51 protein-coding genes (2 of these 51 only partly in view) are annotated in these 57,120 nt (G+C 65.2%); 35 read left to right on the top strand and 16 right to left on the bottom strand.

Annotated elements, in window-relative coordinates:
* From WI560_RS26105 to tcuB, 12 genes are all read left to right on the top strand, one after another.
* Positions 1–1,253: the 3' portion of an OFA family MFS transporter gene (locus WI560_RS26105; protein ID WP_028134667.1), read on the top strand. The gene continues 400 nt to the left of window position 1, outside the view; the window shows 1,253 of its 1,653 coding nt (coding positions 401–1,653); the start codon falls outside the window, past its left edge; it ends in the stop codon at positions 1,251–1,253.
* A 319-nt stretch (positions 1,254–1,572) separates the two neighbouring features.
* On the top strand, positions 1,573–3,276 hold the full coding sequence (locus tag WI560_RS26100; protein WP_375305493.1) for an NADH-ubiquinone oxidoreductase-F iron-sulfur binding region domain-containing protein: 1,704 nt from the start codon (positions 1,573–1,575) through the stop codon (positions 3,274–3,276).
* Positions 3,273–6,041: a formate dehydrogenase subunit alpha gene (fdhF, locus tag WI560_RS26095; protein WP_375305492.1), complete on the top strand. Its 2,769-nt coding sequence runs from the start codon at positions 3,273–3,275 to the stop codon at positions 6,039–6,041. Before WI560_RS26100 ends, fdhF begins: the two co-directional genes overlap by 4 nt.
* 324 nt (positions 6,042–6,365) lie before the next feature.
* Entirely contained in the window at positions 6,366–6,839 is a 474-nt protein-coding gene (gene ybaK / locus WI560_RS26090) for a Cys-tRNA(Pro) deacylase (RefSeq protein ID WP_375305491.1), read from the top strand.
* 18 nt (positions 6,840–6,857) lie between these two features.
* Positions 6,858–7,943: a HupE/UreJ family protein gene (locus WI560_RS26085; protein WP_375305490.1), complete on the top strand. Its 1,086-nt coding sequence runs from the start codon at positions 6,858–6,860 to the stop codon at positions 7,941–7,943.
* Between the two features lie 163 nt (positions 7,944–8,106).
* A complete protein-coding gene (locus WI560_RS26080; RefSeq protein WP_375305489.1) occupies positions 8,107–8,547 on the top strand; it encodes a hypothetical protein in 441 nt (146 codons plus the stop codon).
* Entirely contained in the window at positions 8,544–9,401 is an 858-nt protein-coding gene (locus WI560_RS26075) for an alpha/beta fold hydrolase (RefSeq protein ID WP_375305488.1), read from the top strand. Before WI560_RS26080 ends, WI560_RS26075 begins: the two co-directional genes overlap by 4 nt.
* A gap of 15 nt (positions 9,402–9,416) precedes the next feature.
* The gene (locus WI560_RS26070; protein WP_375305487.1) at positions 9,417–10,613 is read left to right on the top strand and encodes an ABC transporter substrate-binding protein; all 1,197 of its coding nucleotides are present in this window, start codon (positions 9,417–9,419) and stop codon (positions 10,611–10,613) included.
* 59 nt (positions 10,614–10,672) lie between these two features.
* Positions 10,673–11,554: an NAD(P)-dependent oxidoreductase gene (locus WI560_RS26065; protein ID WP_375305486.1), complete on the top strand. Its 882-nt coding sequence runs from the start codon at positions 10,673–10,675 to the stop codon at positions 11,552–11,554.
* Positions 11,555–11,562: 8 nt separating this feature from the next.
* A complete protein-coding gene (locus WI560_RS26060; RefSeq protein WP_375305485.1) occupies positions 11,563–12,312 on the top strand; it encodes an IclR family transcriptional regulator in 750 nt (249 codons plus the stop codon).
* Positions 12,313–12,400: 88 nt separating this feature from the next.
* Positions 12,401–13,792 carry an FAD-dependent tricarballylate dehydrogenase TcuA gene (tcuA, locus tag WI560_RS26055; protein WP_375305484.1) on the top strand — a complete coding sequence of 464 codons (1,392 nt, stop codon included), beginning with the start codon at positions 12,401–12,403 and terminating at the stop codon, positions 13,790–13,792.
* On the top strand, positions 13,779–14,879 hold the full coding sequence (tcuB, locus tag WI560_RS26050) for a tricarballylate utilization 4Fe-4S protein TcuB (RefSeq protein WP_375305483.1): 1,101 nt from the start codon (positions 13,779–13,781) through the stop codon (positions 14,877–14,879). Before tcuA ends, tcuB begins: the two co-directional genes overlap by 14 nt.
* A 43-nt stretch (positions 14,880–14,922) precedes the next feature.
* Here the strand turns inward: tcuB and WI560_RS26045 are convergent, their stop codons facing one another.
* Positions 14,923–18,327, bottom strand: coding sequence for an acyl-[ACP]--phospholipid O-acyltransferase (locus WI560_RS26045; protein ID WP_375305482.1), 3,405 nt, complete (start codon positions 18,325–18,327; stop codon positions 14,923–14,925).
* Between the two features lie 672 nt (positions 18,328–18,999).
* Here WI560_RS26045 and WI560_RS26040 point away from each other — a divergent pair.
* Positions 19,000–19,635, top strand: a complete 636-nt coding sequence (locus WI560_RS26040; protein WP_375308913.1) for a TetR/AcrR family transcriptional regulator — start codon at positions 19,000–19,002, stop codon at positions 19,633–19,635.
* A gap of 10 nt (positions 19,636–19,645) precedes the next feature.
* Here WI560_RS26040 and WI560_RS26035 read toward each other — a convergent pair whose 3' ends face one another.
* Positions 19,646–21,700, bottom strand: coding sequence for an autotransporter domain-containing protein (locus WI560_RS26035; protein ID WP_375305481.1), 2,055 nt, complete (start codon positions 21,698–21,700; stop codon positions 19,646–19,648).
* A 54-nt stretch (positions 21,701–21,754) separates the two neighbouring features.
* Here WI560_RS26035 and WI560_RS26030 point away from each other — a divergent pair, with 54 nt between their 5' ends.
* Positions 21,755–22,132 carry a hypothetical protein gene (locus WI560_RS26030; RefSeq protein WP_375305480.1) on the top strand — a complete coding sequence of 126 codons (378 nt, stop codon included), beginning with the start codon at positions 21,755–21,757 and terminating at the stop codon, positions 22,130–22,132.
* Between the two features lie 491 nt (positions 22,133–22,623).
* On the opposite strand, the gene WI560_RS26025 is transcribed toward WI560_RS26030, so the two are convergent.
* From WI560_RS26025 to WI560_RS26015, 3 genes are all read right to left on the bottom strand, one after another.
* Positions 22,624–23,937 (bottom strand): GGDEF domain-containing protein, encoded by a 1,314-nt coding sequence (locus WI560_RS26025; protein WP_375305479.1) that lies wholly within the window; start codon positions 23,935–23,937, stop codon positions 22,624–22,626.
* 229 nt (positions 23,938–24,166) lie between these two features.
* Complete coding sequence (pncB, locus tag WI560_RS26020; RefSeq protein ID WP_375305478.1) at positions 24,167–25,471, bottom strand: nicotinate phosphoribosyltransferase; 1,305 nt, start codon at positions 25,469–25,471, stop codon at positions 24,167–24,169.
* An 89-nt stretch (positions 25,472–25,560) separates the two neighbouring features.
* The gene (locus tag WI560_RS26015) at positions 25,561–26,481 is read right to left on the bottom strand and encodes a LysR family transcriptional regulator (RefSeq protein WP_375305477.1); all 921 of its coding nucleotides are present in this window, start codon (positions 26,479–26,481) and stop codon (positions 25,561–25,563) included.
* Positions 26,482–26,580: 99 nt separating this feature from the next.
* Here WI560_RS26015 and pcaH point away from each other — a divergent pair, with 99 nt between their 5' ends.
* Together pcaH and pcaG are read left to right on the top strand one after the other, a co-directional pair.
* Positions 26,581–27,369 carry a protocatechuate 3,4-dioxygenase subunit beta gene (pcaH, locus tag WI560_RS26010; RefSeq protein ID WP_135165203.1) on the top strand — a complete coding sequence of 263 codons (789 nt, stop codon included), beginning with the start codon at positions 26,581–26,583 and terminating at the stop codon, positions 27,367–27,369.
* A 3-nt stretch (positions 27,370–27,372) separates the two neighbouring features.
* Entirely contained in the window at positions 27,373–27,999 is a 627-nt protein-coding gene (gene pcaG, locus WI560_RS26005; RefSeq protein WP_257178036.1) for a protocatechuate 3,4-dioxygenase subunit alpha, read from the top strand.
* 4 nt (positions 28,000–28,003) lie between these two features.
* On the opposite strand, the gene WI560_RS26000 is transcribed toward pcaG, so the two are convergent.
* Positions 28,004–28,903: a helix-turn-helix domain-containing protein gene (locus tag WI560_RS26000; protein ID WP_375305476.1), complete on the bottom strand. Its 900-nt coding sequence runs from the start codon at positions 28,901–28,903 to the stop codon at positions 28,004–28,006.
* A gap of 50 nt (positions 28,904–28,953) precedes the next feature.
* Here WI560_RS26000 and pobA point away from each other — a divergent pair, with 50 nt between their 5' ends.
* Positions 28,954–30,126: a 4-hydroxybenzoate 3-monooxygenase gene (gene pobA, locus WI560_RS25995; RefSeq protein ID WP_375305475.1), complete on the top strand. Its 1,173-nt coding sequence runs from the start codon at positions 28,954–28,956 to the stop codon at positions 30,124–30,126.
* A gap of 181 nt (positions 30,127–30,307) precedes the next feature.
* Here pobA and WI560_RS25990 read toward each other — a convergent pair whose 3' ends face one another.
* From WI560_RS25990 to WI560_RS25980, 3 genes are all read right to left on the bottom strand, one after another.
* Positions 30,308–32,458, bottom strand: a complete 2,151-nt coding sequence (locus tag WI560_RS25990) for a CHASE2 domain-containing protein (protein WP_375305474.1) — start codon at positions 32,456–32,458, stop codon at positions 30,308–30,310.
* A 19-nt stretch (positions 32,459–32,477) separates the two neighbouring features.
* On the bottom strand, positions 32,478–33,146 hold the full coding sequence (locus WI560_RS25985; protein ID WP_375305473.1) for a hypothetical protein: 669 nt from the start codon (positions 33,144–33,146) through the stop codon (positions 32,478–32,480).
* A gap of 180 nt (positions 33,147–33,326) precedes the next feature.
* Positions 33,327–34,451: an HD domain-containing phosphohydrolase gene (locus WI560_RS25980; protein WP_375305472.1), complete on the bottom strand. Its 1,125-nt coding sequence runs from the start codon at positions 34,449–34,451 to the stop codon at positions 33,327–33,329.
* A gap of 247 nt (positions 34,452–34,698) precedes the next feature.
* Between WI560_RS25980 and WI560_RS25975 the strand changes: the two genes are divergently transcribed.
* The 13 genes from WI560_RS25975 (at position 34,699) to WI560_RS25915 (ending at position 47,884) form a co-directional block, all read left to right on the top strand.
* Positions 34,699–35,022: a lipid asymmetry maintenance protein MlaB gene (locus tag WI560_RS25975; protein WP_028134691.1), complete on the top strand. Its 324-nt coding sequence runs from the start codon at positions 34,699–34,701 to the stop codon at positions 35,020–35,022.
* Positions 35,022–35,387 (top strand): response regulator, encoded by a 366-nt coding sequence (locus WI560_RS25970; RefSeq protein WP_018317043.1) that lies wholly within the window; start codon positions 35,022–35,024, stop codon positions 35,385–35,387. The genes WI560_RS25975 and WI560_RS25970 overlap by 1 nt, the downstream gene beginning before the upstream one ends.
* Complete coding sequence (locus WI560_RS25965) at positions 35,384–37,486, top strand: chemotaxis protein CheA (RefSeq protein WP_375305471.1); 2,103 nt, start codon at positions 35,384–35,386, stop codon at positions 37,484–37,486. Before WI560_RS25970 ends, WI560_RS25965 begins: the two co-directional genes overlap by 4 nt.
* Positions 37,486–37,947: a chemotaxis protein CheW gene (locus tag WI560_RS25960; protein WP_028134693.1), complete on the top strand. Its 462-nt coding sequence runs from the start codon at positions 37,486–37,488 to the stop codon at positions 37,945–37,947. The genes WI560_RS25965 and WI560_RS25960 overlap by 1 nt, the downstream gene beginning before the upstream one ends.
* Positions 37,948–37,984: 37 nt before the next feature.
* A complete protein-coding gene (locus tag WI560_RS25955) occupies positions 37,985–39,682 on the top strand; it encodes a methyl-accepting chemotaxis protein (RefSeq protein ID WP_375305470.1) in 1,698 nt (565 codons plus the stop codon).
* A gap of 64 nt (positions 39,683–39,746) precedes the next feature.
* On the top strand, positions 39,747–40,235 hold the full coding sequence (locus WI560_RS25950) for a chemotaxis protein CheW (RefSeq protein ID WP_375305469.1): 489 nt from the start codon (positions 39,747–39,749) through the stop codon (positions 40,233–40,235).
* A gap of 66 nt (positions 40,236–40,301) precedes the next feature.
* Entirely contained in the window at positions 40,302–42,476 is a 2,175-nt protein-coding gene (locus WI560_RS25945) for a methyl-accepting chemotaxis protein (RefSeq protein WP_375305468.1), read from the top strand.
* Between the two features lie 130 nt (positions 42,477–42,606).
* On the top strand, positions 42,607–43,461 hold the full coding sequence (locus tag WI560_RS25940) for a CheR family methyltransferase (RefSeq protein WP_375305467.1): 855 nt from the start codon (positions 42,607–42,609) through the stop codon (positions 43,459–43,461).
* Positions 43,462–43,479: 18 nt separating this feature from the next.
* Entirely contained in the window at positions 43,480–44,571 is a 1,092-nt protein-coding gene (locus WI560_RS25935) for a chemotaxis response regulator protein-glutamate methylesterase (RefSeq protein ID WP_375305466.1), read from the top strand.
* A 5-nt stretch (positions 44,572–44,576) separates the two neighbouring features.
* A complete protein-coding gene (locus WI560_RS25930) occupies positions 44,577–46,301 on the top strand; it encodes a chemotaxis protein (RefSeq protein WP_375308912.1) in 1,725 nt (574 codons plus the stop codon).
* Positions 46,302–46,451: 150 nt separating this feature from the next.
* Positions 46,452–46,898: a hypothetical protein gene (locus tag WI560_RS25925; RefSeq protein WP_375305465.1), complete on the top strand. Its 447-nt coding sequence runs from the start codon at positions 46,452–46,454 to the stop codon at positions 46,896–46,898.
* A gap of 106 nt (positions 46,899–47,004) precedes the next feature.
* Positions 47,005–47,286 (top strand): hypothetical protein, encoded by a 282-nt coding sequence (locus WI560_RS25920; protein ID WP_106951322.1) that lies wholly within the window; start codon positions 47,005–47,007, stop codon positions 47,284–47,286.
* 151 nt (positions 47,287–47,437) lie between these two features.
* Positions 47,438–47,884, top strand: coding sequence for a CHRD domain-containing protein (locus WI560_RS25915; protein ID WP_375305464.1), 447 nt, complete (start codon positions 47,438–47,440; stop codon positions 47,882–47,884).
* A 46-nt stretch (positions 47,885–47,930) separates the two neighbouring features.
* Here WI560_RS25915 and WI560_RS25910 read toward each other — a convergent pair whose 3' ends face one another.
* The 3 genes from WI560_RS25910 to WI560_RS25900 all read right to left on the bottom strand — a co-directional run bounded on the left by WI560_RS25910 (position 47,931) and on the right by WI560_RS25900 (position 50,729).
* A complete protein-coding gene (locus WI560_RS25910; protein WP_257195723.1) occupies positions 47,931–48,296 on the bottom strand; it encodes a VanZ family protein in 366 nt (121 codons plus the stop codon).
* Between the two features lie 86 nt (positions 48,297–48,382).
* Positions 48,383–49,969 (bottom strand): EAL domain-containing protein, encoded by a 1,587-nt coding sequence (locus tag WI560_RS25905; protein WP_375305463.1) that lies wholly within the window; start codon positions 49,967–49,969, stop codon positions 48,383–48,385.
* 586 nt (positions 49,970–50,555) lie between these two features.
* Positions 50,556–50,729: a hypothetical protein gene (locus WI560_RS25900; RefSeq protein WP_164718874.1), complete on the bottom strand. Its 174-nt coding sequence runs from the start codon at positions 50,727–50,729 to the stop codon at positions 50,556–50,558.
* Between the two features lie 882 nt (positions 50,730–51,611).
* Here WI560_RS25900 and WI560_RS25895 point away from each other — a divergent pair.
* The 3 genes from WI560_RS25895 to WI560_RS25885 all read left to right on the top strand — a co-directional run bounded on the left by WI560_RS25895 (position 51,612) and on the right by WI560_RS25885 (position 52,722).
* On the top strand, positions 51,612–51,902 hold the full coding sequence (locus tag WI560_RS25895) for a hypothetical protein (protein WP_375305462.1): 291 nt from the start codon (positions 51,612–51,614) through the stop codon (positions 51,900–51,902).
* A gap of 42 nt (positions 51,903–51,944) precedes the next feature.
* Complete coding sequence (locus tag WI560_RS25890) at positions 51,945–52,361, top strand: hypothetical protein (protein ID WP_126259844.1); 417 nt, start codon at positions 51,945–51,947, stop codon at positions 52,359–52,361.
* A gap of 124 nt (positions 52,362–52,485) precedes the next feature.
* Entirely contained in the window at positions 52,486–52,722 is a 237-nt protein-coding gene (locus WI560_RS25885; protein WP_375305461.1) for a hypothetical protein, read from the top strand.
* 7 nt (positions 52,723–52,729) lie between these two features.
* Here the strand turns inward: WI560_RS25885 and WI560_RS25880 are convergent, their stop codons facing one another.
* Complete coding sequence (locus WI560_RS25880) at positions 52,730–53,947, bottom strand: hypothetical protein (RefSeq protein ID WP_375305460.1); 1,218 nt, start codon at positions 53,945–53,947, stop codon at positions 52,730–52,732.
* Between the two features lie 185 nt (positions 53,948–54,132).
* On the opposite strand from WI560_RS25880, the gene WI560_RS25875 reads away from it, so the two are divergent.
* Positions 54,133–54,378: a hypothetical protein gene (locus tag WI560_RS25875; RefSeq protein ID WP_375305459.1), complete on the top strand. Its 246-nt coding sequence runs from the start codon at positions 54,133–54,135 to the stop codon at positions 54,376–54,378.
* Positions 54,379–54,719: 341 nt separating this feature from the next.
* Here WI560_RS25875 and WI560_RS25870 read toward each other — a convergent pair whose 3' ends face one another.
* Positions 54,720–54,959 carry a hypothetical protein gene (locus WI560_RS25870; RefSeq protein ID WP_375305458.1) on the bottom strand — a complete coding sequence of 80 codons (240 nt, stop codon included), beginning with the start codon at positions 54,957–54,959 and terminating at the stop codon, positions 54,720–54,722.
* 490 nt (positions 54,960–55,449) lie between these two features.
* Here WI560_RS25870 and WI560_RS25865 point away from each other — a divergent pair, with 490 nt between their 5' ends.
* Entirely contained in the window at positions 55,450–55,899 is a 450-nt protein-coding gene (locus WI560_RS25865; RefSeq protein WP_375305457.1) for a hypothetical protein, read from the top strand.
* A 1-nt stretch (position 55,900) separates the two neighbouring features.
* Here WI560_RS25865 and WI560_RS25860 read toward each other — a convergent pair whose 3' ends face one another.
* Together WI560_RS25860 and WI560_RS25855 are read right to left on the bottom strand one after the other, a co-directional pair.
* Positions 55,901–56,560 (bottom strand): hypothetical protein, encoded by a 660-nt coding sequence (locus WI560_RS25860; RefSeq protein WP_375305456.1) that lies wholly within the window; start codon positions 56,558–56,560, stop codon positions 55,901–55,903.
* A 62-nt stretch (positions 56,561–56,622) separates the two neighbouring features.
* Positions 56,623–57,120: the 3' portion of a metallophosphoesterase family protein gene (locus WI560_RS25855; protein ID WP_375305455.1), read on the bottom strand. 240 nt of this gene lie beyond the right edge of the window; the window shows 498 of its 738 coding nt (coding positions 241–738); its start codon lies off the right edge, out of view — the gene reads right to left on this strand; it ends in the stop codon at positions 56,623–56,625.

Raw genomic sequence — 57,120 nt, 5'->3', positions numbered from 1 at the left:
TTGGCGCTTTCGGAATCTATGTCCATCAGCTCTGGATCATGTGGCTGGGAGCCGGCGTCATCGGCGGCATCGGGCTCGGCCTCGGCTACATCTCGCCGGTGTCGACGCTGATCAAATGGTTCCCCGATCGCCGCGGCATGGCGACGGGCATGGCCATCATGGGCTTCGGCGGTGGTGCGATGATCGGTGCGCCGCTCGCCAATCTCCTGATCAATTACTTCAAGAGCGCGAGCGACGTCGGCGTCTGGCAGACCTTCGTCGTGATGGGGGTGATCTATTTCGTCTTCATGACCATCGGCGCCTTCTCGTATCGGGTGACGCCGCCCGGCTGGCAGCCCGACGGCTGGACGCCGCCGAGCGAGAAGAAGTCGATGATCACCGAGCACCATGTGCACCTCAACAACGCGCACAAGACGCCGCAATTCTGGCTGATCTGGTGGGTGCTCTGCCTGAACGTCTCGGCCGGCATCGGCGTGATCGGCATGGCCTCGCCCATGCTCCAGGAGATCTTCGCCGGCAAGCTGATCGGGCATCCGGAGCTGAGCTTCAGCCAACTTTCGGGTGAACAGAAGGCTGCGATCGCAGCGATCGCCGCAGGCTTTGCCGGTCTGCTGTCGCTGTTCAATATCGGCGGCCGCTTCTTCTGGGCCTCGATGTCCGACCTCATGGGCCGCAAGAACACCTACTACACGTTCTTCATCCTCGGCATCGTGCTCTACGCGCTGGCGCCGACCTTCGCGGCGATGGGCTCGAAATTGCTGTTCGTGCTTGGCTTCGGCATCATCCTGTCGATGTATGGCGGCGGCTTCGCCACGGTGCCGGCCTATCTGGCTGACATGTTCGGAACCCAGTTCGTCGGCGCCATCCATGGCCGGCTGCTGACGGCCTGGTCGACGGCCGGAATCATCGGTCCCGTGGTGGTCAACTACATCCGCGAGTTCCAGCTCGCTGCCGGCGTGCCGCGCGATCAGCTCTACAACACGACCATGTACATCCTGTGCGCCATGCTAATCGCCGGTCTGATCTGCAATTACATGATCAAGCCGGTCGATCCGAAGTGGAACATGAGCCAGGAGGAGGTCGCCAGATTGCAGGCGGCGAGCGCCAAGAGCGCGGCGTCGATCCAGCACGGCTCGTTCGGCATCGGCAAGGGCGGTCTGGACGCCCGTGCCGCAATGTTCTGGGCCTTCGTCGGCGTGCCGCTGGCCTGGGGCGTCTGGAAGACGCTGGAAAGCGCGGTGAAGATCTTCTGATCGCACATCATCGCGTGCGGGAGCGCGGCCTGCGCGCTCCCGCCGCTCATTTCGTCCGAGGGGCACCTGGACCTCGGAGCCGGGAGCTCGATACGACTTCGCTATCGCAGCATAGGACGCCTTTATTGATCTCCGGACCAATTCAGGCTTCGTTCTATCGATTGGCGCGTTGGATGAACGCAAGGCCTTGTCCGGGCAGCGATCCAGGCTGGCTTTGGACTGCTGTTAACTGCTTCGGCAAGCATGATAATTTTCTTGGCATCTGGCATGCCAAGGGCTAGAACTGGACCTGTTCTAAAGACGAGATCGAGACGAATCGATGAGCCACGACGTGCATGAGGTCCGCCCGTTCGAGCATCCCGGTGAGGGACGCCGGCGCGCCAAGGCCACGCCCAAGGGGCGCCAGATCGATCCGACCGCCGCGCACGAGATCGAGCAGCTGCTTGGCGACCGGCCGCGGCGGCGCGATCTGTTGATCGAATATCTGCACCTGATCCAGGACAAATATCACCAGATCTCGGCTGCGCATCTGGCGGCGCTCGCCGACGAGATGAAGCTCGCCTTCGCCGAAGTGTTCGAGACCGCGACCTTCTATGCGCATTTCGACGTGGTGAAGGAGGGCGAGCCTGACATCGCGCCGCTGACGATCCGCGTCTGCGACTCCCTGACCTGTGCGATGCTCGGTGGCGAGAAGCTGCTTCAGGACCTGCAAAGCGCGTCAGGTCCCGGCATTCGCGTCGTGCGCGCGCCCTGCGTCGGACGCTGCGATACCGCCCCTGCTGCGGAGGTCGGTCACCACTTCGTCGATCATGCGACGGTAACGAACGTGATGGCCGCCGCGAAAGGCGGCGACACCCACGCCCATCTGCCCAACTATGTCGGCTACGACGCCTATGTCGCCGGCGGCGGCTACAAGCTGCTGGGCCGCCTGCGCTCGGGCGAGCTGTCGACCGACGACCTGTTGAAGTCGCTCGACGACGCCTCGCTGCGCGGGCTCGGCGGCGCCGGCTTCCCCACGGGGCGCAAATGGCGCGCCGTGCTCGGCGAACCCGGTCCGCGGCTGATGGCGATCAACGGCGACGAGGGCGAGCCCGGCACGTTCAAGGACCGCTATTACCTCGAGAGCGACCCGCACCGATTCATCGAAGGCATGCTGATCGGCGCGCATGTGGTGCAGGCCTCCGACGTCTACATCTATCTGCGCGACGAATATCCGGCCTCGCGCGAGATCCTGGAGCGCGAGATCGCAAAGCTGCCGCCGGGCGGACCGACGCTGCACATGCGCCGCGGCGCCGGCGCCTATATCTGCGGCGAGGAATCTTCGCTGCTCGAAAGCATCGAGGGCAAGCGCGGCCTGCCCCGGCACAAGCCGCCTTACCCGTTCCAGGTCGGCCTGTTCGGCCTGCCCACGCTGATCAACAACATCGAGACGCTGTGGTGGGTGCGCGACATCGTCGAGAAGGGCGCCGAGTGGTGGAAGGGCCATGGCCGCCACGAGCGGCACGGCCTGCGCAGCTTCTCGGTCTCGGGGCGGGTCAAGAATCCCGGCATGAAGCTGGCGCCAGCCGGCATCACCGTGCGCGAGCTGATCGACGAATATTGCGGCGGCATGGCCGACGGCCATCAGTTCTACGCCTATCTGCCGGGCGGTGCGTCCGGCGGCATCCTGCCGGCGTCGATGGACGACATCCCGCTCGATTTCGGCACGCTGGAGAAATACGGCTGCTTCATCGGCTCTGCCGCGATCGTGATCCTGTCGCAAAAGGACAGCGTGCGCGCGGCGGCGCTGAACCTGATGAAGTTCTTCGAGGACGAGAGCTGCGGCCAGTGCACGCCATGCCGTGTCGGAACCCAGAAGGCAGCGCAGCTGATGCAGAAGCCGGTCTGGAACCGGGCGTTGCTGGACGAATTGAGCCAGGCGATGCGCGACGCCTCGATCTGCGGGCTCGGACAGGCGGCATCGAATCCGCTGTCCTCGGTGATCAAATATTTCCCTGACGAGTTCAAGGAAGCGGCCGAATGACCAAGATTACGTTCGAGCTCGACGGCAAGCAGGTCGAGGCCAGGCCCGGCGAGACCATCTGGCAGGTGGCCAAGCGTCAGGGCCGCGAGATCCCGCATCTGTGCTATTCGCCGGCGCCCGACTATCGTCCCGACGGCAATTGCCGCGCCTGCATGGTCGAGATCGAGGGCGAGCGCGTGCTGGCGGCGTCCTGCAAGCGCACGCCGTCGGTCGGCATGAAGGTGAAGACCGAGAGCGCGCGGGCGGTGTCGGCGCAGAAGATGGTGATGGAGCTGCTCGTCGCCGACCAGCCGGCGCGTGAGACCAGCCACGATCCGGATTCAAAATTCTGGCACTGGGCCGAGACCACAGGCGTGACCGAGAGCCGCTTCCCGGCTGCCGAGCGCTGGGCGACCGACGCCAGCCATCCGGCGATGCGCGTCAATCTCGATGCCTGCATCCAGTGCGGCCTGTGCGTGCGCGCCTGCCGCGAGGTCCAGGTCAACGACGTTATCGGCATGGCTTATCGTAGTCACGGCTCGAAAATCGTGTTCGACTTCGACGATCCCATGGGCGAGTCCACCTGCGTCGCCTGCGGCGAATGCGTGCAGGCCTGCCCGACTGGCGCCTTGATGCCGGCCGTGATGCTGGATGAGAAGCAGACCCGCGTCACCTATGCCGACAAGAAGGTGGATTCGCTCTGTCCGTTCTGCGGCGTCGGCTGCCAAGTCACCTACGAGGTCAAGGACGAGAAGGTGATCTATGCGGAAGGCCGCGACGGCCCCGCCAATCACAATCGTCTCTGCGTCAAGGGCCGTTTCGGCTTCGACTATATCCACCATCCGCATCGCCTGACCAAGCCGCTGGTGCGGCTGCCGAATGCGAAGAAGGATGCCAACGACCAGGTCGATCCGGCCAACCCCTTCACTCATTTCCGCGAGGCGAGCTGGGACGAGGCGCTCGACATCGCCGCCAAGGGCCTCGTCAAGATCCGCGACGAGAAGGGTGTGAAGGCGCTGGCCGGCTTCGGCTCGGCCAAGGGCTCGAACGAAGAGGCCTATCTGTTCCAGAAGCTGGTGCGCACCGGCTTCGGCTCGAACAACGTCGACCATTGCACCCGACTGTGCCACGCCTCGTCGGTGGCGGCCCTGTTCGAGGGCCTGAGCTCCGGCGCGGTGTCGGCACCTTTCTCGGCGGCGATGGATGCCGAGGTCATCATCGTGATCGGCGCCAACCCGACCGTGAACCATCCGGTCGCCGCGACCTTCATCAAGAACGCGGTCAAGCAGAACGGCGCCAAGCTGTTCGTGATGGATCCGCGCCGGCAGTCGCTGTCGCGCCACGCCACCAAGCATCTGCAGTTCAAGCCGGGCTCCGACGTCGCCATGCTGAACGCGATGATCCACACGATCATTACCGAAGGCCTGACCGACGACCAGTACATCGCCGGCTATACCGAAGGGTTCGAGGACCTCAAGGAGAAGATCAAGGAGTTCACGCCGGAGAAGATGGAGCCGATCTGCGGCATCCCGGCGCAGACGCTGCGCGAGGTCGCGCGAACCTATGCGCGGGCAAAGTCGTCGATCATCTTCTGGGGCATGGGCATCAGCCAGCATGTCCACGGCACCGACAACGCGCGCTGCCTGATCGCGCTCGCGCTGATCACCGGCCAGGTCGGCCGGCCCGGCACCGGCCTGCATCCGCTGCGCGGCCAGAACAACGTGCAGGGCGCCTCCGACGCCGGCCTGATCCCGATGTTCCTGCCGGATTATCAGCCGGTGGGGCGCGACGATCTGCGCGCCAGCTTCGAGAAGCTCTGGCAGCAGGATCTCGATCCCGTGCGCGGCCTGACCGTGGTCGAGATCATGAACGCGATCCACGCCGGCGAGATCAAGGGCATGTATATCGAGGGCGAGAACCCCGCGATGTCGGATCCTGATCTGCAGCACGCGCGCCACGCGCTCGCCATGCTCGATCATCTCGTGGTGCAGGATCTCTTCGTCACGGAGACCGCGTTCCACGCCGACGTGATCCTGCCGGCCTCGGCCTTCGCGGAGAAGGATGGCTCCTTCACCAACACCGATCGCCGCGTGCAGCTCGCGCGCCAGGTGATCAAGCCGCCCGGCGATGCGCGGCAGGATCTCTGGATCATTCAGGAGATCGGCAAGCGCATGGGCCTGCCGTGGAATTATTCCGGTCCCGGCGATGTTTTCACCGAGATGGCGGAGTTGATGCCGTCGCTGAAGAACATCACCTGGGAGCGGCTGGTGCGCGAAGGCGCGGTGACCTATCCGGTCGATGGGCCAGACCAGCCCGGCAACGAGATCATCTTCACCACGGGCTTCCCGACCGCGAGCGGCCGCGGCAAGATCGTGCCGGCCAAGGTCATCCCGCCGGACGAGATTCCCGACGACGAATATCCGATGGTGCTGTCGACCGGCCGCGTGCTGGAGCACTGGCACACCGGCTCGATGACCCGCCGCGCGCAGGTGCTCGACCAGATCGAGCCGGAGGCGGTCGCCTTCATGTCGCCGAAGGACATGCGCAGGAAGCAGCTCGCACCCGGCGATTTCATTCGCCTGGAGACCCGCCGCGGCGCAGTCGAGGTCAAGGTGCGCTCCGACCGCGACGTGCCCGAGAACATGGTGTTCATGCCGTTCTGCTACGCGGAAGCGGCGGCGAACCTGCTCACCAATCCCGCGCTCGACCCGTTCGGCAAGATCCCGGAATTCAAGTTCTGCGCGGCCAGGGCCGAGCGGGTGGAACTGCGGGACGCGGCGGAGTAGAGGAACTCTGGCGACATAGCGTCTCCAAACTCCGCTGTCGTCCCCGCGAACGCGGCCTGCCACAGAAGCCGCTGTCATGCCCCGGCTTGACCGGGGCATTCAGTACGCCGCGGCCCGTGTGGTGAGAGCGAGCTCTGCAATGCAGGCCTCTGGAATACTGGATCGCCCGGTCGGAGCCGGGCGATGACACCGAGGGTGTGGTTCGCATACGTGCCCACGCCGTCATTGCGAGCGAAGCGAAGCAACCCAGACTGTCATCGTGGTAGGATTTCTGGATTGCTTCGTCGCTTGCGCTCCTCGCAATGACGGCGCAGAGATACGCGCATGTCCAAAGTCACCCCAGCCACGCGCGCGCTTACGGCGGCCGGTATTGCCTTCACCGTCCACGCCTACGACTACGATCCTGACGCCGAGAGCATCGGGCTGCAGGCGGCCGCCGCGCTCGGTGAGGATCCCGCGCGCGTGCTCAAGACGCTGATGGCGCTGGTGGATGGCAAGCCGGTCTGCGTGGTCGTACCGTCGGACCGGGAAGTCTCGATGAAAAAGCTTGCCGCTGCGGCAAGCGGGAAGTCGGCGCAGATGATGAAACCGCCCGAGGCGGAGCGCGTCACCGGTTACAAGGTCGGCGGCATCAGCCCGTTCGGACAGCGCAAGGCGGTGCGTACGGTGGTCGAGCAGAGTGCGCTCGCGCAGGAGATGGTCTATCTCAATGGCGGCCAGCGCGGCTTGCAGGTGCGATTGAAACCAGCCGATGTGCGGGATGTCCTCAAGGCGGTCGTTGCGGATGTACTGGCGTGAGCAGGATGGAGCGGGGTCATGAGGCGGCTGCTTCTGCCGTGGCTCGCGGTGCTTCTTGGCATCGGTCTTCCGGCTGAGGCGCATCAGGTCAATCTCGTTACGGCGCGCGTGGCGCTGGACGCCGATCGCACGGTAAGCGTCGAACTCGGATTGAAGGGCAGCGATGTCGATCGACTGATCGGCACGAGAATCTATGATGTCAGGCAGGACGCGGTCGATCCCGCCGCCGTCGAAGCAGCCAGGTCCGCCATCCTCGCCTATATAAGCACGCACCTGGCTGTCACGGGCGGCACCAAGCCCTGTGTGGCCCGAGATGCGGCGATCCTGGCCGACGGCGACGGCATTCTCTATCGCAACGGATTTGCCTGCGCTGACGCCGCCGGCGACATCGTCTATCGCTCGACGGTGCTGACCGAGAAGGATCCGGCCGCGCGTCAAATCGTACTGATTGCGCAGGGCCGGTCGGAGGCACAGGCCTTGCTCGACGCCGGCAATACGACAATCACGCTTTCAACAGCGCCGCCGTCGCTATCGTCGACCCTGCAGCGTTATCTGTTCACCGGCATCGAACACATCTTCCTCGGCTACGATCACGTCGCATTTCTGGTCGCCGTGGTGCTGTGGGCGAGACGGCTCGTTCCCGTCGTCAAGATCGTGACTGCCTTCACGATCGCCCATTCGATCACCTTGTCGCTGGCCGCGCTGGATGTCCTCGTCATCCCGAGCCGCATCGTGGAGCCCGCAATCGCGGCCTCGATCGTCTTCGTCGCCGTGGAGAACTTCTTCTCGCGCGACGTCGATAGGCGCTGGCGCGTGGCCTTCCTGTTCGGCTTGATCCACGGCTTCGGCTTCGCCGGCGTGCTTCGCGAGATCGGGCTGCCACCGAACGCAGTCCTGCCCGCACTGGCAGCTTTCAACATCGGCGTCGAGATCGGACAGGTCGCGATTGTCGCGATCGCATTGCCGATCCTCCGTCTGGCCGACCGACCCAGTGTTGAGGATCGGTTCGAACCAGTGAGGGCGCCGGCGTTGGTTTACGCGCTGTCCGCGGTCATCTGCCTGCTTGGCAGCTATTGGCTGCTCGCGCGCGTTTTCGAGGCCTGATCCCGAGCCGCCAACTCCTGGCACAAGTGCCCTCCTGTTGAAGCCCCTCGCGACGGCATCGGCTCCTTGAGCATCATACCCACTTGAGTTCGGGCGGAGGCCCTGTATAGATCTGGACAGAATAGAATAGCGTTCTGCACAACAGAACAAGGGAGGTGAGGCGATGCAACCCAATCTGTTTCCCGACACCGATCCACCGGTGCGGTTCGCGCCCGATGCCGTCACCGCCGCCTTCGCGATGATCCCGGACTTGCTGGCGCGCGATGCTGCTCTGATCGTCCGTGGACGCTGGCTCGACGTCGACTGCCTGCTCGGCCCGAGCACCCAGCCCTTTCACGTTGCCATCCGCGCCGGGCAGATCGTGGACATGACGCCGGCACCTGTCCTGATGCGCTCCTGGCGGTTCGCCTACCGTGCGACGCCGGCTGCGCTTGCCGCTCATTGGCAGCAGATGCCACCAGCCGGCTGGCATGATCTGCTCGCGCTGACCAAGCGCGGACAGGCGACCCTTGAAGGGGATCTGCATCCTTTCATGACGCATCTTCAGTACTTCAAGGATCTCTTGGCGCTGCCCCGAAGGAACGGTTTTGGAGGGGCGTCATGAACGGCTTCATCGAGCCGATCGTCGGGCGCTACGTGCACGTCGAAATCAACGGAGAGACCAACCGGATCTATTTCGAGGAGAACGGCAGCGGCATTCCCTTGGTCTGCCTCCACACCGCCGGTTCTGACGCGCGGCAATGGCGGCATCTGCTGACCGATCCCGAGCTCACCAGACATTTCCGCATCGTCGCCTTCGACATGCCCTGGCACGGCAAGTCCAATCCGCCCGACAGCCAGTATGGCACCGAATACCGACTGACCACCGCAAGCTACACCGCCACCATCCGCGCGTTCTGCAACGCGCTGAAGCTCGAGCGCCCGGTGGTGATGGGCTGTTCGATCGGCGGCCGCATCGTGCTCAATCTCGCCATCGAGCACGCGCGCGAGTTTCGCGCGCTGATCGGGCTCGAGGCCGCGGACTTCCAGCAGCCCTGGTACGACACGAACTGGCTGAACCGGCCCGATGTTCATGGCGGGGAGGTCTGCGCCGCGCTGGTGTCCGGGCTGATCGCGCCCAACGGCCCGGAAGCCTCGCGCAGCGAAACGCTGTGGGGCTACAAGCAGGGGGGCCCCGGCATCTTCAAGGGCGATCTTTACTTCTATCGCGTTGACGGCGATCTGCGCGGGCGCACCTCTGACATCGACGTCAACCAGTGCCCGCTTTATCTCCTCACCGGCGAATACGACTTCTCTTGCACGCCGGAAGACACGCTGCGCACCGCCGCCGGCATTCCCGGTGCCAAGGCAACCGTGATGGAGCGGCTCGGCCATTTTCCGATGAGTGAGAACCCGGAACAGTTCCGGCGCTATATCGCGCCTGTGCTGCAAGACATCCTCGACAAGCAGAATTGTTAAAAGGGAGCGTATGTTATGAAGTTGCGTTGGATGATGGCGGCCGTCCTGGCCGCGCAGACGAGTGCTGCGTTTGCAGCCGACAATGTGATCAGGATCGGCGTGCTCAATGACCAGTCGGGCGTGTTCGCCGACAATGGCGGGCGGGGTTCGGTCGCCGCCGCAAGGCTCGCCGCAGAGGATTTCGGCAACGAGCTGCTCGGCAAGAAGATCGAGATCGTTTCGGCCGATCATCAGAACAAGCCGGATATCGCATCGGCCACCGCGCGCAAATGGTTCGACAATGAAGGTGTCGACATGATCGCGGACGGCGCGGCCTCCTCGGCCGGCTTTGCGATCCTCGAAGTCGCCAAACAGAAGAACAAGATTTTCGTCATTTCCGGTCCAGGTTCATCCGACTTCACCGGGAAGGCCTGTTCGCCCGTCAGCTTCCATTTCAACTACGACACCTATGCGCTGTCGAAGCTCACCAGCGACGCGATCACGCGGGCCGGCGGCAAGACCTGGTATTTCGTGACGGCCGACTACGCCTTCGGTCACGCGCTTCAGCGCGACGCGACCAAGTTCATCGAGGCGGCAGGCGGCAAAGTGATCGGCTCGGCCGCGCACCCGCTCGGAACCGCCGACTTCGCGTCCTTTCTGCTGCAGGCGCAGGGCTCCAAGGCCGACGTGGTGGGTCTTGCGACGTCGGGCGCGGACGTGCAGACCGCGATCAAGCAGGCGGGTGAATTCGGCATCGTCGAGGGTGGCCAGAAGCTCGCTGGCCTGCTCGTTTTCATCACGGACGTGAACTCGCTCGGCCTGAAGGTCACCCAGGGTTTGCAGGTGACGACCTCGTTCTATTGGGATCTCAACGAGCAAACCCGGGCATGGTCGAAGCGCTATGCCGCCCTGATGGATGGCAAGGTCGCGAGCATGGTGCAGGCCGGGGTCTATAGCGGCGTTCACCACTACCTTGCCGCCGTGAAGGCGGCCGGCACCACGGACGCGACGGCCGTTGCCGCCAAGATGCACGAGTTGAAAGTCAATGATATGTACAACAAGGATGTCGCGATCCGCCCCGACGGGCGCGTGCTGCACACCATGCATCTGGTCCAGGTGAAGAAGCCGGAAGAATCCAAGTACAAGTTCGACTATTACCGGGTCGTCAGCTCCAAGCCGGGCGAAGAGGTGTTCCGGCCGATGAGCGAAGGCGGCTGTCCGCTGGTGAAGTAAGCGCGGAGGCCGGGCGGGCCGCCATCCGCCCGGCCGCAGGATTTCGAGGAGAGTATGGAATGTCTGGTTCGATTGGATTCGTCGGTCTCGGCGTCATGGGCGAGCCGATCTGCCGCAACCTGTTGCGCAAGAGCGGCCGGCCGGTGCTGGCGTTTGACCTCGCCGCAGAGCCGTTGGCGCGGATCGTGGCCGACGGAGCGATGGCGGCAAAGTCGGTCGCGGACGTCGCCGCCGGCGCCGGGACGATCTTCCTGTGCCTGCCCAGCGCCAAGCATGTGATGTCGGTTTTCGAAGGCATCTTGCCGACCATCAGAAGCGGCCAGACCGTGATCGATCTCGGCACCTCCGATGTCGGCCAGACGCGATCATTCGCCAAGCAGCTGGCTGACAAAGGCGCGCTCTGGATCGACGCGCCGATCGCGCGCACACGTCAGGCCGCGCAGGACGGCACGCTCAGCGTCATGGTCGGCGCGACGCCCGAGCACTTTGGCCGGGTCGAGCCGCTGATCCGCCATTTCGCCACGGACGTCACCCTCTGTGGCGGCACCGGAGCCGGGCAGGTCACGAAGATCCTTAACAACATGGTGCTGTTTGAGACGGTCAATGCGCTGGCGGAAGCCGTCGCGATCGCCAAGCACAGCGGCGTCGAGCCGAAGCTGCTGCTTGAAACGCTGTCCAAGGGGTCTGCGGACAGTTTTGCCCTGCGCAATCATGGCATGAAGGCGATCGTCGCCGAGGAATTTCCGCTGCGGGCCTTCTCGACCGAATATGCGATGAAGGATCTCTCCTACGCGCTGGAGCTGGGCGCACAGGCCGGGCTGAGCCTGCGCGGCGCCGCGCTGATGCGCACGATCTTCCAGGAGACGATCGACAAGGGCATGGGCGATGCGTACTTTCCCGTCATCGCCAAGCTCATCGATCCCTCTGGATTCCCGGACTAGGAGACTGCATGCCCGGTGTCGCCGCCGTCGACCGCGCCCTGACCATCCTTGCAGCCTTCGAGGAAGCGCCGGAGCCGATGACGCTGGCCGAGCTCGCCCGGCGGACCGGCATGTACAAGAGCACGCTGTTGCGGCTGATGGCCTCGTTACAGGAGTTCGGCTATCTCCTGCAGCTCGCCGACGGCCGCTACCATCTCGGGCCGACGCCCTTCCGGCTCGGCGCGATCTATCAGCGCGGCAACAACCTGTATGATCGCGTGATGCCGATCCTGCGCCAGCTCGTGGCGGACGGCACCGAAAGCCCTTCCTATCACGTGCGGCATGATGCCAAGCGCCGGCTCTGCGTCTTCCGCGTCGACTCCCAGCATTCGACGCTCGACCGGGTCGAGGCCGGCATGCTGCTGCCGCTGGACCGCGGCGCGGCCGGACGGGTCATCCTGGCTTTCGACGGTGAAAAAGGCGAGGGCTATGACACGATCCGCGAGAGCTGCATCGCCTTGTCTTTTGGCGAGCGCGATCCCGATTGCGCCGGGCTTGCGTGCCCGGTGTTCGGCCCCGGTGGCAAATGCGCCGGCGCCCTGTCGCTCTCGGGGCCGAAGCCGCGCTTCACAAGGGACAATATCAAGGCGATGACGTCGTTGTTGCTGAAAGCCGCCGCCCGCCTGACGCGCGCGCTGGGTGGCCCGACCGAGCTGCTCGACAGTGCTTTATCGGCTTCGTCTGAAGACGCGCGTCCCGCGCGCCGGGCGAGGCGCTAGTTGTCGACAGAATGCGCAACGCTGGAAGGTCGAGCATGCCACTGACGGACGGAATTTCTCCAATCTCGCGTGCCGTCGGGCGGACCGCATGAGCAGCAGATACGACGTGCTGGTGATCGGCGGCGGCAATGCGGCGCTGTGCGCGGCGATCGCGGCGCGGCGCGGCGGCGCGTCGGTGCTGGTGCTGGAGGGGGCGCCAAAATTCTATCGCGGCGGCAACACCCGCCATACCCGCAATATGCGCTGCGCCCATGACGCCGCCACCGAAATCCTGACCGGCCCCTACACCGAGGAGGAGTTCTGGGAGGACCTACTGCGCGTCACCGGCGGGCAGACCGATGAGGCGCTGGCGCGTCACATGATCCGCGAGTCCAAGGACATCCTGGACTGGATCGTGGAGCAGGGCGTGCGCTGGCAGCCCTCGCTCGGCGGCACGCTGAGCCTCGGCCGCACCAATTCGTTCTTTCTCGGCGGCGGCCGGGCGATGCTGAACGCGCTGTATCTGACCGCCGAGCGGCTCGGCGTCGACGTCGAATACGATGCCGAGGTCACCGACCTCGTGATCGAGGACGGCATGTTTCTCGCCGCACGGCTGAAACGGCCGGTCAAGGGCGAGACCGAGATCCGCGCCACCTCCCTGGTCGCCGCGGCCGGCGGGTTCGAGGCCAACATCGAATGGCTGAAGCAATATTGGGGCGAGGCCGCCGACAATTTCCTGATCCGCGGCACGCCCTATAATCGCGGCGCGATCCTGAAGATGCTGCTCGACAAGGGCGTGCAGGAGGTCGGCGATCCCACCCAGTGCCATGCGGTCGCGATCGATGCCCGCGCGCCGAAATTCGACGGCGGCATCATCACGCGGCACGATTCCGTCGTGTTCGGCATCGTCGTCAACAAGCACGCGCAGCGCTTCTACGACGAGGGCGAGGACATCTGGCCAAAGCGCTACGCGATCTGGGGCCGGCTGGTGGCGGCGCAGCCCGACCAGATCGCCTACATCATCTTCGATTCCACCGTCGTCACCAGCTTCATGCCGACGCTGTTCCCGCCGATTGCCGGCCAGACGGTGGCCGAGCTCGCCGCCAAGCTCGAGCTCGATCCGGCCGCGCTGGAGAAGACCGTGACCGAGTTCAACGCCGCGGTGCGGCCCGGCACTTTCGACCACACCATTCTGGACGATTGCGTGACCGAGGGCATTACGCCACCCAAGACGCATTGGGCGCGCAAGATCGAGACGCCGCCTTTTCTCGCCTATCCGGTGCGGCCCGGCATCACTTTCACCTATCTCGGCACGCGCGTGAACAAGGAGGCGCGGATGCTGATGAAGGGCGGCAAACCGTCGGCCAACATGTTCGCGGCCGGCGAGATCATGGCCGGCAACGTGCTCGGCAAGGGTTATGCCGCCGGCATGGGCATGACCATCGGCAGCGTGTTTGGACGGATCGCGGGACGGGAAGCGGCGAAACATGCACGGAACTAGAATTCTGGACGAAGCCGACCGCCTGATGACGGTCTGCAATTCCTGCCGCTATTGCGAGGGCCTGTGCGCGGTGTTTCCGGCGATGGAGATGCGCCGCGCTTTCTCCGACGGCGACCTCAATTATCTCGCCAATCTCTGCCATGCCTGCGGCGCCTGCTACGTCGACTGCCAGTTCTCGCCGCCGCACGAATTCAACGTCAATGTCCCCAAGACGCTGGCGGTCGCGCGCGCGGAATCCTATGCGGCCTATGCCTGGCCTCAGGCGCTGTCCGGTGCCTTCGCGCGCAACGGTCTCGTCATCAGCGTCATCGCTGCGCTCAGCATGGCGGCGTTCATCCTTGGCTTTGCCGCCCTCAACGATCGCAGCGTGCTGTTCGGCGTGCACACCGGTCCCGGCGCCTTCTACAAGCTGATGCCGCACAACGCGATGGTCGCCCTGTTCAGCGCCGCATTCCTCTATGCCGTTCTTGCGCTGGTCATGAGCGTGCGGGCCTTCTGGCGCGACATCGGTCCCGCGATCGGCGGGCGCGCCGATGGCGGCTCGATCTTCCAGGCGATCCGCGACGCCGGCGAGCTGCGCTATCTCCATGGCGGCGGCGTCGGCTGCTACAACGAGGACGACAAGCCGACCGACCGGCGCAGGCTGTATCACCACCTGACGTTCTACGGCTTCATCCTGTGCTTCGCCGCGACGTCGGTGGCGACGCTGTATCATTATCTGCTCGGCCGCGAGGCGCCGTATCCGTGGTGGGACCTGCCGGTGGTGCTCGGCACGCTCGGCGGCATCGGGCTGATCATCGGCCCGATCGGCCTGTTCATGGCCAGGATGCAACGCGATCCCGCGCTGCTGGACGAGAGCCGCTACGGCATGGACGTCGGCTTCATCGCCATGCTGTTCCTGACCGGCCTCACGGGCATGCTGCTGCTGGTCCTGCGCGAGACCGCCGCGATGGGGCCGCTGCTCGCGCTGCATCTCGGCGCGGTGTTCGCGCTGTTCATCACCATGCCCTACGGCAAGTTCGTGCACGGCATCTATCGCTTCGCCGCCTTGGTGCGCTACGCCCAGGAGCGGCGGACGGCGGCGTGACAAGTGCCACGCCGCCCGGTTCGAACCGCCTTCTGCATCTCTCCTACGCCACCTCGCGCTCCGGCGCCGAGGCCTGCTCGCGCGCCATCGTCGTCGCGGTGACGTAGTCGGTCTTGCCGGTGCCGAGCAGCGGCACCTTGTCGACCACCATGATTGCCGCGGGCACGGTCAGCTCCGACGCGCCGATCGTCTTGGCCTGGGCCTGCATCGCGCTGCGCTCGGCGGTCTTCTCCGTCGTCAGCAGCACGATGCGCTCGCCCTTGCGTGGATCGGGGATCGACACCGCGACCGATGCGGCCTGCGGCCACAGCGCCGCCGCGATGGCTTCGACCGCCGACAGCGAGACCATTTCGCCCGCGATTTTGGCAAAGCGCTTGGCGCGGCCCTTGATGGTGATGAAGCCGGCGGCGTCGATCGCCACGATGTCGCCGGTGTCGTGCCAGCCCTCGGGCAGCTTTTCGAGCACGCCGGGATTTTCGGCCCTGAGATAGCCGAGCATCACGTTCGGGCCGCGCACCGAGAGGCGGCCGCCTTCCTCGATGCCGGGGACCGGATCGAGCCGGCTTTCCATTAGCGGCGAGAGACGGCCGACGGTGCCGGGACGGTTGGCCATCGGCGTGTTCATCGCCAGCACCGGAGCCGTCTCGGTGACGCCGTAGCCTTCGAGGATGCGGATGCCGTAGCGCTCCATGAACACCTGGCGCGTGCGGTCCTTGACCGCTTCGGCGCCGGCGATCACGAGGCGCAGGGTGCGGAAGTCGTAAGCGTGCGCCGAGCGGGCGTAGCCGGTGAGGAACGTGTCGGTGCCGAACAGGATGGTGGCGCCGGTCTGGTAGATCAGCTCGGGCACGATGCGGTAGTGCAGCGGCGAGGGGTACATGTAGATCGGGATGCCCGCCAGCATCGGCATCATCATTCCGCCCGTGAGCCCGAACGAGTGGAACACCGGCAGCACGTTGAACACCTTGTCGTTGGCGTTGGCATCGACCCGCGCCAGCGCCTGCGCCGCGTTGGCGAGGATGTTGCGGTGGGACAGCACGACGCCCTTGGGCGTGCCTTCCGAGCCCGAGGTGAACAGCACCACGGCGGGATCGTTGGCCTGGCGGACGACGCGCGGCGTGGTGCCGGCGAGCAGGCCCTTGATCTTGTCGGCCGCGCCGATCGAGGCGCGGACGTCCTCGAGATAGACCACGCGCGCCTCCGCGGAGATCGCGGTCATCAGCTTGTCGAGCTTGCCCTTCTCGATGAAGGCTTTCGACGTCAGCACGGTCCTGACCTGCGCGGCCTTCATGGCGGCGAGCACGTTGACCGGGCCGGCCGAGAAGTTGAGCATCGCCGGCACCCGGCCGCTGTTCTGCAGCGCCATGAAGACGACGGCGACGCCGGCCGAGTTCGGCAGCAGCACGCCGACATTCTCGCCGACGCCGGTGCCGTTCTCCAGCTTGCGGCTCAGGACCTGCGCGCCGAGGATCAGCTTGCGATAGGTCAGTTTGGTGCCGAGCGCATCCTCGATGATGACCTTGCCGGTGTCGCGATCGCGATAGGCGTGTCCGAGCGCCTCGAACAGCGAGTGATCGAGCATGGCGTTCTTGACCAGGGCGTCGATCATCACGTCCTGGAGCGCGGCGCCGGCGGCATTGCGGCGCGCCTTGCCCTTGAGCGTTTCATCGACCGGGAGCTTGACCGGCGGCAGGATGGTGACCGTCACGCGCGGAAACCACGACCGCTTGATCTGGCTGCTGTTGAGATAGCTGAGATATGAACGCTGCGCGCCTTCGATGCGAACCGGCACGACCACGGCGTCGGCCTTGTCGGCGATCATCGCGGTGCCGTCATACACCTTCATCAGCGATCCGGAGACGGTGATGCGTCCCTCGGGGAAGATCACCACGGGCTCGCCCGCGGCGACGAGCTTGATCAGGTCGCGCGCGGCCAGCGGCTTGGTCGGGTCCATGGTGTAGTGCTTGACGACGCGCAGGAACGGCTTGGCCCACCACGCCTTGGCGATGCCGGTATCGACCGCGAAGCTGGCGTCGATCGGCAGCACGGCGTGCAGCAGCGGGCCGTCGATCAGGCTGACATGGTTGGGCGCGATCAGCATGCGCGTGCCCGGAGGCGGCAGGTTTTCCAGCCCGCGCACCTCGGTGCGGAACAGCGCGCGGAACAAGAGGCCGCCGGCATCGCGCACGCCTTCCTTGCCCCACTTGGTCAGAACGAACCAGACCGCACCGAAGCTGGCGAGCCCGAGGCCGAAGAAGATCCAGCCGATATGGAGACCCGCCGCCTGCAACAGCGCGACGAACAGCGAGCCGACCACCATGAAGGCGGCCTGCAGCACGTTGCCGGCGGCGATGATGCGGGCGCGTTCGGAAGGCTGCGACCAGGCCTGGACCGCGGCGAAGGACGGAACGACGAACAGGCCGCCGCCGAATGCGAAGGCGACGAAGTCGGCTAGCATGCGCAGGCCGGCGAACGAGGTTGCAAAGCCGAGCGCGGTGATGTCCTGCCCCTTGGCGGCGACGCCGATGGCCCAGGCGAGATCGAGGCCGGCGAAGCCCATGATGATGGCGCCGATCGGCACCAGCGCCAGGTTCGGGCGGACGTGGCTGAGGCTTGCGGCAAACAACGAGCCAATGGCGATGCCGATCGCGAAGATGGCAAGACACAGCGTCACCACGCCTTCGGTGCCACCGACGACATCCTTGACCAGCGCGGGCAGCAGCGACAGCACGATGGCGCCGACCAGCCAGAACCAGGACACGATCACGGTGCCGTCCCACAAGCGATGGTCGGCGTGCAAGGTCCTGAGCAGGCTGACCGTCGAGGTCCAGGGATTGGCATCGACGGGGAGGTCGGGCGCGGAGGGCGTCGTCTGCGGAATGCGGGCGGCGAACGCCCAGGACAGCAGCGCCAGCGCGACCACGGCGGAGGCGACCCAGCCCATATGCGCGGAGCCGGCCACGAACTGGCCGCCGGCGACAGTGCCGAGCAGGATGGCCATGAAGGTCGCGCCTTCGACCAGCGCGTTGCCGGTCGCGAGCTCGCCGAGCTCGAGCTGGTCCGGCAGCATGGCGTATTTCACGGGACCGAACAGCGCGGCGATGGTGCCGAACAGCGCCAGCGCTGCGAACAGCAGCGGCACCGAATGCAGGAAGAAGCCGGCGGCGGCAAAACAGGCTGCGAAGATCTCGACGAATTTGAGCCGCCTTGCGACGACGGATTTGACGTATTTGTCGGCGAGCTGGCCGCCGAGCCCGGACAGGATGAAATAGGGGAAGATGAAGACGGCGCCCGCCACCGTCACGAGCGCATCGCCGTGGCCGGTTGCGGCGCTGTAAAGCAGAATGATGACGAGTGCGTTCTTGAGCACATTGTCATTGAGCGCCGAGAAGAATTGCGCCCAGAACAGCGGCGCAAAGCGGCGTGACGACATCAATTCCCTGATCATGACTAGTCCTGTCTTGGAAAGGCAGCCTGAGGTTGTTACCGGTGGGCGTCACGACCGGAAGCGTATGGGGCCGACGAGTGCAGGGGACGAAGTTGCCTGCCTGCGCTGTCCCGTCCGTCCTTCCGATCCTGTTGGTCTCCAAATGGTCTCGTTAGGTTCGCAACTATCTGGACGCGGCCGCGCCACCACCGGCGGACGAGCCGCGCTGACCCGGATAGGGTCCAGGCGATGAGAAAACCTGAACCGCTTCACGGAGGTAAGCGAGATCGACCGCGAATGTCCGGTCATGGTGAGTCCTTCGTTGCAACCAGGTCCGGGATTCCGGGCAAACTTGAGGGCACGACTGCATTCGCCTTAGGTGAGATGGGAGAGGTGGCGAAAGGGCGAGAAGCGGCCGAGAACGCTAAACCTGCGTCGTTCGGAGCGTGCACGGTCGCGGCTGGCGCGCCACATCCGGAAGGCGGCCCGACGTTCGGCGAGCACGCCGGCGACGTCGCAGGCGTTGGCGATGCGATTGATCGGCGCCATGGCGAACCGCAGCAGGGTTCGGCCAAAGCCGGTGACGAGGGCGGCAGCGTCGTCGACGAAGGTGGCGGCGATATCAACAGCGAAGGTTTGCATTTTGCAGGTCTCCAGGTTAAATTGAACAATGTTCACATGAGTAGCTTGAAAATGAACAATGTTCAAGAAGAATCCCTGCGAGACCGGAAAAAAAATCGGCGGCGGCTCCAGATCCTGGAGATCGCGCGCGGCATCATCGCCGCTAAGGGATTGAGATCATTAAAGGTTCGGGACGTCGCGGAGGCCGCCGGCTGTTCCGTCGGCAGTGTCTATAACGAGTTCGGCGACTTCGACGGCGTGATCCTGACCGTCAACCGGGAGACCGTTCAGGCCCTCACGGCCCGGCTTCGCGGGGTTGCGGCTGATGATCCCGTGCGCCAGCTCTATGGACTTGCCGCGACCTATCTCGACTTCTTTGCCGAGCACGCCAACCTGCTGCGCTCGCTGTTCGAGCACCGGATGGAGGATGACCGCCCCTATCCCGACGACATCCTGCAGATGGTGATGGACGCCTTCGCGCTGATGCATGCGCCGCTGGTGCGGCTGCTGCCGGATGCGGATGACGTGAAGATCGCGCTGCTGTCGCGCACGCTGTTCTCCGCCGTGCACGGCATCATCTCGCTCGGTCTCGAGGAGCGCATGGTGGCCGTGCCGCCCCAGATGCTGCGCCAGCAGGTCGACCAGTTCATCGACGTGCATCTCGCCGGCCTCGGCATTCTGCCGGTGGGCGCACCGCCATCTCGATGAGGGATCGCCGTTACCAGGCGTATCGAAGGCTCGCAGTGCCGGAATATGTGGTGCTGCAGGCCGCGAACTCGCCGTCGAACTTGGCGGACAGGGAAACACCGTTCGAAAACTTCAGCTCGGCGCCGGCAGATGCGAGCGCGGCGTCCTTCGCCGGCGTCGCACCATTGACGATGAAGCTCGCGGCGGGGAGCCCCTGGAACGCGGCGAGCAGTGCCGGATCGCTCACCCAATCATGCGCCCAGGCCGCGCGGCCGCGCAACGTCAGGACCGCATTCGGCGCAACCAGTGTCGCCCGGTCGAAGCGTGCGCCGAGCTCGCTCCTTGTGCCGGAGGCGGTGCGGCTCTGATACGTCAGCCCAAGACCGCCGCCCGCCAGATCAACCTCGGCGTAAGTCGGCGTGCGAAACGCCTGCGCCTGTGCCGCTGCGTAGGGCGTGAAGCCGCCGATCGGCGTCGCGAAGCGATAGCCGCCCTCGATGCGGCCGCCGAAGGTCTGCGCGTTGAATTTCGCGGTGAGCTGATTGCTGAACGGCGCGAGGCGGTCTGTCGACATCCAGTGGTTGGCCACGGCGAGCGAGGCGGCGAAATAGGCCGGGCCGGTACGCAACGCGGTATAGACGCCGGCCTGCAGCGCATCGCTCTTGCCGCCGCCCAGCGCCTGCGCCAGATCCCATTTGGTGCCGCCGCCGGAGAGCGCAAAGCCGACGATCGCGTCATGGCCGACATGATAGTCGGCTCCGGCCGCGACGCCGCCCGCGCGCGCGCTGAGGTCGTGGCTTCCGATCACGACGGAATCGCCGCCGGTGCGGTTGGCGCCGCCGAACGCCGTTCCCCAGGCGGTCCAGCGCTCCGCAAAGGTCGGTGCGGCCGGTGCGCCCAAGACCTTGTTGTAGGCCAGCGCAATATCATGCGGAAACGCGGCGCGCGCGGGGTTGAAGCCGAGCACGGTGTCGCCTGTGGCGCTGCCCAAGGTCCCGCGTCCGCTGACGAACGGATCGAGCATGAGGCCGAGGAACTGGCCCGTGAACTGGAAAGCGCCCTGCTGGGCTCCTGTGGCGGCTTCCCCCGAAAGTTGGTCCATGCTGGTGCGCAGCTGGGCATCGCTCTGGCCGGCAAACGATGCGAGGAAGGGCAGGTTGGGGCCGAACGCACTCAATGCGCCGGCCACGGCCTTCTGGTTCTGCGTTTGGGCGACGGATTGGAAGACGGCCGAGTTGTAATTGAGCGTCAGGAATACCGAGAGCCCGTCGTAGCTCAGGGCGGAGGTGAAGAACTGCGGATTGTATCCGCTCAGCGTGACGTTTGCGAAGGATCCGGTGACGCCGGTCGTCGTGCTGAGGATCGTGTATTGCGTCGAAGGCGCGTAGGCACCCGCAAGCGTGGTAACCGCGACGGTGCCGCCGTTCAACGTGGCGCCCACGGCGAGAATCTTGTCGGATTGACCGGCCGCGTTGACGGAGATCGCATAGGTCGAACCGGCGTTGAATGTGGCGTTGCCGTACGCCGTGAGCGAACCAAAACCGCCGGGCGCGACCCTGCCGCCCGACAGCACGGTGAGATCGCCGATCGCTCCGTCTCCCCCGATCGTGCCGCCGCTGCCGACCGTCGTCGCAACATTGGGCATTGCGCCGCTGACGATGAGGATGCCGGCCTGGACATTCATCATCGCCGTGTCCGTCGTGGAGCCCGTCAACGTCCAGGCGGAGCTGCCGGTCTTTTCCAGCGCTTCGAACTCCCGGAACTGCTGGGCCGCACCGAATGTGCCGAGATCGAAAGAGCTATCGGCTGTCCCGCCGAACCGCAGCGTGTCCGTTCCGTTGCCGCCGAGGACCGCGCCCGTGATGTTTGATCCGGCATGCAGCGCGAAGATGTCGTGGCCGTCCTTGAGGTCCACGGCCGTGCTGGCGCCGGTCATGATCGTGCCGGAGTTGATGACGGAATCCTGATTGGCCGAGCCGAGGATTGCGGAGCCGGAAGCACTCGAAATCGTACCCGCGTTGTCGATGGTATTGCCGGCGCCCGCGCCGTTGAGATCGATCGCCCCGACATTGCTGGATTGGACCACCCCCCGCCCAACAGGATGTTGACCTGGTTGCTTGCCGCTCCAGTGCCGATCCCAATGCCGCTCGTCAAGGGCGCGGCGCTTCCGACCGTCCCCCCGATGACGACGATGTTGTTGCTGGAATTGGACAGGGCGAGTCCCGAAGCTCCGACGGACGACGACCCGACGACGGCACCCGCATCTATCGCGATGACGTTGTTGTTGCTGCCGCTGACTAATGCAATGCCGTCGCTGTTGGCGGACGTGATCGACGCGTTGCCGGAAACATTGATCGCGCCATTGGATGCGGCTTCGAAGATGACGCCCGCAAAGGCGGGATCGTTCACGGACGTCGCTGTGCCGTCGCCGATGTTGGCGGTGACGCCGCTGACCCCCGGTGCCGTCTTGACGAGGGTGTTTCCCGCCCCGGTGCAGGTGATCGAATCGCCCGATTGAAGCGCCGTCTGCGAACCGCTACCGGTAATCACGCAGGCTGCTGCCGCCGGCGCGGTCAACCAGGGCAGTGTGGCACCTGCGGCAAGAGCACTGATCGCCGTGCTCAAGAGGAGCACGTGTCGCGGGCGCGTGGTTGCAGCGCTGACATGCGGCGAGGTCATCCAATCATTCCAAGACAACTGCAAACTCCGTTCACAATGCGGTCCGGACGGAATCCGGCAGCAACGAGGGGCAGCTGCTATGCTTAGTGACGGAGGCCTCGGCCTTCTTGGACGAGCGCGCAAGGCAAAGTGTCGAAATGCGAAAGACGCAACGTTTTCGGGAATGATGTGGCCGGGGTACCACAACCGGGTCGTTGCGGCCCTGACGCCTTACGCACAAGCTGCTCAGGAGGCCGTTGTTCATGCCTAGAGCGCACCCGGCCTGATTCCCGCTTGCGTCCGAGCGTTGGTCCTCGTGGCCGACGAGATCAAGCCGCTCGCAGGCGGCGATCAGCCTCGCCGCGCCACGGCCTCGCGCGGCCGGGCTGCAACGAGCACGACGTCGGGTCTGCCGCCGTCGACCTGGACCCGGTTGCGTCCCTTTTCCTTGGCGCGATAACAGGCGGCATCCGCGCGCCGCATCGCGTCCTCGAGCGTGGTGGTGCTGTCGGCGACGCAGGCGACGCCGATGCTGGCGGTCACCGCAAAGCAGCGATCGTCCCAGGCGAAGGTGAACATCTCGATTGATCGCCGCAGCCGTTCGGCGGTATCGACCGCGTCGTAAGGCGAGCACTGCGGCAGGATCAGGCCGAATTCGTCGCCGCCCAGGCGCGCCACCAAATCGTGCGGGCGCCGGTCCTGTTGCAGCAGACGCGCGACCTGGCAGAGCAGGCGATCGCCGGCAAGATGCCCGCAGCTGTCGTTGACATTCTTGAACTGGTCGAGGTCGAGCAGGATCAGGCTGAGCGAACCCGCTGCCGCAACGTCCAGCTCGCCCTGCAGTCGCGCCTCGAAGGCGCGGCGGTTGGACAGGCCGGTCAACCAGTCGTGCGAAGCCTGGAAGGCCAGACGTTCCTTCTCGGCATGCAACGCGTTCTCGAACGCCTGTCGTTGCAGCACCAATCGTCTGGTGTGCCAGATCAGGAGCAGGGCGAGCACGGCGGCGGTGACGATGTTGATGCCGGTCAGCGTCAGCTTGATGGCGCGGGAGCCTTCACCGAGGACGGCCGAGAACCGCTTGGCATGCACGGTGAACTGGGTGTTGAGCTCGGAGAGCCGCGACGACAGGGCTTGCACACGGCTTGCGTCCTGAAGAGGACCGTTCTGCCACTCGGACCGAATGACCTCGCCGAAGACGCTCAGCTCCAGCAGCATGGGATCGGTGGCTCTCCACTCCTGGATCGCTTCCTGGAGGAAGCTGACGCGGTTGAAGTAGCGAAACAGCCAGATCAATCCCGGGACGTCATCGGGATGGTTGCCGCCTTGCAGGAAGCCGATGCGGGCCGCCTCGACGTCGACCGGATCGCGCTCGAGTGCCCAGCGCGCGAACTCGTCGCCGATGGGGACGGCGAGCGAGGCCTGGTACTGCGCGAATTGGCTGGGCTCGCCGGAATGCAGATAGAGATTGAGGAAATAGACGGCGTTCTTCTGCGAACGCGACCAAAATGCTTCGCCTGCGACATAGGCGCGAACCGACGACATCACCTCCAGGCTGAATCCCGCGATCGCTGCCTGGAGCACGACGACCATCACGAAAGGCGAGACAAGCTTGATGACGTGAAGGAAGCTGCGCCTCCTCATCGACGTCGCTGTTCTGCGAAACACCCTGGCGTTCCCCGAATCGCGCGCTGCCCCTGCGGAGCGCCGCGCCTGCAATGCGAAGTAGAAGCGATGGTTGCTTAACTCGGCCTGAAAGGTGCGAAGGACTGCGTCGCAGGGTGAAGGCGCCGTGAAGTGATCGCCTGCAGATTGCGTCAAATGCCGTCAAATCGCCCGACCGACTTGTCGCATTCGTCGTGTGCGTTTTGCTTGAGCGAGGACGGACGTGCCGGGGCTAGACCAGCACCGGCTTGCGCACGCGGCCGGCGTCGCCGAACACGCGCAGGTACCGCTCGATCTCCGAGGGGATGCCGGTCGCCTTCTCCGGATTGTCGGAGAGCTTGACGGCGGGACGCCCGTCGACCGACGATACCTTGCAGACCAGCGAGATCGGATCGAGATTGAACGAGCCGTCCGGCGTGCAGCCGACGAAATCATTGGTGAGGTTGGTGCCCCAGCCGAAGGAGAGCCGCACCCGGCCGGCAAAGTGGTGATAGGTCTCCTCGATCGAGCCGACATCCATCGCGTCGGAGAAGACGAGCAGCTTGTCCTTGGGGTTACGGCCCTTCTTCTCCCACCACGCGACGATTTCCTCGCCGGCCTGGATCGGCGGCGCGCTGTCGGGCCGGAAGCCGGTCCAGTCTGCGACCCATTCCGGCGCATCGCGCAGGAAGGCCTTGGTGCCGAAGGCATCGGGCAGCGCGATCAGGAGGTTGCCGCCATAGGTCTGGCGCCACTGGTCGAGGATGCGATAGGGCGCCCAGCGCAATTCCTCGTCGTCCTTGGCGAGCGCGGCCGCGACCATCGGCAGCTCATGCGCATTGGTGCCGATCGCCTCGAGGTCGTTGTCCATCGCCAGCAGCACGTTGGACGTCCCGATGAAGGACGAGCCGAGGCCCTCCTTCACCGCCTCGACGCACCAGCGCTGCCAGAGAAAGCCGTGACGGCGCCGGGTGCCGAAATCGGACAGGCGCAGGTTTTCCAGCTTGCGAAGACGCTCCACCTTGGTCCAGAGCTTGGCCTTGGCGCGGGCATAGAGCACGTCGAGCTCGAAGCGGCCGCGGCCCTTGATCGCCGCACGGGAGCGCAGCTCGTTGAGGATGGCGAGCGCAGGGATCTCCCACATCGTGGTGTGGGTCCACGGCCCGTGGAAATGCAGCTCGTACTGGCCCTCGACCTTGCGCAGCTCGTATTCGGGCAGGCGGAATTCGGCCAGCCAGCGGATGAAGTCCGCCGAGAACATGTGGGTCTTGCCGTAGAAGGTGTTGCCGGCGAGCCAGATCAGCTCCTTCTTGGTGAAGCGGATGGTGCGGGCATGATCGAGCTGGGCGCGCAGCTCGCTCTCGTCGATGATCTCGGCGAGCCGCACGTGGCGCGAGCGGTTGATGACCGAGAAGGTCACCTGCTGACTCGGGTAGGTCTCCCGAATCATTTGCAACATCAATAGCTTGTAGAAATCGGTATCAAGCAGGCTGCGGATGATGGGATCCAGCCGCCAGCTGTGATTGTAGGTCCGGCTCGCAATGTCGGTCACTGTCATGGAGTAATTCTAGCGTGGCGGCCCGCGCGCAACCAGTGGAATTGGCCAGAGCTGGTCTTCCGAAAGACGGTATCGTTATCACGGCTTGATCACGCCTTGGCGGCCGTCGCTGCCACGGTCTCGAGCTGGTTCCTGACCCAGCGATGGGCCGGGTCCTTCTGATAGCGCTGGTGCCAGACCATGAACATCGGCAGCTCGGCCAGTGTCCGCGTGCGGGACGCCAGCGGAATCCGCGTTTGCGCGAAATCGCGCATGATCCCGGACGCCAGCAGGCTCGGCATGCTCGCCAGCATCTGCGAGCCGCGCAGGAACGACGGCACGCCGGAGAAGCTCGGCACCGAGATCGCGATGTCGCGGTGAAGACCGTTGGCCGCCAGCCGGCGGTCGAAGTCGAGCCGCTCATTGTCGGTATAGACGACCGTGATGTGGCGCGCCGCGAGATAGGCACTGCGGCCGGCCGGCGCGGTGCGCATCTTGGGATCGAAGTAGCAGACGTAATGATCGCTCAAGAGGCGCTTCTGCACGATGTCGATACCGGACGGCGGCAGCGGCGTGATCAGGACGTCGCAGCGGTTTTCGCGCAGCATTGCGGGCGAGGGCGACTGCGAAGGGATCACGCGCAGGCTCAGGGTCTTCACCTGTGCGGCGACATGAGCGAAGAACCGCGGCAGCAGCAGATCGCGCTGGAAGTCATTGGCGGCGATCGTCAGCGACAGCTGCGCGCGGGCCGGCTCGAACGTGACGCCACCGGCAAAGCTCCGCATCTCGTCGATCAGCGCCCGCGCCTTGGCGGCGAGGGCCTGCGCATGCGCGGTGGCGACGATGCCGCGGCCGGATTTCGCGAACAGCGGATCGCCTGCGATCCGCCGCAGCTTGTTCAGCCCGTGGCTGACCGCAGATTGCGTCAGGCCGAGCCGGGTTGCCGCCGCGGTGACCGATCCCTCCTCCAGCACGGCGAGGAACAGTTCGAGCGCGTGGCCATCGAGCGCCAAATGATCGATTTCTTTCATGCAATATATTATAATCGATCTATTTATCTGAGGAATAGACCGGACCATGATCTCCCCATAAGCCGCGCGTCCGGACCGGGCGCCCCAGGGAGAGACACGATGAATGCCCAGGCGCCAGCCTTGCGGGATGCCCGCCTCAACCGTCCCGAGCCCCTGACGCCGCCGCTCGGCGACGGCGGCTTCTTCCAGCGTGACCGATCCATTCATCCGCCGGCGCATGCGCCGGGCTACAAATCCTCGGTGCTGCGCTCGCCCCGGCAGGCGCTGTTGTCGCTGGAGGGCTCGATCTCGGAGATCACGGGGCCGGTGTTCGGCCACAACGATCTCGGTCCGCTCGACAACGACCTGATCCGCAACTACGCCAAGGACGGCGATCCGATCGGCGAGCGCATCGTCGTCCACGGCCGCGTGGTCGACGAGACCGGCCGCGGCGTGCCGAACACGCTGGTCGAGTTCTGGCAGGCCAATGCCGGCGGCCGTTACCGGCACAAGAAGGACACGTATCTGGCGCCGATCGACCCGAATTTCGGCGGCTGCGGCCGCGCACTGACCGACGATACCGGTTACTACTACTTCCGCACCGTGAAGCCGGGGCCCTATCCCTGGCGCAACTACGTCAACTCCTGGCGTCCCGCCCACATCCATTTCTCCGTGTTCGGCTCCGGCTTCGCGCAGCGGCTGATCACGCAGATGTATTTCGAGGGCGATCCCCTGATCCCGATCTGCCCGATCCTGACGACGATACCGGACAAGGATGCGCTCGACCGCCTGGTCGCACCGCTCGACCTCAACGCCTCGACGCCGTTCGACTCGCTCGCCTACCGCTTCGACATCGTGCTGCGCGGCCAGCGCTCCACCTATTTTGAAAATCGCACCGCGGGGAACTGAGCCATGCCGCAGCCGCTCAACTATCTCAAGGAAACCGCCTCGCAGACGGCCGGGCCCTACGTCCATATCGGCCTGATCCCGGCGATGGCCGGCTTCGACATCTTCGAGAAGAACTTCTCGAACGTCCTGACGACGCCGAACACGCAGGGCGAGCGCATCACGCTGGAAGGCAAGGTGCTCGACGGCACCGGCACGCCGCTGCGCGACGTGCTGCTGGAGATCTGGCAGGCCAATGCCAGCGGCCGCTACAACCATCCGGCCGATCGCTCGGCCGGCGCGCCGGATGAGGAATTTCGCGGCTGGGGCCGCGCCGGCTCCGACTTCGAGAGCGGCCTCGTGACGTTCGAGACCATCAAGCCGGGCGCGATCGTCGACAAAGCGGGCCGGACATGCGCGCCGCACGTCAATGTCTGGATCGTCGCGCGCGGCATCAATATCGGCCTCAATACCCGGCTCTATTTCTCGGACGAGGAAGCCGCCAACGCCGCCGACCCCGTGCTCAATTTGATCGAGCAGCCGTCGCGGCGCTCGACCCTGATCGCAAAGCGCGGCGAGCGCGGCGGCAAGGTCGTGTATTCCTTCACGATCAATCTGCAGGGGCCGGAGGAGACGGTGTTCTTCGACGTGTGAGGCTTCAGGTCTCTTCGCGATGGAGCTGCGCGCGGAAGGCGCGCGGCGACACGCCCGTGGCTGCGGCATAGACGCGGCTGAAATAGGCGGGATCCTCGAAGCCGAGCGTGTAGGCGATCGTGGAGACCGGCAGATTGGTGTAGACCAGGTTCCGCCGCGCCTCGCGGATCAGGCGGTTGAGGATGAGGTGCGAGGCGGTATCGCCGGTCGCCGCCCGTGTGATCCGGTTGAGATGGGTCGGCGTCACCGCCAGCGCCTCGGCATAGTCGGCGACGCTCCAACGCTCCAGATGATGCTGCTCCAGTAGCGCCTCGAAGCGGCGGAACAGGCCGGATTCGACCGTGCCGTTGCCGCCGCTCTCGCTCGTGAGCGCGCGTGCCACCAGCCCGATCATGGCGGACGACAACGCGCGCAGCACATGCGCGCGGCCGAAATCGCGTGCGGCGTGCTCGGCGAAGATCTGCTTCATGATGGCGCGGATCTGCGGCGTGCCGCGCACCACGGCCGAGCGCGACAGCGCGCCGCGCAGGCCCTCGGCGGCGAGCAGCGCCTCGTCCAGGATCTCCGCGGCGATGGTCAGCACCCATCCTTGCGTGTCGGGCACGAAGCGGAAGCCGTGGACGTGGCCGACGGGCACGTTGACGACCTGCATCGGCTTGAGCGGCACGACGCGTCCGTCCAGCGTCGCCTCGCCGCCGCCGCGCTCGATCAGCAGCACCTGGTGCAGCCGGGCGTGGCGGTGCACGGCCAAGGTCCAGTCATGCAGCACCGAGCGTGACGCGATGGTCTCGCAATGCACGACGTCGGGCAGATCGCCGGACTCGCCGAACAGGTTGTAGATCCGGATCGCGGGGATGGGGCCTTTCATGTTCGAATAGTACAAGACAATGATGAAACCCTCCATCGGTCTGAGGCATCAAATCTGCAAAAAAGTGCCGACGGGAGGACGCAAAAATGAAAGTTCAGGTCTGTATCATCGGCGGCGGGCCGTCCGGGCTCTTGCTGTCCCAGCTGCTGCACCTCAAGGGCATCGACACCATCGTGCTGGAGAAATACAGCCGCGATCACGTGCTCGCCCGCATCCGCGCCGGCGTGCTCGAGCATGGCTTCGCCAAGCTGATGCGCGAGGCGCAGTGCGGCGAGCGCATGGACCGTGAGGGCGAGATCCACCGCGGCTTCGAGATCGCCCATGACGGCGTGCTGTCCAAGATCGACCTGCACAAGCATTCCGGCGGCAATTCGGTGCTGGTCTACGGCCAGACCGAGCTGACGCGCGACCTCTATGAGGCCCGGGACCGCCTCGGCGGCAAGGTTGTGCACAATGCGGAAGACGTGGCGCCGCACGATCTGACGTCGGATCGGCCCTACGTGACCTATCGCGCGAACGGCGAGACGGTCCGCGTCGAGTGCGACTACGTCGTCGGCGCCGACGGCTTCCACGGCGTCAGCCGCAAGTCGATCCCGAAGGACGTGCTGCGCGAATATGAAAAGGTCTATCCGTTCGGCTGGCTGGGGGTGCTGTCGCGCACCAAGCCGGTGTCGCCGGAGCTGATCTATGCCAAGCACGCGCGCGGCTTTGCGCTCTGTTCCCTGCGCTCGCAGGTGCTCAGCCGCTACTACATCCAGGTGCCGCTGACCGACAAGGTGGAGGATTGGTCGGACGACGCGTTCTGGGCCGAGCTGAAGCGCCGCCTGCCGGATCAGGTCGCCGGCCGCCTGATCACGGGGCCATCGATCGAGAAGAGCATCGCGCCGCTGCGCAGCTTCGTTGCCGAGCCGATGAGCTATGGCCGGCTGTTCCTCGCCGGCGATGCCGCGCACATCGTGCCGCCGACCGGCGCGCGCGGACTGAACAGCGCCGCGTCCGACATCTACTATCTCTACCACGCCCTGCTCGCGCATTATCAGCGCGGCGATGAGTCCGGCCTGAAAGGCTATTCCGCCAAGGCGCTCGCCCGGATCTGGAAGGCGCAGCGCTTCTCGTGGTGGATGACGATGATGCTGCACCGCTTCCCCGACCGGATCGACTACGAGGATCGGCTGCAGCAGACGGAATTGGACTATCTGCTGTCGTCCGAGACCGCGCAGCGCCTGCTCGCGGAAAATTACGTGGGCCTGCCGTTTTAGAGACATTCGACTTCACCCTCCCCTGGAGGGGGAGGGTCGATCGCGCGCAGCGCGAGCGGGGTGGGGTGACAGTCTCTCGGTTGAGACGGTGCCCGTGTGGAGAGATCACCCCACCCCGTCTCACATCTTCGCTTCGCTCAATGTGAGCCGACCCTCCCCCTCCAGGGGAGGGTAAGTGCCGCTACTTCCCCTCCAGCGTATTGACCGGTGTCCAATCCGGCGCCGGTGGATGTGCCGCAAGCGCACTGGCGCGCTTCGCAAACAGGGCTGATGCCGGATCGACTGCTGCCATCTGCCGAAAAACGTCGGCCGCCTTCGCAAAGTCCCGCGCGCGCCAGCAGGCGAGCCCGTCCGCATAGGCAGCAGCCACCTTCGCCTGCTGGCCGCTCTCGGCGCCCGTCTCGGCCAACGGCTCGAACACCTTGATGGCCTCGCCGCGACCGAGCACCCTGATCGCATCGAGCTCGCGCCAGGCGAAGGCATCGCCGGTCTGCGCCATCGTCGTCTCGGAGGCCATGATCGCGGTGCCGTAATATTTGTTGGCGCCTTCGAGCCGCGAGGCGACGTTCACGGTGTCGCTCATCACGGTGTAATTGAAGCGGCGGCGCGAGCCGATGTTGCCGACCACGGCCTCGCCGCTGTTCAGCCCGATGCGATGCGAAAGGCCGTGCCCGGCGAAGGCAGGGTGATCGGCGTTGAGCTCCGCAAGCTTTTCGTGGCATTTCAGCGCGGCGCGAACAGCCTTGGTTGCGTGTGCGGGATCGTCGGCCGGCGCACCGAACATGGCGACGATGGAATCGCCGATATATTTGTCGACGTAACCGCCGTGGCTTTCGATGATATCGGTCATGGCGGACAGATATTCGTTCATCAGCGTCACCAGCTCGCCCGGCGTCATGGTCTCGGCAATGGACGAGAAACCGCTGAGATCGGAGAAGAACATGGTGACGTTGCGCATCTCGCCGCCGAGCGCCGGCATCTTGCCGGAGGCGACCATGGTCTCGATCACCTCGGGCGCGAGATAGAGCGCAAAGCTCTTGCGCAGGAACCGCTCGTCGCGCTCGGCCAGCACGAAGCGGTAGCCGATCATCATCGCGATCGCGGCAAGGCTCGCGAGCGCCGGCTCGGTCAGCGGCAGCGCCCGGGCGTGAACGAAGGCCGCGACGGCAATTGCGGCGTAGACGGCGGTGAGCACGAACCAGACGATCACGGCGCCGCCGGGTGCGAGCGCGCAGGCCGCGCAGGCAATGATTGCAGCGAACGCGATCGTGACAACGGCCCGCATCGGAAAGCCGAGCTCGGTTACGGTGTCATGCTCCATCAGGTTCCGGACCGCCGTGGCGTGGACGAACACGCCGGCGACGTCGCTGCGGGATTTCTGCGGCGTGCTTGCCGGCGCGGGCAGGGCGCATCGCGCGGCCGGCGTGCCGTCACGACCGCCGGACAGGCGCATCGAGGTGAGCTTGCGATCCTCGAAATTCAGCACGGTGCCGAGCAGCACGACCTTGCCGTCGAAAGCGCGGCGAAAGAAGTCGCGGTCGCCCTTTTCGATGCAGGCGCGCAGGTCGACGAAGGAAAAGGTCGGGATGTCGCCTCCGAGCCCGCGGAAGTTGAGCGTCATCGTATTCGGCACCGCGCTCGGGATCGCATAGCCGGACAAAGCGGTCGCGCCGGAAGGCGCAATCTCGGGCTTTGCGCCGGTCGCGCGCGCAGCGAGCTCGACCGCCATCGCGGGGACCGGCCGTCCCTCGATGGCGAAGCTCAGCGGCATTCGCCGGATGACGTCGTCCTGGTCGGTGTGGACGTTGAGTGCCCGGACGGTGTTGCGCACGGCCACTTGCTGGGCGCGATAGGGCACTTCCGGATGGTCGTTGCTGAGAATTTCGCCGAGCACCAATTTGCCGCTGTCGGAGATCTGCCGCAGCGCGAGGAGATAATCCCGGTCGAATCCTTTCATGCGGCCGCCAAGGGCGGTGTCGCCAAAGGGAATCTCCGACTGCTCGATCGAGTTCTTGAAAATGACGTCGAAGCCGATCACCCTGGCGCCGCCTTCGGTGATGCTGCCGAGCACGCGGCCAATCTCGCGCGTCCAGGTCTGCGTCGGCGATCCCTTGAAGGGCGCCGTCTCGTAGGTTTCATTGTCGATCGCCACGACGACGACCGGCGAATTGGCGGGATCGCGGCGGTCGCCGATGAACTTGCCGCGCAGCGCCGTGAGGATGTCGAGCGAGAGGCCTTGCAGGATCTGAAGCGGCGGCGACGTGAAAATTGCGCCCGCGAGGAGCGCAATCAGAATCGCTGCAACGATGTCCCGCCCCCCGATCCGCCGCATCGCCCCGTCGCCAGATCCGCTATTCGAGCCGCAGCAGGCGGCCGATGATCGGGGTCGGCGATGCGGTGGCGCTGGCGTCGACCTGGAAGGTGTAACGCTTGCTGCCGAGGCTCGCGAGATAGCTGCCGCCCGGGGTCAGCGACTTTCCGGCCTTGGCGAAATCATAAAACCTGCCGCGGGTCATGACGTCGCTCTTCAGCGGCACGCTGATCGTGGGCTCCTTGCCGTCGGTGCGCTCGATCATCAGCGTGCTGCCGGTCTTGGCCTGAATGAGCGGCGCGACGCCATAGATCGTCGGCAGCCTGGACGGGGCGGCCTTGGCATCGGACCGCACGGTCCGGAACGTGGTCGCGGCACTCTGGTTCGCTTCGCGCTCTGAGAGTCGCGCCGCCTTGGTGTCGCACGGCACCTTGGCGCGCTGCACGTCGCCGAGCTGCACGGTGCTTTGCTCGGCGCCGACCAGCACGACGCCTTCGCTGATCGTCTCGCGCAGGCAGGATTTGAGATAGCTGAGCGTAATGCTGGCCTTGGGGCCGAGCTTGATGATCTTGCCCGCCGCGACATAGTCCATGAATTCGATGCCATCGACCTTGCCTTGCACATCCTCGACGATGGCGGCAGGGGTCTCCGCCAAGGCGGGGGCCGCGACAAAGAAGGCGCCGATAGCGGCGCCGATCAGGCTTTTCATAGGAATTCTCATCCAGTTCGACCGACGGTATGGGTCCCCGTCCTGGTTCGATGCTTAGCAGCAGGGGTTCCAGGCAAGTGTGACCAGAATCACTCTTTGGTGTTGGTGTTATTCTAGCAGGAACAGGTTCAACCCGGCGACCGGAGAAACCAGAGCCGCGGCAAGCTGTTGCTCGAATTGTCAGCCCGCCGGGACGGGCTCGGCCGGACGGCTCTCCGCTGCACTCTCCAGATCGGGAACGAGCGTGGCTTCGGTCTTCTGAAACGGCGTGGCCTGCTGCCCCGCGGCGATCTCCACGACCTCGTTCCAGCGCGACAGGAACGCATCGATGCAGGCCGGGTCGAATTGCCGCCCCCGGTGCTCGACCAGGTAGTTGCGCGCCGCCTCGAGCGGCATCGGCTCCTTGTAGGGTCGCCGCGTCGTCAGGGCGTCGAACACGTCGGCGACCGCGACGACGCGTGCGGCCATCGGGATCCCGTCCGCCTCGAGCCCGTTCGGATAGCCCGCGCCGTCCCAGCGCTCGTGATGACCTGCAGCGATCTGCGCACCGAGCTGGATCAGCTCGCAGCTGGAATCCGCCAGGATCCGTTCGCCGATGGTCGCATGGGTCCGGATCACCGCCATCTCCTCGTCGGTCAGCCTGCCCGGCTTGAGCAGGATGTTGTCGGGAATGGCGACCTTGCCGACATCGTGCAGCGGCGCGGCCAGATAGATGTCGCGGCAGAGCCGGGCCGGCAGGCCGAGCTGCTCGGCGATGATGCGGCTGTATCGGGCGACCCGCAGCGTGTGCTCGCCGGTGTCGTTGTCGCGATACTCGACCGCGAGCGCGAGCCGCAGGATGATCTCCTCCTCGCGCTCGCCGAGCTTTCGTGTCGCTGCCGCGACTTCACTGGCCAGATGCGCGGCACGATCGCTGAGCTTGCGCACGGCTGCACCAAGCTGAATCAAGTTCCGCAGGCGCACCGTCATCTCGACACTCTGCGGCTGCTTGGGCAGGAAATCGGTTGCACCGGCCTGCAGCGCTTCCATCTTGACGTCGTCGGTCTGGCGCGAGGTGATCATCGCGATCGGAATGTCGGCACGGCCGGGCAGGGTACGGAAGACGCGGATGAAGCTGATGCCGTCCATATGCGGCATCTCGTAGTCGACCAGCACGAGGTCGAAGACGCGCTCGCGTGCGCAGGTCAGCGCTTCCACGGGATCGAGAAAGGTGGTGGCTTCGACCAGACCTTCGGCCTCGATGTGACGTTTCAGGAAGTTGAGGACGGAGCGGCTGTCGTCAACCAGGAGCGCTTGGGTCAGCATCGGTGGCCGGGCTCTCTTCGCTGGCAAAGGCACGGACCCCACGCATAACCCGGGCGAATTTAACGCGAAGCAAATGCGCTGCGAGGCCTCGCGGTGAATGTGATTTCAGCAGGTTGTGCATACCTGCATGCAGCTGCGCGAGTTCCGGGCAAATATCACCCGTAGTTGTACGGACTGCCGCGTTAGGAGTTTCCTCACGGGATTCGCGTCAAACGTGTAGCGGAATTCTAGCAAAGGCGGGGCTTTGATGGCGCTCGATCCGACGGAGCCGAAATGGTCGCTGCGGTTACCCGCCGATTGCAGCATCGCTGCTGTTCGCAGCGTTTATGATCTCATTCGCGAGGCCTTCCGGCGCGAGCAGCGGCTCGAGATCGACTGCTCCAGCGTCGACAAGGCCGACGTGACCTCGATCCAGCTGCTGCTGTCGACCGCCAAGACCGGTGAGGCCCAGGGCCGGCCGGTGGTCCTGACCTCCTTCTCACAGTCTCTGCGTACCACCCTTCGTCGCGCCGGCTTCGCCAGCGATGCGATGATCGATCAGCATTTCCCGCAAAAGAAAGATGGCACCTGATGGCCACGATTCTCACGGTCGACGATTCCCCCAGCATCCGCCAGATGATCAAGGTCGTGCTCGAGCCGGCCGGCCACAGCGTGATCGAGGCGGGCGACGGTGCGCAAGGGCTCGCCAAGGCCCAGGCCGGCAAGCTCGACCTCGTGATCACTGACCTCAACATGCCCGTCATGAACGGGCTCGAGTTGATCCGGGCCCTGCGCAAGCTACCGAGCGCGGTCGGCATGCCCATCGTGTTCCTGACCACCGAATCGAACGACACGGTGAAGCAGGAGGCCAAGAGCGCCGGCGCCACCGGCTGGATCACCAAGCCGTTCAAGCCGGAGCAGCTGCTCGCCGTGGTCGGCAAATTGGTGCGCGCATGAGCGCGATGGACCCGACCGAGATATTCCGTCAGGAAGCCAGCGAGCTCTTCGAGGTGCTCGAAGGAGCTCTGCTCGATCTCGGTCTGCGTCCCGACGACCGCGAGCTGGTCGATTCCGCCTTCCGCGCCCTGCATACGATCAAGGGCTCGGGCGCCATGTTCGGCTTCGACAAGGTCGCCTCCTTCACCCACGAATTCGAGACCGCTTTCGACCGCGTCCGCAAGGGCGAGATCAAGCCGACCCAGGAGCTGATCTCGGTCGCGCTCGCCGCCAAGGACTATATCCGCGCGCTGATCGAAGATCCCCAGTCGACCGACGACGTCATCGGCGAAGCCATCCTCGACGACCTCAAGCGCTTCGTCACGGCCGACCAGCCTGCCGCGCCGGTCGTGGACATCGCCGAGGCGCCGCCCCTGGCGCCCGGCGCGAGCAAGCAGGCCGGCTGGCACCTGTATCTCGAATTCGAATCCCACATCCTGCGCAACGGCTCGAACCCGCTCGATCTGCTTGAAGATCTTTGCAAGCTCGGCCCCTGCTTCGTCGTGCCCGTCACCGACGGCGTCCCGTTCCTCGACGAGATGGATCCGGAAGACTGCTATCTGAAGTGGGATGTCAAGCTGCACGCGGCCTGCGACAAGGACGCGATCGACGACGTCTTCATGTTCGTCCAGGACGAGATGAAGCTGACGCTCTCGCCGCTCGAGCAGGCCGAGGCGCCCGCGCCGGCGCCGCTGTTCCAGTTGCTCGACGAGGAGGTCGTCGCCGAGACGGCTGCGCCGGCGGTCGAGCCTGCGCCGGTCGTCGAACAACCCGTCGCGAAGGCGGAAGTCGAAGCCGCGCCCGAACCCAAGCCCGAACACAAGCCCGAGATCAAGCGTGAGGCGGCGCCCGCGCGCCGCGAGGAGGCCAAGCAGGATCGTGGCATCGCCACCGTTCGCGTCCAGGCCGAGCGCCTCGACGAGCTGATGGACCGCGTGGGCGAGCTCGTCATCGCGCAGGCGCGTCTGACCCAGCTCGCTTCCTCCGGCTCCGACCTCTCGATCAAGATGATCGCCGAGGAAATCGAACGTCTCGCCTCGTCCTTGCGCGATACCACGATGGGTGCGCGCATGGTGCCGATCGGCTCGCTGTTCGGCCGCTTCCGCCGCCTGGTGCACGATCTCTCGCGCGATCTATCGAAGCCGGTCGAATTCGTGACTTCGGGCGAGGACACCGAGCTCGACAAGACAATGATCGAGTGTCTCGCCGATCCGCTGGTGCATCTGATCCGCAACGCCATCGACCACGGCATCGAGGATACGGCGACGCGCTCTGCGAATGGCAAGACCGAGCAGGGCCGCATCGAGCTCGCCGCCGTTCACTCCGGCGCGCAGGTGCTCGTCACCGTGAAGGACAACGGCGGCGGCCTCAATACCGCGCGCATCCGTGCGAAAGCGGAAGAGCAGGGCCTGATCGCGCCCGGAGCCGTGCTGACCGATCACGAAATCCATCAATTCCTGTTCCATCCCGGCTTCTCGACCGCGCAGACCATCTCGGCGCTGTCGGGCCGCGGCGTCGGCATGGACGTGGTCAAGCGCACCATCGAGAACATGCGCGGCTCGATCGACCTGTCGACCAGGCCCGGCGAGGGGACCACCGTGACGCTGCGTCTGCCGCTCACGCTCGCGATCATCGAAGGTCTGCTGATCCGCGTCGGCGAGGGCCGCTACATTATTCCGCTGTCCGCGGTCGAGGAATGCATCGAGCTGACCGCCGAGGACGAACGCTCCCGCGGCCGCAATTTCCTCAATGTGCGCGGCAATCTGGTGCCCTTCCTCCGATTGCGCGAGATCATGACCGCATCGGGCGCGCCCGACCGGCATCAGAAGACCATCATCATCTCGACCGGCGAGACCCATGTCGGTCTCGTCGCCGACCAGATCATCGGCAACCACCAGACCGTGATCAAGTCGCTCTCCAAGCTGCACTCGGACGTCACGATGTTCTCGGGCGCGACGATCCTGGGTGACGGCACGGCGGCGCTGATCCTCGACGTCGCGCAGCTGGTCGCGCTGGCGCAGTCGAAGGTCGAAAAGCAGCACATCAGCGAGGCGGCGTGATGAACGACGGTTTGACTGGCGAGCGTCAGACGGGCGCGATGCAGGTCGTGATGATCGGCCTCGGCGAGGAGAAGTTCGCTCTCGATGCCGGCCTCGTGCGCGAGATCATCGATCCCGTTCCCGTGACCAGGGTCGCGGGGGCGCGGGCCTTCGTGCCCAGCGTGATCAACGTCCGCGGCAACGTCATTCCGCTCGCCGACCTGCGCATCCGCTTCGGCATGCCGCAGCTCGACGACACCGCCGACACGCGCATCGTCGTCATCGAGCTGGAGCTCGACGGCGAGCCGGTGCTGGTCGGCGTCACCGCCGACAAGGTCTACGAGGTCACCGAGATATCGCAGACCGACGTGCAGCAGACGCCGCGGGTCGGCATGCACTGGAAGCCGGAGTTCATTCGCTTCATCGCCAAGTGGCGTGAAGAGTTCGTCATCGTTCCGAACATGGAACGCATCCTGAATTGAAGTTGAGGTCTCGGGGCGAGACCTGTGGGGGCTGGACATGAGATTTACGGTCAAGGCCAAGCTGGCCAGCGCGTTTGGTGTGCTCCTGGTGCTCTCGATGGCGGCGGGCGGCCTCGCCTATGTGAAGCTGACCGAGATGATCGAGACTGCCGATAATCTGGTGGCCCGCGCCGGCCGGATGGAGCGTGCGGCAGAGATCGAGCGGGGGATCCTGACCCAGGTTCGGGCCGAGAAGAATCTGCTTCTGGCGTCCGATAGCGAAGCGGATGGCTTCGTCGCCGAAATCGCAAAGCAGCGCGAGGCGCTTCTCAAGCTGAAAGAAGAGATTCACGCCGCAGCGTCCCCGGAAGGCAAGAAGCTGATCGAGAACTTCGCCGCCGCCTACGCCCGGATGAATGCCGTTCAGGACGACGCGCTCAGGACCGCCCGAACGAACAGGCCGAAAGCCGTCGAGCAGTCCGCGGTCGAGGTTCGTAAGGCGGTCCGCGAAGCGATGGACGCCGCCCACGTTTATATCAGCAACGTCAAGAAGAACATGGCGGACCGGGCCGCCTTGGCGCATGAGGACGGCAATCGCGCCCACGTCATGCTGGTCTCGGCGGTGGGTGCATCGCTCGTGATCGGCCTGATCGCCGCGATCTGGATCTCCCTCAGCATCTCCCGCGGGCTCGGCCGTGCGGTCGGCCTCGCCGGTGCCGTGGCGGGCGGCGACCTGACCCAGACGATCAACGTCGCCAGCAATGACGAGATCGGTGATCTCGTGAAGTCGCTGAACACGATGGTCGCGAAGCTTCGTCAGGTCGTCGAGGAGGCTCTCACCGCGGCCAGCAACGTCTCCGCCGGCAGCCAGGAGCTCTCCGCCAGCGCCGAGCAGCTCTCGCAGGGCGCGACCGAGCAGGCCTCGTCCGCCGAGGAAGCCTCTTCCTCGATGGAGGAGATGGCCTCCAACGTGAAGCAGAACGCCGACAATGCCAACCAGACCGAGAAGATTGCGGCGCAGTCGGCCAAGGACGCCGAGGCCAGCGGCGTTGCCGTCGGCCGTGCCGTCGAGGCGATGCAGACCATCGCCGAGAAGATCACCATCGTGCAGGAGATTGCGCGTCAGACCGACCTGCTCGCGCTCAACGCGGCGGTGGAAGCCGCCCGCGCCGGCGAGCACGGCAAGGGCTTCGCGGTGGTCGCCTCCGAGGTGCGCAAGCTCGCCGAGCGCAGCCAGGCGGCCGCGGCGGACATCGGCACGCTCTCGACGGAAAGCGTCAAGGTGGCGCAGGAGGCGGGCCAGATGCTGTCCAAGCTCGTGCCCGACATCAAGAAGACCGCGGAGCTGGTGCAGGAGATCACCGCAGCCTGCCGCGAGCAGGACGTCGGCTCGGCCCAGATCAACCAGGCGATCCAGCAGCTCGACAAGGTCGGCCAGCAGAACGCCAGCGCCTCCGAGCAGGTGTCCTCGACGTCCGAGGAACTCGCCTCGCAAGCCGAGCAACTGCAATCGACCATCTCGTTCTTCCGGATCGAGGACGCCGTGCGCAAGGAGAAGGCGGCTGCCGAGCCGATCGACCGCGCCGTCGGCCAGCTCCGGGCCAAGGCCGCGCATATGGCGGCGGCCGACCGCGGCACCAAGAAGCCCGTGCCTGCCCGCAAGCCGGCGCGAGCCATGAAGGTCGCCGGTGGCGGCGGCTTCGCCTTCGACATGGAAGACGGCGAAGACGATCGCGACGCCGAGTTCCAACGCTGATCAATCGGTCCGGCCTCGTGCCGGACCGCGCTCATTTCCAACCATCGGAATCCCGGACCGCATCATGGCCGCAACCTCGCAATATCTGACGCTCGGGCTCGCCGGCGAGACGTTCGGCATCAGCATCCGCAACGTCCGCGAAATCCTGGACATGCGGCCGATCTCGCGGCTTCCGCACGCGCCGGACTTCCTGCTCGGCATGATCGACGTCCGCGGCAGCGGCTATCCGATCGTCGACCTGCGCACCAAGCTCGGCCTGCCGGCGGTGGCCGCCACCGAAGCGACCCGCATCATCATCCTGGACGTGCCGATGAAAGATCGCCTGGTCGGCGTCGGCTTCGTCGCCGACTGCGTGTTCGAGGTCACCGACATCGACGAGCAGGCGATCGAGCCCGTGCCCGAGGTCGGCGGCAAGTGGCAGTCCGACTATGCCGCCGGCATCGGCCGCAAGGGCGAGAAGTTCGTCGTGATCTTCGATCTCGCCAAGCTGATGGCGAACGACAAGCTTCCGGAAGGACGCGCCGCCGGCGCGGATGCGCCCCGCGCCGCCTGAGTTTGCAAGAGTGAAGCGTACCCACGCGTACCCATCCCGATCCGAATTCGAACCCACGAGATTGAAATGAGATTCACCGTCAAGGCCAAGCTCGCCTCTGCATTCGGCGCAGTCATCGCCCTATCGATGATCACCGGCGGCGTCGCCTACAACAGCCTCTCCACTCTGACCGAGCAGCAGGAGCGCATCGTCGGGCAAGCCTATCGCACCAAGCTGGCTGCCGACGTCATGAGCGCGATCCAGGCGCAGCAGCGGGCCGAGAGCCGCATGATCCAGGCGGTCACCGACAAGGACACCCAGGACAATTACAACGCGATGCTGACGCGCCGCGAGAGGACGCTCAAGCTCAACAGCGAACTCTACGGCAAAGCGAGCGAGAACGGCCGGCGCATGCTCGATCAGGCCGCCGGTCCGATCAAGCGCATGAACGAGCTGGAGGACCAGGCCGCCAAGTTTGCGCTGCTCAACTCCAACAACAGGGCCGCGCAGCTGTGGAAGTCCGAGGGGCAGGCGGCGGTCAAGGACATCGACATGATGTTGGATGCCGCTCTCGCGGAGCTGGGCGGCAATGGCTCTGAGAGCCAGCGTACGGCTCTTGCACTGCTGACGGCCCGTGGCGAGATCGCGCGGCTCGCGCGATCGATCGTTTTCACCTACACGGCGACGACGGCGCAGGAAGTCGATGCCGACGTGAAGGAGGCCACGCAACGGCTGGGCAGCCTCAAGGCGGCCGTGGCTCAGGCCAATCACCCGGGCACGGTCGGCGCCATGAACGCTCAATTGGACCGCCTGACGAAGGTCGTGGAGAATGTCGCGCGTCTGGCCGTGGAGGCCGGCAACATGAAGGCAGCGGCGATCGCGGGTGGTGAAGGACGCAAGGCTTTCAACGAGTCCCTCGACGCCATCGAGCAATACGTCAAGCGGAATGAGAAGCAGATGGCCGAAGTCGCGGAGGAGGGCGCCAGGGACGCGGCCTTCGCGAAGATGCTGCTGATCAGCATGATTGCCGCCGCGCTGTTGATTGCAGTCGCATCGGCGACCTGGATTGCGCTCAATATCAGCCGCGGGCTTGCCCGTGCGGTCGGTCTCGCCAACGCGGTGGCGATCGGCGACCTCAGCCAGAAGATCGACGTGTCGAGCAGGGACGAGGTCGGCGACCTCGTGGTGTCTCTCAACGCGATGACCGCAAATCTGAATGCCACCGCGGCCCTCGCCAACGAGATCGCGCAGGGCAATCTCACGGTCGAGGCCAAGCCGCTGTCGGACAAGGACACGCTGGGCCTGGCGCTCGAGCGCATGGTGGAGAAGCTCCGCCAGATCGTGTCGGAAGCTCTGACCGCGGCGCAGAACGTCTCGGCCGGCAGCCAGGAGCTCTCCGCCAGCGCCGAGCAGCTCTCGCAGGGCGCGACCGAGCAGGCCTCGTCCGCCGAGGAAGCCTCCTCCTCGATGGAGGAGATGGCCTCGAACGTGAAGCAGAACGCCGACAACGCCAACCAGACCGAGAAGATCGCCGCGCAGTCGGCGAAGGACGCGGAAGCTTCCGGCGCAGCGGTCGGCCGCGCCGTCAATGCGATGCAGACCATCGCCGAGAAGATCACGATCGTGCAGGAGATCGCGCGCCAGACCGACCTCTTGGCGCTCAACGCGGCGGTCGAAGCCGCCCGCGCCGGCGAGCATGGCAAGGGTTTTGCGGTGGTCGCCTCTGAAGTGCGCAAGCTCGCCGAACGCAGCCAGGCCGCCGCGGCGGAGATCGGATCGCTGTCATCCGAGACCGTGAAGGTGGCGCAGGAGGCCGGCGCCATGCTTGCCAAGCTGGTTCCGGACATCAAGAAGACCGCAGAACTCGTCGAGGAGATCACCGCGGCCTGCCGCGAGCAGGACGTCGGCTCGGCCCAGATCAATCAGGCGATCCAGCAACTCGACAAGGTCGGCCAGCAGAACGCCAGCGCGTCCGAGCAGGTGTCCTCGACCTCGGAGGAGCTCGCCTCGCAGGCCGAACAGCTGCAGTCCACGATCGCCTATTTCCGCATCGAACAGGCCGCCAAGAGCCAGGCGCCGGCGCCGATCGACCGGGCGGTGAGCCAGTTGCGCGCCAAGGCGGCCACCATGGCGGCCGTCGAGCGCCCGACGAGAAAGGCCGCGCCGGCCAAGCCGGCGCGCGCCGCGAAGGTGGCCGGCGGTGGCTTCGCCTTCGACATGAACGACGGCGGGGACGACAGGGACGCCGAATTCCAGCGCTAGGACTCCTGCGGACCGGCCCACCTTGCGAGGGGTGAACCGGTCCGCGTTCAAGTAAACGCTTAGGATCGAAGATGGCCCGTATGGCCCGACATTCAGCACAGGCGGCCATCCCGGGCCGGGGCACGCGGCCATGATGCCCGCCGTGCAGGATACGGCCGTCCATCTGTCGGATCGGCACTTCCGGACCATCGCCGAACTCATCGAGGGGCAGGTCGGCATCAAGCTGCCGCAGGGCAAGCGGCTGATGCTGGAGGGGCGGCTGCACAAGCGCGTGCGCGCGCTGAACTTCTCCGACCTCAACGAATATGTCGAGAACCTGTTCGAGCCGGATCATTTCGACAGCGAGCTCACCCATCTCATCGATGTGGTGACGACCAACAAGACCGACTTCTTCCGCGAGCCCCAGCACTTCACCTTCCTGCGCGACGCCGCGGTGCCCGCTCTGCTCAAATCCCATCGGCGCAACAACGCGAAGCTGAAGATCTGGAGCTCGGCAAGCTCCACCGGCATGGAAGCCTATACGACCGCGATGGTGCTGGACGACATGACGCGGAACGGCTCGCGCTTTCAGTACCGCGTCCTCGGGACCGACATCTCGACCGCCGTGTTGCGGCTCGCCAAGACCGCCATCTACACCAGGGACGTGCTCGCCCCGGTGCCGGAGCCCTTCCTGAAGCGATATTTCCTGTCGTCGCGGGACAAGTCGCGCGGCGAGGTGCGGGTCGTGCCCGAATTGCGGCGGATGACGTATTTCATGAGAATGAATCTCATGGACGCGTCCTATCCGGTCGATCGCGACGTCGATATCATCTTCTGCCGCAACGTCTTGATCTATTTCGAGCGCGAGACGCAGCGCAAGGTGATCGAGCGGTTGTGCAGCCATTTGCGGCCGGGAGGCTATCTCCTGGTCGGCCATTCCGAATCGATGATTCACAGCGCCGTGCCGGGCCTGAAGCAGGTCCAGCCCACCATCTTCCAGGTTTGATCGGAGAGCCGCACCACCATGCCGAAGGAGAAAGTTCGCGTGCTGATCGTGGACGATTCGGCGTCGGTGCGCCAAATCTTGCAGACGATCCTCAACGATGACCCCGATATCGAGGTGATGGCAACGGCCTCGGATCCGTTCGTGGCGGCGCGTCGTCTCCAGAACGAGATTCCCGACGTCATCATCCTCGACCTCGAGATGCCGCGCATGGACGGCATGACGTTCCTGCGCAAGATCATGGCGCAGCGTCCGATCCCGGTGATCATCTGCTCCTCGCTGACCGAGGAGGGCTCGAACGTGATGTTCGAGGCGTTCGAGGCCGGCGCGGTCGACATCGTGCCGAAGCCGAAGATCGACACGCGGCAGGCGCTGCTCGAATGCTCGACGCGACTCCGCGAGGCCGTGAAGTCGGCGGCGCGCGCGCGGGTGCGCCCACGCGCGGAACGCCGGGCCATCGAGAAGAAGCTGACCGCCGACGCCATCATCCCGCCGCCGGTGCAGGGCCGGGTGCGGCCGACGACGGAGCGCATCGTGTGCATCGGCGCCTCGACGGGCGGGACTGAAGCGCTCAACGACGTGCTGGAGATGCTGCCGGCGCACTCCCCGCCGCTCGTCATCGTCCAGCACATGCCGGCAGGCTTCACCGCGGCCTTCGCCAGGCGGCTCGACGGCGTCTGCCAGATCAGGGTCAAGGAGGCCGAGGATGGCGAGCCGGTGCTGCCGGGCAGCGCCTATATCGCGCCGGGGGCCCGGCACATGCTGCTCCAGCGCATCGGCCTGCGCTACCAGATCGCGATCAAGGACGGTCCGCCGGTGTCGCGGCATCGTCCCTCGGTCGACGTGTTGTTCCGCTCGGCAGCCCAGCATGCCGGCGCCAACGCGCTCGGTGTCATCATGACCGGCATGGGCGATGACGGCGCGCGCGGGATGCTGGAGATGCGCAAGCTCGGCGCCTCGACGCGGGCGCAGGACGAAGAGAGCTGCGTGGTGTTCGGCATGCCCAAGGAGGCCATCGCCTATGGTGGCGTCGAGAAGGTCGTGTCGCTGCATCAGATCCCGCGCGAGATCATGCACTGGTATCAGGCCGGGCACGCGGCGGTGACGGGTTGATGGCCATGTCCCTGGTTCCGGCCAATACGCTTGCCGAGGCGACCGCGGCGATCGAGGACGTCTCCTCGCGCATCGAGGAGGTCTTCGCGCGCGTCGGTCGCGACCTCGGGCGCGGCCACCTCATCTTCCAGGAGCTGAACCAGGGCTTGGCTGCGCTCTCGGGCGAGCTCTCCGGCGCCGAGATCGAGGGCGCCGCGACGGCGCTGCAGGAGATCGCCGCGCGGCTGAGCGAGCTGGCGCGGGCGCTGCCGGCGGAAAGCGCGCTGCTGGAGACGATCGGCAAGAGCGCGGCGGAGGCGTCTTCGCTGCTCAAGCCGCTGTTCAAGCACATCCAGATGATCACCATCATCGCGCGCAGCGCGCGGATCGAGGCTGCCTCGCTCGACGGCGACCGCGAGGGCTTTCTCGCCTTCACCCAGGAAGCCTATGATCTCGGCAAGGCCGTGCAGGGCTCGATCGAAGGCTGCGCGCGGGACCAGCAGCGCCTGTCGGAAGCGGTCGCCACCGCCTCCGGACGGCAGAGGGAGTTCGAGAGCCGCTACCGGGCCCAGCTGATGTCGGAGAGCGCCGAGCTCGGCGCCGCCTATTCCGGCCTGCGCGAGCAGCGCAGCAAGAGCGGCCATCTGGCCGAGCGCGCCAGTTCCAGCACCAGGAAGATCGCCGACGCGGTTGGCAGCGCGATCATCTCGCTGCAGGCCGGCGACAGCACGCGTCAGCGTCTCGAGCACGTGTGCCACGGTCTCGGCCTCGCGCCGGCCGCCGCGCCGAGCCTCGTCCCGGGGCCTGTCCCGGGCGACGACGTCATGCGCGCGATTTGCCGATTGCAGGCGGCCCAGCTCAGGGATGCCCAGCGCGAGTTCGGCGGCGACATCGGCCAGATCGTCGGCGCGCTCACCGCCATCCTGCGCGATGCGGGCAGCGTCGCCGGCCACGGCCGTACGCTGTTCGGCGGCGAGGAAGACGGCTCGTCGTTCCTGACGCGCGTCAAGCAGGCGCTGGCGCACGCGTCGAACCTGATCGCCACCTGCGACAGTGCGGGCCGCTCGGTCGACGAGGCGCTCGCGATCCTCGAGGACACGCTGGCAAAATTTCGCCAGGCGATCGCCGGCCTCGCCGAGGCGACGGTCGACATCACGCTGATCGGAATGAATGCCGGCCTCAAGGCGAGCCATCTCGGCAGCCGCGGCAGCGCCTTCGTCGTCATCGCCAACGAGCTCAAGGCCACCGCCGATCTGGTCTCGGCGGGGGCCGCGCGTCTGAGGCCCGTGCTCGACGGGATCGAACGCTCGGCCAGGGAGCTGAAGGAGCTGCGCGTGCAGGGTGATCCCACGCAGCTTGCCAAGCTCGAGCCGCAGATCCTGCTGGCGCTGCGCGAGGTCGAGGCCGGCAATGAGCGGCTCGGCAAGCAGATGAGCCGGCTCGTGAACGAAGGCGCGGAATTCGAGAGGCTGATGAATTCGGCCCAGGGCCTGATGACCACGCTCGGCGAAAGCTCGGCGGCCTTGCCCGCGGTCGCGACGCGGCTGGAGACCGCGGCCGCGGGTGCGCAGCGGCTTCAGGTGGAGGTGCAGGATCAGGCGATACTCGACGATCTCTTCGCGCGCTACACGATGGAGCGCGAGCGCGACGTTCATCGCGACTTCCTGCAAACGATCGGGCTTGAGTCGGCCGCCGCCTCGCGCCGGGTCGAGGCGGCCGAGACCGCGGACGACGGCATAGAATTGTTCTGACGTGCCGCAGCGATCGCCTCGCGCGGCAGGGTCATTTTGACGGGTCGGCTTTGCAGGGCATTAACCGTGGCGGAATGCTCGCCGCATCGGTCATTGTCGCGCCGCAGACTTGGGTTGCAGATACCGGTGAAATTTACGGTGGATGCTTCCATGATGCGAGACGGCAAATACGCGGCCTGGTTCAGGACCCCGCGCGGCCAGGGCACGGGCATCGTGCATCTGGCGGATGGACGGATCTCCGGTAGCGACAGCTTCTTCACTTATGGCGGCTCCTATCGGTTCGCTGACGACCAGCACTTCACGGCGGTCCTGACCACGCGGCGGTATGCCGAGGGCCCGCCGACCGTGTTCGGTCCTGATGAGGTCGAGGTCGAGCTCGCGGGCGTGTGCAGCGGCGCGCTGGCGACCTGCTCCGGAAAAGCCAAGCAGGCGCCCGACGTGCTTTTCGAGGTGACGCTGATCTTCTGCCAGGAAGACGCGCCGGCTGTGGAAACGCGATCCGCTGTCGTGAAGCTCAATGACAAATTGCCCAAGGGTCTCGACAGCCGTTCGCGGCCGCGCCAGTTCCCGCTGCCTCCGAGGCCTCCCGCGTCTTAGCCTTGCGTTGACGCTATCGCAGCGAAGCGGGCTGCGAATGCGCCGCGGCAACGGTGCATTTAGGGGTGGAACGTTACGATGAGGCCGCAATGAAGGACGAACGAACATGCCTCAGATCTGGATGACATACGACGAACTGGCGACGCTCAGCGATTGTACGCCCGCGGAAGCCAGAATGCGGGCCATCCATCTGTCGCTCGACCGCCGCAAGAGCCGCGACGGCGCAACGCGCGTCAAGCTTGACCTGGCGCTGACGGCCAAATTCTTCGCCTCCGTCCGCGAAGCGGATTTCGATCTCGACGGCGCCATCGCCGCGCTCCAGAGCACGCACAGGCAAATGGCCGAACTCCTGACACCGACCGGGTTCCGCGAACGCGGTGCAGCCTGAGCGCTGCGCCTTATATTGCCGGGCTCACCGCAAGAGCGGCGCCCTCGATCTCCGCTGTCTTTTCGAATCAGGCATAGTCCTGTCTCCGGAATTTTGAGCCGGGGGCCGGGGTTTCAACCGCAACGGGTCAAAGAGCCCGCAGGAGAATGCCATGAGCAAAGCCAGGGATCGGATCGGCGTGACGCTGTGGGGAACGGCGCTGCTCGGTGCGCTGCTGATGGTCGCAGCCTCGCCGGCGCGTGCGGAGGTCGTCAAGCTGCAGGCCGAGCTCAAGGGCAGCAATGAAGTCCCGCCGAACAATTCCCAGGGTTCAGGCAGGGCCGAGGCCACGTTCGATAGCGAGACCAAAGTCCTGACCTATACCGTCACCTTTACCGATCTGTCGGGGCCGGCGATGGGTGCTCATTTCCATGGTCCGGGTGAAGCGGGCAAGAACGCCGGCATCGCCTTGCCGTTCAAGACGGTTCAAAGCCCGATCCAGGGCAGCGCCACGCTGACGGACGCTCAGGCGGCCGATCTGTTGGCCGGGAAATGGTACGCGAACATCCATACGGCCGCCAACCCGGGCGGCGAATTGCGCGGGCAGATGATGAAGTAGGGATGATGTCCCGGCGGCGCTGAAGAGGTTGTCGGCGCCGGGATCGTCAGGCTGGCGGCCGGGGCAGGAAGGCCAGGATCGTCTGGGCGAGGAGGACGCCGACGGTGCCGCCCGCCGCCTTTTGCAGCACGTCGAGGAAGCCCGGATCGCGATCGGGGATCAGTGCTTGCAGGACTTCCAGCCCCATGGCGACGGCCACGACGAGCGAGCAGGCCAGAGCGAGCCGGCCGGGCAACAGGAAGGACAGCAGGAATCCCAACAGGCCGTAGGCGCTGAAGCGCTCGATCACGACGATCCAATAGGCCTCGTGATGCCCCATCAGCGCAGGCCGTCCCGCCAGTCTTGCCAAGGTGGCATAGACGATGAGGGCGAGGCAGATGGCCGCGGCTGCGATGAGGTGATTTCGACGCATGGCCTACCATAGCCGCCCGGATGCGATCCCGCCTTCGAAAGACGAGAACATCGTTAAAGCGCCCGGTTGGGCGCCGGCGGGGATGGTCAGGCGACCAGGACGTCGCCAGCCGGTGCCGCGGCTGCGGAATGGCGGCGCGACTCGACCAGCTCGCTGAACTTGGCGAATGGGAGCGGGGCGGCGACGAGATAGCCCTGTCCTTCGTCGACGCCGGACGCGATCAGGGCGCGGCGCTGCTCCTCGGTCTCGATTCCCTCCGCGACGACCGTCATCCGAAAATCCCTGGCGAGCGCGACCAGCATCTCGACGATCGTCGTGGTCGATGCATCCACGGTGATGGTGTCGACGAAGAACTTGTCGATCTTGATTGCGCTGGCGCCGAGCCCCTTCAGCCGCGACAAGCCGCTATGGCCGACACCGACGTCGTCGATGGCGACGCGGAAGCCATGGTCACGCAGCTCCGCCACCACGGTCGCGGCGTGCGCGAGATCGTCGAGCTCGTCGCGCTCGGTCACCTCGACCACGATCTGGCGTGCGGAGATTCTCGCCGTCAGGACCGTGCGCCGCAGCGTCTCGACGAAGCCGGCGCTCAGCAGGTGCTTCGGCACGACGTTCACGGACATCTTGAAGCTCTTGTCCGCCTTCAGCACGACTTGCAGATCGGCGAGCGCCGATCGCAGGATCTGCCAGGTCATCGCCTGGATGCGCCCGCTGGATTCGGCCAGCGGAATGAAATTCACCGGCGGCACCACCGAGCCGTCCTTCCGGACCCAGCGCGCCAGCACCTCGCATCCGGTGATCCGGCCGGTCCTGAGGTCGAAGATCGGCTGGTAGTACGGCTTGAATTCGCCGGCTGCGAGGGCGCGATCGAGGTCGGCGACCGGTCCTTCCGTCCGGCGGCTGCGTGCCAGCAGGATGCCGAAGAGTGCACCCAACCAAAGCGCGACCGCGAGCGCCGGCCAATACGCCTCGCTGTTCCAGCTCGAAAGCACCGCCTGCTCGAGCCGGATCGTGGCGTGAAGCGGCAGGCGCGCGGACTGCCTGTCGAAGCTGATCGGCCCCGGCAGCGGCTTGTCGGCATCGAGCCGGAATTCGCCGAGCTTCTCGCCATTGCTCAAGGCGAGGATCACCTCGCTATGCGCGCGCAGCTCGGCGGGCATCAGATCGAACAGGCCGGAATTGATGCCGACGATGGCGACCAGCGCCGAGCTGGGATTGACGTCCCTGAGCACCCCCAACGCGTCACCGCCGAACTGCTCGACGCGGAATAAAGCGAGCTGCTTGTCCTGCGAGGGCAGCATGTCGCGGCGATCCGCCCATCCCTTGTCGAACTCGAGCGTCTCGGAATAGGCCGAGCAGATCACCGATCCGTCCGGATTGACGAGACGGACGTCCTTGATCGCCGAGCGCTGGTAGACATGGAGCCGGATGGCTTGCAGCGCGGCCGGCGCGCAGCTGGCAAGATCGCGCTTGGCGAGCTCGTCGAGGCTCGCTGCGGCGAAATCGACCGCCAGTTCGGATCGGCGCAGAACCACCTCGGTCAGCTCGTTCAGCTGGTGCATCTGCTGGTGGCGAATGACGGCCTCTGCCGCGAAATGGCCCGCCAGCCCAAACGCCATCATGCTCGCAAGCACGAGCGCCACAAACGGAAGGTTCGGTCGCTGGTGTCTCATCCGGTCCGGGCGGAATTCAGGAGAGGCGGGAACTGATCTTGGCAATGACCTTGAGAATTATCTTGAGAATTATCTTGGGAATTGATCCTAGCCAGCGAGGGCTAAGATAGGGTTTAACGGGCGGACCGGTCCGGAAGGGCGACCGCGTGGTTTGCCTGACCGATGGTCCGCGCGGCCCAAGCATGAAAGTTGAGCAGTATGATCAGGACGTTAAGCCTCCTCCTGTCGTTGGTCCTCGGAACCGCGGTGGCCTCCGCGCAGGGCACCAAAGACCAGCCAGCGGGCAATCAGCCCACCAGCCGCAGTGGCGCTGCGACGAATTCCGGCTCGGACAGCATGGGCGGAGCTTTCAAGGGGACGGGGACACCGAACTACGGAACCAGCCCCGGGATGGGCTCCCAGAAGAAGACGCGCAACTAGGTCTGAACGGCCGGGCGGACTGAAAGACGGGACGCTTGGTCGCGTTCACCGGAGGCGGGCGGAGACGGCCTCCGGATGGTTGCCTTGGTTCCGCCCCTCACGTCGGAAGGAAGGAGGTTCTGCGCTGGCGGGCAAAGCTGCCGTCGGCGGCGAGCTGCTTCCAGGACTAGCCCTTCTTGCCGGTCTTCGACTTCAACGAAAGACCAAGCCGCAAGGCCATGCGCTTGATCGCATCCGGCGAGCGGCCGAGAAGTTTCGCCGCCTGCTCCAGCGAAGCCGAAGACTTGGCCAATTCCATGAGTCGGCGGTCTTCCTTGAACGACCAGGGCTTGCGCGCCATAACCGAAATGATCCTCTTGTCGACACAATGACAAAGCCGCCAAGCGACCCATGTTCGCTCGACGGCTTTGCTTGGGTGGGGCCAGGCTTGGGGAAGCCCGGTGCGAAGATGGATATGCGTTTGGTGAGACTTCGCAACAAACAACGCGGATTAAGCTAACCGCTCAACCTTACCGCGACAAAATCGGCACGCGAGGCACCGTATGATTCCGGTGAACGAGGGTTCATGGTGTCGGCGGGTCGAGCTCTGGTAAGAAGAACTGGAGCTCTTCACCGCCCTCGTGCCGATCAATCTTCAAGCACCACGTTGCACAAACTTCATCTTCGTCTGACAAAAGTTTCGGCGCTGCCGATCTTGAAGTCGGCGCAACGAAAAGATGAAAATGAGCGCGGGAGGAACGTTCCGGCAAACGTGGGACATTCCAAATGACGGCAGTCTTGGTCTTGGTTTCGATTTTCGCGGCGGGCTTTGGTTGCGGCTATGGTGTGAGGGCGTGGCGCTCGCGGAGGCGATCGGCGCGATATCGTCTTTACGCGCCCTATACCCCCGCCTCGATGGCGACCGGCCGAACCCAGCCGCCATCATCGTAGACGACGCGTGTCCTAACTCGAAAGTCGTGGCGAAATCGAAATAACCATGTGCGGTTAGGTTAACTCGTCGCCCTCCTTGAGCGCTTCGGAAAGGCAGCCTAAGACGAGGCAATTCATGGCGAGCGTTTGGCCGCCTCTGTTTTTTCGGAGGCGCGCAGGTGGACATAGATGACGTATCTCATTGCGTTGCTGGGCGCGACGATCTGCGTCCTCATGATTGCGTTTGTTTGTAGTTATGGCCGGCATCTGAAAGATCTTTCAGGTCCCTGGATCATGAACGAGGGTCATTCGAATGATTGATCAACGGCACAACGCGCCGCGCAGGTATTTCGTCGACGCACAGGGGCACCGCGTTCTGGTCGGCCTTTCGCTGGAGGAGACGGCGGAATTCGAGGTGCTGGATCTTGCGCCGACGGAGACGGTGCAAATCGCGGCCGAAGCCGGCTTCGGCAAGGGAACGGGTGCGGTTGACGACGTTCGGTGGCTCGAGCTCTATTCCAAGCACGAAGCAGCCTGGCGGGCGTGGATCGCACGAAGCCGGGCGGAGCGGCCGCAGGATTTAGCCTTTGTTAACTATGCCTGACCGATGGTAGCGGCCTAAATCTCGAATGTGGGGATAGCCCAAATGTTTCAGCTGTTCCTGAGAGCGCGCGCGCACAATCTTCTCGGCTCTCGCCGCGAGGACAAAGGGTTCAAGGCGCGCTCCGTCGAGCGCGATGCCGAGACCGACCGGGTCCGGATCGGTGCGGTCCTGGCGGCGATCGAAACGGCATTGCAGGAGGCGGAGCGGGAGCAGGCCGGCCTCAACCGGCGCGTCGATGACGCACTTGCACGTGCATCCGTCACCTTCGGAAACGGCACCGACGAATATCTCGAGCGGGAGGCGCTCGACAATCATCACCAGGACCTGTTCGCCGCCGACATCTCCAACGGCCAGCGCCGGCTCAAGGAATTGGCGAGCAGCATTGCGCATTTGAAGTTCGTCAGGACTGCCATGCTGACGCGCTTTCCGGATTTCAAGCCGCCGCAGCTCAACAGCTGATAACAATTCTGCTTTGCCGTTTGGCGCTTCGATCCTTTTTGCTATGGTCCGGCAAACGTTCACGGTTCGAAGGAGCAACGACGTGCCGGTCAGAAATGCGCGAAGGTTGGTTGGATTGGCATGCGTGCTGACATTGGGTGCGCCGGCGACGGCGTCGGCCATTACCGCTGAAGTGGCGCGCGCATGCGACGCGGCGGTGGCCAAGGCCTTTCCACCCAGGCAAATCGGCAACCCTGCGGCCGGTAGCGCCAAAGGCACGGGCAAGGATCGGCGCGAATACTTCCAGAAATGCGTCGCCAACAACGGCAAGGTCGATGACGCTCCGGCGGAGACGTCCAAGGACAGCAAGCCCGCCAAATGAGGTTCGGCTAGCGACGCGGCGGCGGACAGGGCGAGTAGAACGCGCCGTTCGCCGCGTTGATGCGTTCGACGCATTGATTGGGATCGGTGACCGTTCCGGCCACCGTGAAGTCGTAGCCCATGCCCTTGATCACCACGACGTAGCGGCCGGGAGCAAGCGTGAAGCCGTCCTGCTCCGGTTGCAGCAACAGCATTCTCGGCTGGTCGTCGACCGGGCCTACCTTGTAGGGATAGGACATGCTGCGGATGACCCAGGAATCGCCCGCGCTGACCATGGAGGCTTTCCCGCTGGCATCGACGCCCATGGCTCGCGAGACCTTCGCGACGACCCGAACTTCGGTCCCGGTTGCATCGACACCGCCATCGGGCCTGAACACGATGAACCTGACGTCGCCGTCCATCAACGTGGTCGCGCTCGGCGTGGTGATGGCCGCCGAGATCGCGACGCGGCGGTCCGGAATCTTGCCCGGCACCGACTTCAGCTCATGGAGCTGGCCCTCGCTCAAGGCGTAGACTCCGAACGTTGTCGGCAGAGGCATCGAGGGTGGTGCAGCTTGCGCCGGCTCTTTCGCGCTATCCGGCGTCCGATCGACCGCCTCGCCGACGGCGGGAGATGGGCTGGCGCTCGGTTGAGATGCCGGGCTGCTCGGTGCCCGCTCGGGCGGCGGCGCCATCTGCGACAATGCGGTCAGTTGCGACCGCAGCCGAGGCCAATAGACAGCCACGGTCACGCCTGCGCCAATGAGCAGGAGGATGACCGCCAATCGAACCAGAAAGGTGAAGGCGCTGCTGCGTTTGCGTGGATCGGGCGATTGCGGCGCTGCCACGGGACGGCGCGGTGCTCCCGCGTCCTGCGCGGTCGGCGTCGCAGCGGAAGCGGATGGCGACGGAACTGAGGGGGAAGCGGGGGTCGGGATCGGCGGGGGCGCCGGGACGGTGGTTGCCGCCGCACCATTCTGTGGCTCCGAGGCGGCGCTGCGCGCGAAGGAACGTTCCACCTCCTTGATGGCGCGTTCGAGCACCTGCAGAAGCTCGCGGGATTCCCGCGCGTCGGCGTGCGTGAATTGCTCGAGCAGCTTGACGCGTGCCAGCTCATAGACGATCTCCCGCATCTGCTGGGGATCGTCGGAGACGGCGCGGATGCGGCTCGACAGGAGACGGATAAACCCGGCCTTGATCTGTTGCGTCGATGGGGCGTTGGCCGCAGTTTCGCCGGAGTCGGTCATCAAGGGCGACCAAGTAGCCCGGATGAGGCCATTTCGCTAGGCTTTTCCGCTCGAGACGCCACGACCGAGGAAGCCCTCCCGCTGGTTGCCGGGTCTGTCCGCGCCCCTCTCGGTCGTTCGAAGGCGCTTGCTTTTAGGGGAAAACCTGTGACATTTCGCGGAGCTCCTCATTCCGGTGTTCGATCATGCGCGGCGTTCTAGCAGTCCTCACGGCTTTGACATTCCTGGCTTCGCCTGCCGTTGCGCAAGGGATCAAGGATCAGGCCAACACCACGAGCTCCAGCATCATCACGACGCCCACGAAGAAGGCCCAGACCAGTCAGACGGCGTCGCGGCCGACCGCCGTTCGAAACCTGTCAGGCAGTCTGCCCGCTGGAAAGTCGGCGCAGGGCGTCTGGCGCGACGGCAAGCTGGTCGCCGTTCCCCGCTGAGGCGGCCCAACGGAACCGTGAAGGAACGGTGATCGCCTCCCTGACGTTACTGCTCGGGAGATAATTATGAAACGACCAGTTCTGATCGCCATCGCGTTGTTCATGCCCGCCGCTGCCTGGGCCCAGGGCGTCAACGATCCTTCGACGCCCAACCGCAGCGTGACCATCGTCAATCCGTCGCAGCCCGCACCCCCCAACGCGACGCGGAACATCCCAAGCAGGATTGAGCCCCCCGTGACGACGCGGGGACACGCGCGACCCTATTACGGGAATAGAACCCGGGGCAGCGGGTCGAGCCGTCGCTAGCCCTCGTTCACCGGGCGGCGAGCTCCTCGGCTATGCTATTGCGGGTTGACCTCGACCTCCAAGGTCGAGGTCCCCGAGTCATGTCGGTTCTTGCCCGAGATCAGCAGCGTGAACTTGTCAGTGCCGTGCGTTTGGCTCTCGGCCGAATAGCGGAAGCCGGAGCCGACCACGGCCAACTGGCCGCGGGAAGGTCCGCTCACGACCGATACGTTGAAGATCTGCATGTACGACCAACGCAGGCCCTGGATGCATTCCGCGCCAGGCGCGATCGACATCGTCCATCTCACCGTATCGTGCGACAAGGCAAACGGTGTTCGCTCCTTGATGCAGAGCGGGCTGGCGTGAGCCGCGACGTCTGACATTGCGGACGCGGCAACGCCCAACAGCAACAATGATCCTGCACGCATGCTCGGCCACTCCGGAGGGGAAACTGGAAGCTAGCAGCAATGAGCTAATGAGGTCTTAGATCGAGCTTTGTTCCCCTGCGGTCTTCTGGCGCGGATATCGAGCAACAGCACTCATCCGTCGGTCGAGTTCGGAACGATGCGATGCTGCTTTGCCCGACCAATCAATCTGCATTTCGGAAAATTCGTAAGTCTTTGATTTGGTTGGGGCCGGCTACTGTGCATGGGGTTGTTTTTCAATTTTTAAGGGGGGCTCGAAGGTCCAAGGGCCTCTGCGAACCACCTTCTTGCAATTGGGAACCTTATGAGCTGAAGTTGCAATGGCCTCTGACTGCTGTGGCCCAACCTTGGAGTCATCGGAGTGCAATCCACTCGCCGCAATTCCGTGTCAGGTCGCCGGATACCGGGGGATGCATCGGTCAAGGTGCTGTTGGCTGCCGCTGTCGGACTGGCCGTGTATGGGGCCGGTCCGCTCGCATGTCTTGCCCAGAGCGAACCCGAGCCCTCGCTCAGCGACTATCTTCCGCCAAGCGAGCCGGAAGTCTCGCGCGATGAATGGCGGCAACGCATCGAGGACGCGCGGCGCCGGGCCAAGGAGGTCTCGCGCGAGCGGCGGGAGCATCCTGAGCTCTACAAGCCGATTCCGGAAGATCCGGACCTGGTCGCGACCGAACGTCTGCTCCGCGACGACAGCCTGCAGCGCGGCGACATCGTCACGACCAAGAAGGGCATGTTCGTCTACCAAGGCAGGTCCGACCAGCCGCGCCGCGACCAGGACTTCGTGCCGGTCGCCCCGAAATCGGTGCGCTGAGTTAGTAACGCCGCAAGATCTCGTTGAACTTGGGATCGGACACTTTCGTGGTCTCGAGCAGCAGCGACTTGCCTTGCGGCGTTGCCTGCACGTAAGCCGAGACCAGCAGCGGCTCGTATCGGGAGCGATTGGCGAGCGCGGAGCGGATGTCGGATTGCGCCAGCAGCCTGATCTCCTCGTCGCTCGCGGCGGCGCCCGAGGTCACGGTTCGGACGCGAGACATGGCAACGTCGATCGGCACCGCTCCGGTCAGGTAGGACATCTTTACCGCCGGCGTCGCCGCTTCGCCGGCCTGGGCCTGCAGCGTGCCGAGCGTGAGCCAGAGCGCCGGCCTGATCGGTGAGACTTTCAAGGCTGCGACGACGGCGGCTTGCGCGGCCTTGTTCTCGCTGGCTCTTCCGGGAGCATCGGCCGCAGGACGATGAAGAACGTCGCTGGCCGTCGCCGCCGCATAATTGGCAAGCAGATCGCCATCCCATGAAAAGGACGCCAAACCGCCGGCGGCTGCCAGCTTGGCCTTGTCGGGCGGAATCTCGCCCGAGAACAAATCGCTCGCGCGAAAGTTCGGCCGGACGAGATCGGCATAGAAGCTCATGCCGGCATGAAGCGCCAGCACGATCGCAGTCGAGATGCCGATGACGCGAAGCAGGATCATGTTCATGGTGAAATCGACGAGGCCTGTGAGGGCGAAGCAAACGAGCAATTGAAAGGAAGGCAGGAGCCTCAAACCGCCATCAGACTATCGCCCTGGATCGTCAGCAGCGTCAAGTTTCCGGTCGCGTAAGCGCCGGTGTCGATGTTGATGCGGTTCGGGCGGATATCGGGCACGCTGACCGGCGTATGACCGTGGACGATGTATTTGCCGAAGCGTTCTTCGGAGGCCAGGAACTCCTCGCGGATCCAGAGCAGGTCCTCGTCCTTCTGGCGCTCGAGCGCGACGCCGGGCTTGACGCCGGCGTGCACGAAGAAGAAATCGCCGCAGGTAAAGGACGATGGCAATTGCCGCAGGAAGGCGAGGTGCTCGGGCGGCAGCGCGCGCCTCAATCCTTCGATCAGCTCGACCTGTTGCTCCGCCGAGGGGTTCATGGTCGGCGTGATGCCGTAGGAGACCAGCGTCAGGAGGCCGCCATAATGGCGCCACTCCTGCAGGCGGGCCGGGTCCTTGAGGACCTCGAGCAGGAAGACCTCGTGGTTGCCCTTCAGGCAGACCGTCTCATGTGA

It is taken from the genome of Bradyrhizobium sp. A11 (genome assembly GCF_042077125.1).
Taxonomy (GTDB): domain Bacteria; phylum Pseudomonadota; class Alphaproteobacteria; order Rhizobiales; family Xanthobacteraceae; genus Bradyrhizobium; species Bradyrhizobium japonicum_B.
The sequence above is the reverse complement of the archived record's forward strand: the minus strand, read 5'-3'. Positions and strand labels throughout refer to the sequence as shown.

What these genes read in the sequence shown, in the direction of transcription:
- WI560_RS26100 (WP_375305493.1), top strand. Translation starts at nt 1,573, where the DNA reads ATGAGCCACGACGTGCATGAGGTCCGCCCGTTCGAGCATCCCGGTGAG.
- fdhF (WP_375305492.1), top strand. Translation starts at nt 3,273, where the DNA reads ATGACCAAGATTACGTTCGAGCTCGACGGCAAGCAGGTCGAGGCCAGG.
- ybaK (WP_375305491.1), top strand. Translation starts at nt 6,366, where the DNA reads ATGTCCAAAGTCACCCCAGCCACGCGCGCGCTTACGGCGGCCGGTATT.
- WI560_RS26085 (WP_375305490.1), top strand. Translation starts at nt 6,858, where the DNA reads ATGAGGCGGCTGCTTCTGCCGTGGCTCGCGGTGCTTCTTGGCATCGGT.
- WI560_RS26080 (WP_375305489.1), top strand. Translation starts at nt 8,107, where the DNA reads ATGCAACCCAATCTGTTTCCCGACACCGATCCACCGGTGCGGTTCGCG.
- WI560_RS26075 (WP_375305488.1), top strand. Translation starts at nt 8,544, where the DNA reads ATGAACGGCTTCATCGAGCCGATCGTCGGGCGCTACGTGCACGTCGAA.
- WI560_RS26070 (WP_375305487.1), top strand. Translation starts at nt 9,417, where the DNA reads ATGAAGTTGCGTTGGATGATGGCGGCCGTCCTGGCCGCGCAGACGAGT.
- WI560_RS26065 (WP_375305486.1), top strand. Translation starts at nt 10,673, where the DNA reads ATGTCTGGTTCGATTGGATTCGTCGGTCTCGGCGTCATGGGCGAGCCG.
- WI560_RS26060 (WP_375305485.1), top strand. Translation starts at nt 11,563, where the DNA reads ATGCCCGGTGTCGCCGCCGTCGACCGCGCCCTGACCATCCTTGCAGCC.
- tcuA (WP_375305484.1), top strand. Translation starts at nt 12,401, where the DNA reads ATGAGCAGCAGATACGACGTGCTGGTGATCGGCGGCGGCAATGCGGCG.
- tcuB (WP_375305483.1), top strand. Translation starts at nt 13,779, where the DNA reads ATGCACGGAACTAGAATTCTGGACGAAGCCGACCGCCTGATGACGGTC.
- WI560_RS26045 (WP_375305482.1), bottom strand. Translation starts at nt 18,327, where the DNA reads ATGATCAGGGAATTGATGTCGTCACGCCGCTTTGCGCCGCTGTTCTGG.
- WI560_RS26040 (WP_375308913.1), top strand. Translation starts at nt 19,000, where the DNA reads ATGAACAATGTTCAAGAAGAATCCCTGCGAGACCGGAAAAAAAATCGG.
- WI560_RS26030 (WP_375305480.1), top strand. Translation starts at nt 21,755, where the DNA reads ATGCCGCTCGTCAAGGGCGCGGCGCTTCCGACCGTCCCCCCGATGACG.
- pncB (WP_375305478.1), bottom strand. Translation starts at nt 25,471, where the DNA reads ATGACAGTGACCGACATTGCGAGCCGGACCTACAATCACAGCTGGCGG.
- WI560_RS26015 (WP_375305477.1), bottom strand. Translation starts at nt 26,481, where the DNA reads ATGAAAGAAATCGATCATTTGGCGCTCGATGGCCACGCGCTCGAACTG.
- pcaH (WP_135165203.1), top strand. Translation starts at nt 26,581, where the DNA reads ATGAATGCCCAGGCGCCAGCCTTGCGGGATGCCCGCCTCAACCGTCCC.
- pcaG (WP_257178036.1), top strand. Translation starts at nt 27,373, where the DNA reads ATGCCGCAGCCGCTCAACTATCTCAAGGAAACCGCCTCGCAGACGGCC.
- WI560_RS26000 (WP_375305476.1), bottom strand. Translation starts at nt 28,903, where the DNA reads ATGGAGGGTTTCATCATTGTCTTGTACTATTCGAACATGAAAGGCCCC.
- pobA (WP_375305475.1), top strand. Translation starts at nt 28,954, where the DNA reads ATGAAAGTTCAGGTCTGTATCATCGGCGGCGGGCCGTCCGGGCTCTTG.
- WI560_RS25990 (WP_375305474.1), bottom strand. Translation starts at nt 32,458, where the DNA reads ATGCGGCGGATCGGGGGGCGGGACATCGTTGCAGCGATTCTGATTGCG.
- WI560_RS25985 (WP_375305473.1), bottom strand. Translation starts at nt 33,146, where the DNA reads ATGAAAAGCCTGATCGGCGCCGCTATCGGCGCCTTCTTTGTCGCGGCC.
- WI560_RS25980 (WP_375305472.1), bottom strand. Translation starts at nt 34,451, where the DNA reads ATGCTGACCCAAGCGCTCCTGGTTGACGACAGCCGCTCCGTCCTCAAC.
- WI560_RS25975 (WP_028134691.1), top strand. Translation starts at nt 34,699, where the DNA reads ATGGCGCTCGATCCGACGGAGCCGAAATGGTCGCTGCGGTTACCCGCC.
- WI560_RS25970 (WP_018317043.1), top strand. Translation starts at nt 35,022, where the DNA reads ATGGCCACGATTCTCACGGTCGACGATTCCCCCAGCATCCGCCAGATG.
- WI560_RS25965 (WP_375305471.1), top strand. Translation starts at nt 35,384, where the DNA reads ATGAGCGCGATGGACCCGACCGAGATATTCCGTCAGGAAGCCAGCGAG.
- WI560_RS25960 (WP_028134693.1), top strand. Translation starts at nt 37,486, where the DNA reads ATGAACGACGGTTTGACTGGCGAGCGTCAGACGGGCGCGATGCAGGTC.
- WI560_RS25955 (WP_375305470.1), top strand. Translation starts at nt 37,985, where the DNA reads ATGAGATTTACGGTCAAGGCCAAGCTGGCCAGCGCGTTTGGTGTGCTC.
- WI560_RS25950 (WP_375305469.1), top strand. Translation starts at nt 39,747, where the DNA reads ATGGCCGCAACCTCGCAATATCTGACGCTCGGGCTCGCCGGCGAGACG.
- WI560_RS25945 (WP_375305468.1), top strand. Translation starts at nt 40,302, where the DNA reads ATGAGATTCACCGTCAAGGCCAAGCTCGCCTCTGCATTCGGCGCAGTC.
- WI560_RS25940 (WP_375305467.1), top strand. Translation starts at nt 42,607, where the DNA reads ATGATGCCCGCCGTGCAGGATACGGCCGTCCATCTGTCGGATCGGCAC.
- WI560_RS25935 (WP_375305466.1), top strand. Translation starts at nt 43,480, where the DNA reads ATGCCGAAGGAGAAAGTTCGCGTGCTGATCGTGGACGATTCGGCGTCG.
- WI560_RS25930 (WP_375308912.1), top strand. Translation starts at nt 44,577, where the DNA reads ATGTCCCTGGTTCCGGCCAATACGCTTGCCGAGGCGACCGCGGCGATC.
- WI560_RS25925 (WP_375305465.1), top strand. Translation starts at nt 46,452, where the DNA reads ATGATGCGAGACGGCAAATACGCGGCCTGGTTCAGGACCCCGCGCGGC.
- WI560_RS25920 (WP_106951322.1), top strand. Translation starts at nt 47,005, where the DNA reads ATGCCTCAGATCTGGATGACATACGACGAACTGGCGACGCTCAGCGAT.
- WI560_RS25915 (WP_375305464.1), top strand. Translation starts at nt 47,438, where the DNA reads ATGAGCAAAGCCAGGGATCGGATCGGCGTGACGCTGTGGGGAACGGCG.
- WI560_RS25910 (WP_257195723.1), bottom strand. Translation starts at nt 48,296, where the DNA reads ATGCGTCGAAATCACCTCATCGCAGCCGCGGCCATCTGCCTCGCCCTC.
- WI560_RS25905 (WP_375305463.1), bottom strand. Translation starts at nt 49,969, where the DNA reads ATGAGACACCAGCGACCGAACCTTCCGTTTGTGGCGCTCGTGCTTGCG.
- WI560_RS25900 (WP_164718874.1), bottom strand. Translation starts at nt 50,729, where the DNA reads ATGGCGCGCAAGCCCTGGTCGTTCAAGGAAGACCGCCGACTCATGGAA.
- WI560_RS25895 (WP_375305462.1), top strand. Translation starts at nt 51,612, where the DNA reads ATGATTGATCAACGGCACAACGCGCCGCGCAGGTATTTCGTCGACGCA.
- WI560_RS25890 (WP_126259844.1), top strand. Translation starts at nt 51,945, where the DNA reads ATGTTTCAGCTGTTCCTGAGAGCGCGCGCGCACAATCTTCTCGGCTCT.
- WI560_RS25880 (WP_375305460.1), bottom strand. Translation starts at nt 53,947, where the DNA reads ATGACCGACTCCGGCGAAACTGCGGCCAACGCCCCATCGACGCAACAG.
- WI560_RS25875 (WP_375305459.1), top strand. Translation starts at nt 54,133, where the DNA reads ATGCGCGGCGTTCTAGCAGTCCTCACGGCTTTGACATTCCTGGCTTCG.
- WI560_RS25870 (WP_375305458.1), bottom strand. Translation starts at nt 54,959, where the DNA reads ATGTCGATCGCGCCTGGCGCGGAATGCATCCAGGGCCTGCGTTGGTCG.
- WI560_RS25860 (WP_375305456.1), bottom strand. Translation starts at nt 56,560, where the DNA reads ATGAACATGATCCTGCTTCGCGTCATCGGCATCTCGACTGCGATCGTG.